At 38.5% G+C, this 43,579-nt stretch carries 38 protein-coding genes, 1 tRNA gene and 1 pseudogene; 24 read left to right on the forward strand and 16 right to left on the reverse strand.

The features are described 5' to 3' along the window. The 3 genes from CUB63_RS16815 to CUB63_RS16825 all read left to right on the forward strand — a co-directional run. Nucleotides 1-747, forward strand: a 747-nt coding sequence (locus tag CUB63_RS16815; RefSeq protein WP_170110800.1) for a hypothetical protein, incomplete at its 5' end; no start/stop codon positions are given. Continuing rightward, nucleotides 747-1,268, forward strand: a complete 522-nt coding sequence (locus CUB63_RS16820; protein ID WP_006534425.1) for a hypothetical protein — start codon at nt 747-749, stop codon at nt 1,266-1,268. The genes CUB63_RS16815 and CUB63_RS16820, both read left to right, overlap by 1 nt. A gap of 486 nt (nt 1,269-1,754) precedes the next feature. Then, entirely contained in the window at nt 1,755-2,120 is a 366-nt protein-coding gene (locus CUB63_RS16825; RefSeq protein ID WP_322975586.1) for a VENN motif pre-toxin domain-containing protein, read from the forward strand. On the opposite strand, the pseudogene CUB63_RS17905 reads toward CUB63_RS16825, so the two are convergent. Together CUB63_RS17905 and CUB63_RS16835 are read right to left on the reverse strand one after the other, a co-directional pair. After that, nucleotides 2,047-2,268, reverse strand: a pseudogene (locus CUB63_RS17905) (tyrosine-type recombinase/integrase); the annotation flags it as partial. The gene CUB63_RS16825 and the pseudogene CUB63_RS17905 overlap by 74 nt on opposite strands. A gap of 49 nt (nt 2,269-2,317) precedes the next feature. Next, nucleotides 2,318-2,412 (reverse strand) — tRNA-Sec (locus CUB63_RS16835). A 241-nt stretch (nt 2,413-2,653) separates the two neighbouring features. On the opposite strand from CUB63_RS16835, the gene prlC reads away from it, so the two are divergent. Further along, the gene (prlC, locus tag CUB63_RS16840) at nt 2,654-4,696 is read left to right on the forward strand and encodes an oligopeptidase A (RefSeq protein ID WP_072065020.1); all 2,043 of its coding nucleotides are present in this window, start codon (nt 2,654-2,656) and stop codon (nt 4,694-4,696) included. A 3-nt stretch (nt 4,697-4,699) separates the two neighbouring features. Next, complete coding sequence (gene rsmJ, locus CUB63_RS16845; protein ID WP_006534419.1) at nt 4,700-5,446, forward strand: 16S rRNA (guanine(1516)-N(2))-methyltransferase RsmJ; 747 nt, start codon at nt 4,700-4,702, stop codon at nt 5,444-5,446. Between the two features lie 73 nt (nt 5,447-5,519). Here rsmJ and CUB63_RS16850 read toward each other — a convergent pair whose 3' ends face one another. The 3 genes from CUB63_RS16850 to uspA all read right to left on the reverse strand — a co-directional run bounded on the left by CUB63_RS16850 (nt 5,520) and on the right by uspA (nt 8,445). Further along, nucleotides 5,520-6,269, reverse strand: a complete 750-nt coding sequence (locus tag CUB63_RS16850; RefSeq protein WP_109848554.1) for an SDR family oxidoreductase — start codon at nt 6,267-6,269, stop codon at nt 5,520-5,522. Between the two features lie 149 nt (nt 6,270-6,418). Continuing rightward, nucleotides 6,419-7,759, reverse strand: coding sequence for an NADP-specific glutamate dehydrogenase (gene gdhA, locus CUB63_RS16855; RefSeq protein ID WP_109399429.1), 1,341 nt, complete (start codon nt 7,757-7,759; stop codon nt 6,419-6,421). A 254-nt stretch (nt 7,760-8,013) separates the two neighbouring features. Next, a complete protein-coding gene (gene uspA / locus CUB63_RS16860) occupies nt 8,014-8,445 on the reverse strand; it encodes a universal stress protein UspA (RefSeq protein ID WP_072065023.1) in 432 nt (143 codons plus the stop codon). 405 nt (nt 8,446-8,850) lie between these two features. Here uspA and uspB point away from each other — a divergent pair, with 405 nt between their 5' ends. Further along, nucleotides 8,851-9,183 carry a universal stress protein UspB gene (gene uspB, locus CUB63_RS16865; RefSeq protein ID WP_006534411.1) on the forward strand — a complete coding sequence of 111 codons (333 nt, stop codon included), beginning with the start codon at nt 8,851-8,853 and terminating at the stop codon, nt 9,181-9,183. 66 nt (nt 9,184-9,249) lie between these two features. On the opposite strand, the gene pitA is transcribed toward uspB, so the two are convergent. After that, on the reverse strand, nt 9,250-10,749 hold the full coding sequence (gene pitA, locus CUB63_RS16870) for an inorganic phosphate transporter PitA (RefSeq protein ID WP_109848555.1): 1,500 nt from the start codon (nt 10,747-10,749) through the stop codon (nt 9,250-9,252). A gap of 309 nt (nt 10,750-11,058) precedes the next feature. On the opposite strand from pitA, the gene CUB63_RS16875 reads away from it, so the two are divergent. Both CUB63_RS16875 and CUB63_RS16885 read left to right on the forward strand, forming a co-directional pair. Continuing rightward, nucleotides 11,059-12,273, forward strand: a complete 1,215-nt coding sequence (locus CUB63_RS16875; RefSeq protein WP_109848556.1) for a BaiN/RdsA family NAD(P)/FAD-dependent oxidoreductase — start codon at nt 11,059-11,061, stop codon at nt 12,271-12,273. A gap of 603 nt (nt 12,274-12,876) precedes the next feature. Next, the gene (locus tag CUB63_RS16885) at nt 12,877-13,578 is read left to right on the forward strand and encodes a pirin family protein (protein WP_109399433.1); all 702 of its coding nucleotides are present in this window, start codon (nt 12,877-12,879) and stop codon (nt 13,576-13,578) included. 175 nt (nt 13,579-13,753) lie between these two features. Here the strand turns inward: CUB63_RS16885 and pckA are convergent, their stop codons facing one another. The 4 genes from pckA to umoB form a co-directional block, all read right to left on the reverse strand. Beyond that, nucleotides 13,754-15,373, reverse strand: coding sequence for a phosphoenolpyruvate carboxykinase (ATP) (pckA, locus tag CUB63_RS16890; RefSeq protein WP_006534404.1), 1,620 nt, complete (start codon nt 15,371-15,373; stop codon nt 13,754-13,756). 204 nt (nt 15,374-15,577) lie between these two features. After that, nucleotides 15,578-16,462, reverse strand: coding sequence for an Hsp33 family molecular chaperone HslO (hslO, locus tag CUB63_RS16895; RefSeq protein WP_109848557.1), 885 nt, complete (start codon nt 16,460-16,462; stop codon nt 15,578-15,580). A gap of 26 nt (nt 16,463-16,488) precedes the next feature. Beyond that, the gene (hslR, locus tag CUB63_RS16900; protein WP_109848558.1) at nt 16,489-16,902 is read right to left on the reverse strand and encodes a ribosome-associated heat shock protein Hsp15; all 414 of its coding nucleotides are present in this window, start codon (nt 16,900-16,902) and stop codon (nt 16,489-16,491) included. 71 nt (nt 16,903-16,973) lie between these two features. Further along, complete coding sequence (umoB, locus tag CUB63_RS16905; protein ID WP_109848559.1) at nt 16,974-19,082, reverse strand: flagellar biogenesis regulator UmoB; 2,109 nt, start codon at nt 19,080-19,082, stop codon at nt 16,974-16,976. 353 nt (nt 19,083-19,435) lie between these two features. On the opposite strand from umoB, the gene nudE reads away from it, so the two are divergent. After that, the gene (nudE, locus tag CUB63_RS16910) at nt 19,436-19,987 is read left to right on the forward strand and encodes an ADP compounds hydrolase NudE (RefSeq protein ID WP_006534397.1); all 552 of its coding nucleotides are present in this window, start codon (nt 19,436-19,438) and stop codon (nt 19,985-19,987) included. A 46-nt stretch (nt 19,988-20,033) separates the two neighbouring features. Here nudE and mrcA read toward each other — a convergent pair whose 3' ends face one another. Then, the gene (mrcA, locus tag CUB63_RS16915) at nt 20,034-22,568 is read right to left on the reverse strand and encodes a peptidoglycan glycosyltransferase/peptidoglycan DD-transpeptidase MrcA (RefSeq protein ID WP_109848560.1); all 2,535 of its coding nucleotides are present in this window, start codon (nt 22,566-22,568) and stop codon (nt 20,034-20,036) included. Nucleotides 22,569-22,683: 115 nt separating this feature from the next. On the opposite strand from mrcA, the gene CUB63_RS16920 reads away from it, so the two are divergent. The 11 genes from CUB63_RS16920 (at nt 22,684) to trpS (ending at nt 32,403) form a co-directional block, all read left to right on the forward strand. Continuing rightward, the gene (locus CUB63_RS16920; RefSeq protein ID WP_109848561.1) at nt 22,684-23,508 is read left to right on the forward strand and encodes a hypothetical protein; all 825 of its coding nucleotides are present in this window, start codon (nt 22,684-22,686) and stop codon (nt 23,506-23,508) included. Beyond that, the gene (locus CUB63_RS16925; protein ID WP_109848562.1) at nt 23,496-24,065 is read left to right on the forward strand and encodes a fimbrial assembly protein; all 570 of its coding nucleotides are present in this window, start codon (nt 23,496-23,498) and stop codon (nt 24,063-24,065) included. Before CUB63_RS16920 ends, CUB63_RS16925 begins: the two co-directional genes overlap by 13 nt. Beyond that, on the forward strand, nt 24,062-24,592 hold the full coding sequence (locus CUB63_RS16930; protein WP_006534389.1) for a hypothetical protein: 531 nt from the start codon (nt 24,062-24,064) through the stop codon (nt 24,590-24,592). Before CUB63_RS16925 ends, CUB63_RS16930 begins: the two co-directional genes overlap by 4 nt. Next, a complete protein-coding gene (pilQ, locus tag CUB63_RS16935) occupies nt 24,589-25,692 on the forward strand; it encodes a type IV pilus secretin PilQ (protein ID WP_006534388.1) in 1,104 nt (367 codons plus the stop codon). Before CUB63_RS16930 ends, pilQ begins: the two co-directional genes overlap by 4 nt. Nucleotides 25,693-26,270: 578 nt before the next feature. After that, nucleotides 26,271-26,792: a shikimate kinase AroK gene (aroK, locus tag CUB63_RS16940; protein WP_036914409.1), complete on the forward strand. Its 522-nt coding sequence runs from the start codon at nt 26,271-26,273 to the stop codon at nt 26,790-26,792. A 54-nt stretch (nt 26,793-26,846) separates the two neighbouring features. Continuing rightward, complete coding sequence (gene aroB / locus CUB63_RS16945; RefSeq protein ID WP_072065037.1) at nt 26,847-27,941, forward strand: 3-dehydroquinate synthase; 1,095 nt, start codon at nt 26,847-26,849, stop codon at nt 27,939-27,941. 169 nt (nt 27,942-28,110) lie between these two features. After that, complete coding sequence (locus CUB63_RS16950; RefSeq protein WP_072065038.1) at nt 28,111-29,049, forward strand: SPOR domain-containing protein; 939 nt, start codon at nt 28,111-28,113, stop codon at nt 29,047-29,049. Between the two features lie 82 nt (nt 29,050-29,131). Then, nucleotides 29,132-29,947, forward strand: coding sequence for an adenine-specific DNA-methyltransferase (gene dam / locus CUB63_RS16955; RefSeq protein ID WP_072065039.1), 816 nt, complete (start codon nt 29,132-29,134; stop codon nt 29,945-29,947). 44 nt (nt 29,948-29,991) lie between these two features. Next, nucleotides 29,992-30,663: a ribulose-phosphate 3-epimerase gene (gene rpe, locus CUB63_RS16960; RefSeq protein ID WP_006534381.1), complete on the forward strand. Its 672-nt coding sequence runs from the start codon at nt 29,992-29,994 to the stop codon at nt 30,661-30,663. Beyond that, complete coding sequence (locus CUB63_RS16965) at nt 30,663-31,373, forward strand: phosphoglycolate phosphatase (RefSeq protein ID WP_072065040.1); 711 nt, start codon at nt 30,663-30,665, stop codon at nt 31,371-31,373. Before rpe ends, CUB63_RS16965 begins: the two co-directional genes overlap by 1 nt. Before the next feature lies 1 nt (nt 31,374). Next, nucleotides 31,375-32,403, forward strand: a complete 1,029-nt coding sequence (gene trpS / locus CUB63_RS16970) for a tryptophan--tRNA ligase (RefSeq protein ID WP_109848563.1) — start codon at nt 31,375-31,377, stop codon at nt 32,401-32,403. A 75-nt stretch (nt 32,404-32,478) separates the two neighbouring features. On the opposite strand, the gene yiiM is transcribed toward trpS, so the two are convergent. Beyond that, the gene (yiiM, locus tag CUB63_RS16975; protein ID WP_006534376.1) at nt 32,479-33,153 is read right to left on the reverse strand and encodes a 6-hydroxyaminopurine reductase; all 675 of its coding nucleotides are present in this window, start codon (nt 33,151-33,153) and stop codon (nt 32,479-32,481) included. Nucleotides 33,154-33,267: 114 nt separating this feature from the next. Then, nucleotides 33,268-33,891 (reverse strand): superoxide dismutase [Mn], encoded by a 624-nt coding sequence (gene sodA / locus CUB63_RS16980; RefSeq protein ID WP_109848564.1) that lies wholly within the window; start codon nt 33,889-33,891, stop codon nt 33,268-33,270. Between the two features lie 372 nt (nt 33,892-34,263). Between sodA and acs the strand changes: the two genes are divergently transcribed. The 4 genes from acs to CUB63_RS17000 all read left to right on the forward strand — a co-directional run bounded on the left by acs (nt 34,264) and on the right by CUB63_RS17000 (nt 40,355). After that, nucleotides 34,264-36,222 carry an acetate--CoA ligase gene (acs, locus tag CUB63_RS16985; RefSeq protein WP_109848565.1) on the forward strand — a complete coding sequence of 653 codons (1,959 nt, stop codon included), beginning with the start codon at nt 34,264-34,266 and terminating at the stop codon, nt 36,220-36,222. Nucleotides 36,223-36,381: 159 nt separating this feature from the next. Then, nucleotides 36,382-36,693, forward strand: a complete 312-nt coding sequence (locus CUB63_RS16990) for a DUF485 domain-containing protein (RefSeq protein ID WP_006534371.1) — start codon at nt 36,382-36,384, stop codon at nt 36,691-36,693. Further along, on the forward strand, nt 36,690-38,345 hold the full coding sequence (locus CUB63_RS16995) for a cation acetate symporter (protein ID WP_109848566.1): 1,656 nt from the start codon (nt 36,690-36,692) through the stop codon (nt 38,343-38,345). Before CUB63_RS16990 ends, CUB63_RS16995 begins: the two co-directional genes overlap by 4 nt. 426 nt (nt 38,346-38,771) lie before the next feature. Continuing rightward, a complete protein-coding gene (locus CUB63_RS17000; RefSeq protein ID WP_109848567.1) occupies nt 38,772-40,355 on the forward strand; it encodes a phosphoethanolamine transferase in 1,584 nt (527 codons plus the stop codon). A gap of 24 nt (nt 40,356-40,379) precedes the next feature. Here the strand turns inward: CUB63_RS17000 and CUB63_RS17005 are convergent, their stop codons facing one another. Genes CUB63_RS17005 through CUB63_RS17015 form a run of 3 tightly spaced genes read right to left on the reverse strand, consistent with a single transcriptional unit; the run spans nt 40,380 to nt 43,219 of the window. Next, on the reverse strand, nt 40,380-41,069 hold the full coding sequence (locus tag CUB63_RS17005; RefSeq protein WP_006534368.1) for a LutC/YkgG family protein: 690 nt from the start codon (nt 41,067-41,069) through the stop codon (nt 40,380-40,382). Between the two features lie 3 nt (nt 41,070-41,072). Continuing rightward, nucleotides 41,073-42,491 carry a LutB/LldF family L-lactate oxidation iron-sulfur protein gene (locus CUB63_RS17010; RefSeq protein ID WP_109848568.1) on the reverse strand — a complete coding sequence of 473 codons (1,419 nt, stop codon included), beginning with the start codon at nt 42,489-42,491 and terminating at the stop codon, nt 41,073-41,075. Continuing rightward, complete coding sequence (locus tag CUB63_RS17015) at nt 42,482-43,219, reverse strand: (Fe-S)-binding protein (protein ID WP_072065048.1); 738 nt, start codon at nt 43,217-43,219, stop codon at nt 42,482-42,484. The genes CUB63_RS17010 and CUB63_RS17015 overlap by 10 nt, the downstream gene beginning before the upstream one ends. Nucleotides 43,220-43,579: the final 360 nt, after the last annotated feature.

Genomic DNA, 43,579 nt, shown 5'->3' on the forward strand with positions numbered 1-43,579 from the left:
CTTGAGCCAGCATTAGAAAATAGAATTGCTAAGCATTCATCACAAACAGAGAACCTCAAAGAGCTAACAGGTATTTTAGCGACGGTGATTGTACTGAATGAAAGCGGATTGATTGATGGAAATTCGAAAGGGAATAATACATCATCAGTAGTTACTAAGCCTAATGTAACGACAACAAAACCAAATGAACAAGTACCACCGAAAACTGTACCTAATCAGACAGGTGGTGATAAATTAGGTAATTATCAAGTTCACGACTTGAAACAGGTGACTGACCCTGCTTTAAATTTAGATTCTATTAGGAATGCGACTCAACAATATTTGAAAAAACCGTTACAGCAAGATGGTGCAGCAGTTAGCTATGCTACTGCTTCAGTTACAGTAAATGGTAAAACTGAATATTATCTTTCGGTGAGTGGCAAATCTTGGTCAGGGAAATCTCCTGATACGGTAAATATTGATGGGGTTACTTATAAAGTTATTCGTGATGATAAGAATAGTTTTACTAGTGTAGGAAACATTGAGTCGAAGAGAACAAATTTTAATCATGCAGAACAAAAGTTATTTAATCATATTCAAGATGCTTATAAAGGACAAAAAGCAGATGTAAATATGGCAATACAAAATACATCGAATCGAGATCCGGGTATGTGCGTAAGTTGTGGCTATACAAGTAAAAATTTTGCAGAAAATAATAAAGATCTTAATGTGAAAATTTATCAAGGCTCTACGGGGGAAAATAAGTAATGAACAATGAACTGATAGAGTATCTACATTCGGTATATCCTGAGTTACCGATTGATACTAGCTATATGCGGGGTTACTCGAATGAAGAAATTGGGAAAATTGAACGTTTATATGACATCAAAGTCGAAGGTCAATTGTATGATTTTTTAGCTAATATTGGTCGTTGTAGCGGTGGCCTTTTTGGCGATGAACCGCTTGTTTTTTATCGATATGGTCAGACGGTTAGAGGTAACATCTTATATCAAGATTCAATGAGAGATGAAGTCCCACATGTTCAGCCATATAATCTTCGAAAACAGAAAGCGTTATTTATATCAGTAGAAAGCTATACTCAGTATTTCTTTTTACTTACAGAGTCTGATGATCCTAACCGAGTTTATCAATATGATGAAAATGAAGAGACTGTAGAAGCGACTGACTGGGATCTAAACAGTTATTTAAGACATATAGTTAATGTCTATACGCGAAACTACAAAATAAAAGCTCCATTTGACGAATGCGGCGAGCTTATTGTTATTTAAATTATAAAGATCCCAATTTAATATTGGGATCATCTTTAATAATCTTATTCACTCCTCAGTCGACCGGATAATCAACTGTCCAGCTTGGCGGATAAAGGTATAATGATCACCACCTAAAATTCCTGTTTATTCAAACACTTACAACTAATTATCAGTTGGGGGCTGGAGTTGGATTTTCCGCGTTTCGGCAAGTGACCCACTGTATATTGTCTGGTTTTCCCCCTTCTTCTTTAGCTGTCTAGCTTTTTGCCTTACAACAGAGCACTAATGCCAATCGTCGAAAAGCGAAACCCACACCGACAGCCGCCAATCTCAAGGTAGCACCTTAAATGCCGGATAAAATCTGTCGATTACCGCAACAGGTAAAAATAAAGACAGATTCAAGTGGTTACAGGATTACTGCAAGGCTTAGCAGGAGGATTAGGCGCTGGTGGCGGTGAATTAGCAGCGAGATATATTGCGAAAGAGCTCTTCCCTAATAAAGACGTGAGTGAACTCACTGAACGTGAAAAACAGCAAGTGAGTGCATTGAGTCAACTGGCCTCTGGTCTTGCCGGAGGACTGACTACCGGTGATATGGCGGGTGCAATTACTGGCTCGCAAGCTGGGAAGAATGCGGTTGAGAATAACTTCTTCAAACCTACAGTTCTGCCAACAGATATGGCTGATTATGGGCAATCAGTTTCATCACTAGCGGTTTCAATGGCCCAAAATGATGGCAGTATAGAAGAAATCAATGCAGAGTTATATCCTTCTCACTCATGCAAAATCATGCTCATCGTGTGGCGAAATCAATGTCCTGCCAACAAGCAAAGCGGAGCTCTTGTGTCCGAACAACCGTTAGCAGAATAATTTTAGTCGCTATTTTGGTGATCACACTACCTGTATAACCAGCTAGATCCTTCAGAAAATAAGGTAACTCTTCAGCGGTTAAGAATGGGAAATGTTGTTTCTTCGGTGGGGTTAGTGCTGTTGCCAGATCAGGTGCTGGATTGTATTCGATCACATAAGGAGAAAGTAGACTTTAATAGACGATGGTAAGCTAGGCGTGGCGGAAGATCACAGGAGTCGAACCTGCCAAGGACCGCTGGCGGCCCCATCTGGATTTGAAGTCCAGCCGCCCCACCGGGGACGATGATCTTCCATTTTTAAATAGGTCAAAAGGAAATAACGGGATGATTATACGCTGAATTATTTTTAATCCCAAGTGCATCAAATCAATAAAATCCCTTTCAAATAAAATAATCCCGTTTTTGAGTAAAACCTCGGATAATTACCGCGATACTATTGAACTTATACAGTTTCATCCTCATCTTACTATTTATAACGAATAAACTCAGTGGTGTGTTTTACGTCACTGCAAACCCAAATACAGGATGTTTTTTATGTCAAATCCATTACTTAGCACAACGGGATTACCTGCATTTTCCCAGATCAAACCAGAACATGTTGTTCCTGCATTAAAAGAAGTGTTAACAAATTACCGCGAAACAGTTGAAAGATTACTAGCTGAAAATACTCAATTTAATTGGAATAACCTTTGCCAACCCTTAGCAGAAGCAGGCGATAAACTTTCTCGTGTTTGGTCCCCCGTTAGCCATTTAAATTCTGTTAAAAACTGTGCTGAACTGCGTGAAGTGTATGAACAAAGTTTGCCGTTGCTATCTGAATTTAGTACATGGATGGGACAACATGAAGGCTTATATCAAGCTTATAAATCAATTAAAGAAAGTGCTGATTTTAATGCGTTAACTCAACCACAGAAAAAAGCGATTGAAAACGCATTACGTGACTTTGAATTATCAGGTATCGGTTTACCTAAAGAGAAACAACAGCGTTTTGGTGAAATTAGCGCGCGTATGTCTGAGTTAAGCGCTAAATATGGAAATAACGTATTAGATGCAACGATGGGGTGGTCTAAATTAATTACTGATGTAGAAGATTTATCGGGTATGCCTCAAAGTGCTATTGATGCCGCAAAAGCTATCGCACAAGCAAAAGAACAAGACGGCTATCTGTTAACACTTGATATGCCTAGCTATCTCCCTGTTATGACCTATGCGGATAATCGTGAACTTAGAAAAGAGATGAGCATCGCTTATAGCACGCGCGCATCAGATCAAGGCCCCAATGCAGGCCAGTGGGATAATAGTGAAATAATGGCGGAGATCCTCGCATTACGTCACGAACTCGCCCAACTGCTTGGTTTTAAAAATTATGCTGAAAAATCACTTGCTACTAAAATGGCAGAGTCTCCGGAGCAAGTTCTTAGTTTTTTAACTGACTTAGCACAACGCGCTCACCCACAAGGTAAAGAAGAGTTAGCGGAGTTAACTCAATTTGCAAAAGAGCACTATGGCATTGATAAATTAGAATCTTGGGATCTGGCTTACTACAGCGAAAAACAGAAACAACACCTGTTCTCAATCGATGATGAGCAATTACGTCCTTACTTCCCTGAACAGCGTGCTTTAAGTGGTTTATTTGAAGTTGTTCATCGTATCTATGGTTTAACAGCCAAAGAGCGTAACGATATCGACACTTGGCATGATGATGTTCGTTTCTTTGAGCTTTACGATGACAATAACACCTTGCGCGGTAGCTTCTATCTTGATTTGTATGCACGTGAACACAAACGTGGTGGTGCTTGGATGGATGATTGCATAGGAAGAATGCGTCATGCCGATGGCAAGCTACAAAACCCTGTTGCTTATCTCACCTGTAACTTCAATAAGCCTGTAGGTGATAAACCAGCACTGTTTACTCATAATGAAGTCACCACACTGTTCCATGAGTTTGGTCATGGCTTACATCATATGTTAACGCAAATTGATACTGCCGATGTTGCAGGTATTAACGGTGTACCATGGGATGCTGTTGAATTACCAAGCCAATTTATGGAAAACTGGTGCTGGGAGCCAGAAGCATTAGCCTTTATTTCTGGTCATTATGAAACTGGCGAACCATTACCACAGGCAATGCTTGATAATATGCTTAAAGCAAAAAATTATCAGTCTGCAATGTTTGTGTTACGCCAACTAGAATTTGGTTTGTTTGATTTCCGTTTACATGCAGAATATGACCCAGCAAAAGGGGCTTGTGTAATGGAAACCTTAAACCGTGTGAAAGAACAAGTTTCCGTTGTTCCTTCAACACCTTGGGCGCGTTTTCCTCATGCCTTTAGCCATATCTTTGCAGGTGGGTATGCTGCCGGTTATTACAGCTATTTATGGGCTGATGTACTGGCAGCTGATGCCTTCTCTCGCTTCTCCGAAGAAGGCATTTTTAACCGCGAAACGGGTCAATCATTCCTTGATAATATTTTAACTCGTGGTGGTTCAGAAGAACCAATGGAGCTATTCAAACGCTTCCGTGGTCGTGAACCGAAACTTGATGCTATGCTCAAAGGCTACGGCATTAAAGGATGATATGTGAATATCTGTTTACTTTGTGAAGAAGGCGCTGATAACAGCGCCTTATCTGATTTAGCGCAACGTTGGGGACTCGTGCACGACGAAACGCAAATCATGGCTTTAGTATTAACATCGACCCACCTTGAATTACGCAAACAAGATGAACCTAAATTAGGTGGCATCTATGTGGATTTCGTAGAAGGCACCATGGCGCATCGTCGTAAATTTGGCGGAGGTCGAGGTGAGGCGGTAGCAAAAGCGGTTGGGATCAAAAAAGACTATCTGCCTGATGTTGTTGATGCGACAGCCGGACTTGGTCGAGATGCATTTGTATTAGCATCTATTGGTTGCAAAGTCAGAATGGTAGAGCGTCACCCTGTCGTTGCTGCATTACTTGAAGATGGCCTAAAGCGTGCTTATCGTGATGCTGATATTGGTGAATGGATGCAAGAGAGAATGACATTAATTCATGCCTCTTCGGCCCAAGCACTCACTGAGATCACGCCTCCTCCTGATGTTGTCTATCTTGATCCTATGTATCCCCATAAGGCGAAAAGTGCATTAGTAAAAAAAGAGATGCGAGTATTTCAGTCTTTAGTTGGTGCTGATGAAGATGCAGATGCGCTATTAGAACCCGCAATGACTTTGGCGAAAAAACGTGTCGTTGTAAAAAGACCCGACTACGCAGAACCATTAAATAATCAGGCTGCACATGCCAATGTAACAACCAAAAATCACCGTTTTGATATTTATCCTTGTATTTAAAGTTATCCTTTTATAATAAAGGGGCTATAGAGCCCCTTTATTACACCACCACCGCTTTTCTTCTAATTTCTGATTATTGAATACTATACCCACCATCAATAACAAGATTATGACCATTTATCATATCTGAAGCATTACTTGCTAAAAAAACAGCAGCAGCAGCAATCTCTTCAGGTTCTGCAAAGCGTTGGGCTGGAATTTGAGCTTTCATCTTTTCACCTTTCTCACCTTCCCAAGCTTTTTTACCTAAATCGGTCATCACAATTGTGGGTAATATCGCATTGATTTGTAAGCCTTTAGGTGCCCATTCTAATGCAAGAACTTGTGTCATACCAATAACGCCCGCTTTGGTAGCACAATAGGCGATATGCTCGGGCAGTGCTATCACCCCCGCTTGAGAAGCAAGATTGATTATCTTACCTTGTCCTCGCTGTAACATGTGTCGCCCAACTTCTTGGCATAACAAAAAAGTCCCCGTTAGATTCACTGATAGCGTTTTATTCCAATCTTCAAGCGAGAGAGACTCCGCGGGTGCTAATGCTACAATGCCTGCACAATTAACTAAAATATCAATACGATCAAATTCTTCTAATACAGAATGTACAGCTTTTTTTACCGAATCTTCGCTTGAGATATCACATTGAATACCTACTGCACTATTTAATTGCTGAGCAACCTGTTCCACTTGCTCTGATCTATCTAATAGCGCAACTTTTGCTCCTTTCTCAATAAACATTTTCGCAATAGATAACCCAATTCCTGCAGCCCCCCCCGTAATAACAGCGACTTTATTTGGTAAAGTAAAATCTATCTGCATAGCCATAAATACCTCCTACAAAAATAATCACTTTATAAAGTGCCTCTTTTTTAAGGATAGCAGATGAAAAATTAGATAAAGATGAGATAGGTAAACCAAGGAAGGTTCGTCGGGGATCTGACGGGTGTTAAACACCCGTTCAGAATTAATAAATTTTACAGTACGCCTTGCGCCAGCATTGCATCAGCGACTTTAACAAAACCAGCAATGTTCGCGCCTTGAATATAATTAGTCTGCTTACCTTCACCACCGTAATTCACACAAGCATGGTGAATATCTAACATGATGTGATGTAAGCGAGCATCCACTTTCTCAGCTTTCCAGCTTAAACGTGCCGCATTTTGCGCCATCTCTAAACCAGAGGTTGCAACACCACCGGCATTAGCGGCTTTTCCTGGTGCAAAAAGGACACCCGCTTCAATAAAGGCATCTGTTGCTGCAATCGTTGTTGGCATATTCGCACCTTCCGCAACGGCTTTAACGCCATTGTTGATCAAGACTTTTGCAGCCTCTAGATCTAATTCATTTTGTGTTGCACAAGGTAGAGCAATATCAACAGGAACAGCCCAAGGTTGTTGCCCTTCAAGATAGGTTAAACCAAATTCTTTGGCATACTCTTCAACACGACCGTAATTATTTTTAATTTCAGTGAGTCGTGCGAGTTTTTCTGTCGTAAATCCAGCTTCATCAACCACAGTACCAGCTGAATCTGATGCTGTTATGACTTTAGCGCCTAACTCTAAACATTTTTCAATAGTGAACTGTGCAACATTACCTGCACCAGAAACCGCCACACGCATTCCCTCAAGAGACATACCATGACGTTTAAGCATTGCATTAGTAAAGTAGACTAAACCGTACCCAGTAGCTTCTGGGCGGATTAAACTGCCCCCGAATGAAAGACCTTTACCTGTAAATACACATTCATTGCTATTAGACAGTTTTTTCATCATGCCTGCCATAAAGCCGACTTCTCGCGCACCCACACCAATGTCACCAGCAGGAACATCTGTATTAGCCCCTAAATGGCGATAAAGTTCAGTCATTAAAGCCTGACAAAAACGCATCACTTCCCCATGACTTTTACCTTTAGGATTAAAATCAGAGCCACCTTTTGCGCCCCCCATCGGCAATGTCGTTAATGCATTTTTAAATGTTTGCTCAAAACCTAAGAATTTTAGGATGGAGAGATTGACTGATGGATGGAAACGCATACCACCTTTGTAAGGTCCAATGGCTGAGTTAAATTGGATACGCCATGCACGGTTAACTTGTACTTGCCCTTTGTCATCTAACCAACAGACGCGAAACTGAATAATACGTTCAGGCTCAACTAAACGCTCAAGTAATGATTGTTCACGATATTGTGGATTTTTCTCTAAAAAAGGCCACAAAGTGGTAAAAACTTCACGAACCGCCTGATGATACTCAGGCTGATGAGCGTTATATTTTTCTACCCCTTCTAAAAACGAAGATAAAGAGCCAGATCTATTCATTCAGCTATTCCTTTTTTGTGTAATGTGATGATGATATAACCTCATTTATTCAGAATATTTTTGGGTTTTTGTGAGGTTGATATTGTTTTGCTTCTTGAATATATCATTAAAATGTATTCACACTTCAAGACATTTTTTTCATAATTAGACAAAAAAAAAGATTGACTCAGTTTAACTGTAAGAAAAATAGGAATTTTGGGCAAAAAAATACCTGCATAAGCAGGCATTTTTTTGCTTAAACAAGCAATCGATTATTATTCATCATCTTTCAGAGGTACAATTAGCATATCAACATGCACAGTATTAATTAGTTGGCGTGCCGATGACATCAATTTGCTCCAGAAGTCTTGGTGATGACCACAAACGACTAAATCCATATCGTATTTCTTAATCGCATCAACCAGAACTTGACCTAAATCGCCGCTACCGCTCAGGGTTTCTTGAATTTCATAACCCGATTGATCAGAAAGGTTTTTTAACGCGTTACGGGTTTCATCAGTAATACGTTGTTGCATATCACCGAGGTTGACATCTATAAGACCGGTATAAAGATCAGAGTAGTTAACATCAACGTGAATTAAGGAAACTTTGGCATTATAGGGTTTTGCCATAGATACAGCTTTCTGTACCAAGACGTTACTCTCAGGGGATAAATCAACTGCCACTAGAATATGCTTATAAGCCATCGTGAACTCCTTCCATAAGCTGATTAATCGGTTGGAAAGGCGGTTAAGCCTAAATCCTATGTATTAAATATAACGTTTTAAGATGAAAGTTAGATGTTGCCTTGATCACAACTTATGTCAAATTCATCAAGAAAGCATCTATCGATGAATAACAATATACACCATTTTAGATTAGCACGATGTCATTCACCGATAATATCATCATAATAATGAGAATTGAGTAGAAAAAACAACAAAAACACCCTTTTAGAGTTATTTTTTATTTTTTTTTCTAAAAAAGGAAACAACTTGAAAAAGTCACTTTTGTTTATTGCTTAATTTCACCTAAACTTAAATTAGAGAAAAAGTAACCTTTATTGGTAAAGATTTTCTCATCTCAGAATCTATTATTCTAGGGAGGGGATTATGTTTAATGTCATTGTTGTCTTTTGGGCGCTATGTATTCTTTGCCTGATCAATATGATGCGTTATTTTTCATCTATTCGGGTGTTACTCACAATACTGCGCCAATCCGATCCTTTGCTCTACCAATCGGTGGATGGTAATGGATTTTTTACTATGCATGGGCAATTTTCAAAACAGTTGCGGCTTATCCGCTATATCAACCAACGCCAATACATCAATCATCATAATCCTGAAGTTATTATGCGTTGCGAGCGAATCTATCGGCAATTTTATCTTGTTAGTCGTTTTTGTATTTTGGCTGTCGCAAGTTTAATTGCGATGCTTTTCTGGTAGAGACAAAAACAAAAAACGGTGACTAAAAGTCACCGTTTATAAACAAACTTAGGTAAGTTACCGCTATTAGCTATTCACAATAAATGTCAGTGATATCCAATAAAGTAAACCTGATAAACCAATGCTAACTGGTAATGTTAAGATCCAAGCCAGTGCAATGTTTTTCACTGTCTTAGTTTGAACACCACCACCATCAACAATCATCGTACCAGCAACTGCAGATGACAGAACTTGTGTTGTTGATACAGGCATACCCGTATAACTTGCTACACCAATGGAAACTGCTGCTGTTACCTGAGCAGAAACCCCTTGTGCGTAAGTCATACCTTTTTTACCAATTTTCTCACCAATAGTTACTGCAACGCGTTTCCAACCTACCATTGTCCCGATAGAGAGCGCTAATGCCACTGCGATAATGATCCAAATCGGAGCATATTCCACCGTGTTTAGCAGGTCACGACTCAATGTTTTTAAGAACCGTGCATCTTGGGCGCTAGTTTCTGGTAATTTAGCCACTTCTGTTGCGGTATCAGCGATACACATAAGTAATCGACGCATTTGAGCACGCTGGTCTGCTGTTAGCTCGTCATAAGAGCTAATATTTGCAAGCATCAGTTCTGTTTGATTCAGAACAATTGGCGTTCTTGCGCTATTACAATGAAAATCTGTATCACTAGCATCAGTTTGTGCTGGTACTACTGGTGTATTATCAATAGCATGCTGTAGCGCTGGCTGATGTTTCTCATAATATTGTTGTAAGTGTACAACTGCATCATGAGTTTTGGTGATATCGTATCCGCTCGCATTCATATTGACGACAAAGCCCGCAGGCGCTACGCCAATTAATACCAACATGATAAGACCGATACCTTTCTGCCCATCATTTGCACCATGAGAGAAACTCACCCCAACTGCTGATAAAATCAGTGCAGTACGGGTCCAAAATGGCGGTTTACGCTTACCATCTTGCTTCTCACGTTCAGCAGGTGTCAGGTGAATACGACGACGCTTTTTCGTACCACTCCAATAACGGCGCAGTAAGAAAATCATCGCACCTGCAATAATCAAGCCGATAATTGGAGAAAGAATGAGTGACAGGAAGATACTGATCATTTTAGGTATGTTTAACGCATCAACGATAGACGAATCTGTCACGATAGCATTTGTTAAACCAATACCAATGATAGCACCTATTAGCGTATGTGAACTTGATGCTGGGATACCAAAATACCATGCACCTAAGTTCCAGATAATGGCAGCTAACAGCAACGAGAAGACCATAGCAAGGCCATGACCTGAGCTCACATTCAGCAGAAGATCTGTCGGTAACAAGTGAACGATAGCATAAGCTACGCTCAAACCACCGAGCAAAACTCCAAGGAAGTTAAATACACCCGCCATCACGACCGCAAATTGCGCACGCATAGCACGAGTATAGATAACTGTTGCTACCGCATTTGCGGTATCATGGAAGCCGTTAATAGCTTCATAAAATAGCACAAAAATCAGTGCTAAAACCAACATTAAACCTGTATGAAATTCTAGGTCAGTAAACAAATGTAGCATAGACGTTAAGCCAGTTAGTTGGACATGAACGCGGCGCATTATCAGCGACAAATGCGAACGGTGGAAGCGAAATTTAACCTTTTTTTGATTTGATAACCAACAAAATCAGAGTCTTTTTAAGATAATTCCTTATATATCATCCAATTAATAAAAATAAAAAAAAAGTAAATTTCTGACAAATTTTTTCCTTGCTAATACGAATTTAGGTGAAAAATACAGATTTCTCCATATAATTTTACAAAAACATGCTGATCTTACGCGAAAATCATTGATTAAGTAGTCAGTAAAAACTAAGAACGAGGCATCATTGTGGGATCATACGATACAGTAATTATAGGTGCAGGTGCCGCGGGGCTTTTTTGTGCATCTTTAGCAGGGCAAGCGGGGCTATCTGTTTTAGTCCTCGATAATGGCAAAAAAGCAGGTCGTAAAATTCTAATGTCAGGTGGTGGACGTTGTAATTTCACCAATATGTATATCGAACCTTCAGCGTATTTATCAGAGAATCCTCATTTCTGTAAGTCAGCGCTTGCTCGCTATACACAATGGGATTTTATTGAATTAGTGCAAAAATATAACATCGCCTACCATGAGAAAACGTTAGGACAGCTATTTTGTGATGATTCAGCACAACAAATTGTTGATTTATTACTGACTGAATGTCAAAAAGGGAAAGTAAGTATTCACTTACGTAGTGAAGTTACGCAAATCGAGAAAACTGACGTAGGCTTCACTATTTTTGTTGATGGAAAAACTATCACAACATCTTCAGTAGTTATTGCCAGTGGTGGGCTTTCTATGCCTGGTTTAGGTGCTACTCCTTTTGGCTATAAAGTCGCAGAACAATTTGGCCTTCCTGTTTTACCCACTCGTGCCGGCTTAGTGCCTTTTACATTACATAAACCCCAGCTTGAGCAATTAAGCCAACTATCTGGCGTAGCTGTACCGGCCATTGTGACAGCAAAAAATGGGACGAATTTTAAAGAAAACATTCTTTTTACGCATCGTGGTCTTTCAGGCCCTGCTATTTTGCAAATCTCTAGTTATTGGCAACCAGGTGAGTATGTAAGTATTAACTTACTTCCCAATATTGACCTTGAAAGCCTTCTACAAGAAAAACGTCAAGAGCACCCAAATCAATTATTAAAAAATACGCTTTCTCGCTTATTACCAAAGCGTTTTATTGAAATAATGATAGAAAATAAACAGTTACCTGATATTTCTCTGACTCAACTTAGTAATGAACGCATTACGCAAATTGCAACGTTATTACAAGAATGGCAAGTTCAACCCAATGGCACTGAAGGATATCGCACCGCAGAAGTCACACTAGGTGGCGTAGATACTCGTGCCCTTTCCTCTAAAACAATGGAAGCCACAAAAGTCAAAGGACTCTATTTTATTGGAGAAGTGGTTGATGTGACGGGGTGGTTAGGTGGATATAATTTTCAGTGGGCATGGAGCTCAGCTTATGCCTGTGCACAGAGCCTTATCTCAACATCAAAATCGACTTTTGTTGAGTAATAATAAATAAATGTGTAAATACTAAAGTTATAAATATTGGTTTTATAATTCTATAAACTTATAAGTCATATATAATGGAAACCAGCCATCATTAATCAGTGATGGCTTTTTCTTCTGGTATTGCTCTGTAGTGACTCAAAATGCTTTATCCCCCTCCATTTTCTCTGGTTTTTTGCCATATTTTCTCTTCTTTTTCCTATAAATGACCCCATAAAGAATATTGTTAACTATTTGGTTATATTACTATTTTAAAAAATTATTAAAATAAAATAACTCGTTAATCAGTGAGTTAAGACTTTTTTGGCTCTTTTTTCTAATTTGATTAAAAAAAAGACTTTACAAATGATACTGAGAACTATTATCATTACTATCACTTTCAGATGCACCTCCTTCAGGGTCATATGAAAGAACGACATTGCTCACATTGCTTCCAGTGTTTTACTTTAGCCAGCCGGGTGCTGGCTTTTTCTTTTCTAGAACTTATTCGATGTTTTTATTTTCTCTTATTCAAATTATTTGGATCCTCAGGTTAAATTCCTCCGCTTTTTTACTTTGCGCTATTGAGTAAACTGTGTTCAACAACTTCAGAGAAGGAAACACATTATGATTTATCTACGCAAAGCAAATGAAAGAGGACACGCTAATCATGGTTGGCTAGATAGTTGGCATACCTTCTCTTTCGCAAATTATTACGATCGTGATTTTATGGGATTTTCTGCACTACGCGTTATTAATGAAGATCGCGTAATACCCGGTGAAGGTTTCGGTACTCACCCACATAAAGACATGGAAATTTTGACCTATGTGCTTGAAGGTAATATTGAGCATAAAGACAGCATGGGTAACAAAGAAAATGTTCCCGCAGGTGAGTTTCAAATCATGAGTGCAGGTACAGGCATTACTCACTCAGAATATAATCCAAATAGTGATAAAGGACTGCATTTTTACCAAATTTGGATTATGCCAAATACCGTCGGTATCACACCACGTTACGATCAACGTCGTTTTGATACGACAGCAAGCAAACAGCTTATTTTATCGCCTGATGCTCGTGATGGCTCTTTAAAAGTCTTTCAAGATATGACGTTATGGCGCTGGAACCTGAAAAAAGGTGAAGAAGCACAATATCAAGCCGAAACAGGTCGTCATATTTGGCTACAAGTTGTGAAAGGCAAGATAGCAATTAATGACATTATTGCGACCACAAGTGATGGAATAGCAATTGCTAATGAAGATATGATCCGTTTCGTTGGTGATGAAGATAGTGAAGTTTTACTGTTTGATTTACCTCCTGTAACAGCATAGTTGGGTTATCCACCCTCTAAAGTCACTTTTTCTCTAATAATCTATTTCACTTTATTTTTCTATTCCCTGAAAGCTTCTCGCATTTCAGGGATTTTTTTTATCTAAGAGATCTCAAATAAAAAAACACCAAAATCACATCCTATGAGATTGGTGTTTTTATTCATACTAATAAAAATTAACGTTTTGGCCCAACTTTAGTTAACGCTTGACCCGCAGGGGTATCCGTATATTTATCGAAGTTTTTCACAAAACGATCGGCAAGATCATCTGCTTTAGTATCCCATTGCGTTTTATCCTCATAAGTATCGCGAGGATCTAAGATTTCGCTGTTAACGCCTGGTAATGCTGTTGGGATCTCTAAATCAAACACGGGTAATGTTTTCGTCGGTGCTTTATCAATATCACCATTTAAGATGGCATCAATGATAGCGCGTGTATCTTTAATCGAAATACGCTTACCCGTTCCGTTCCAACCTGTATTAACTAAGTAGGCTTTTGCACCTGATGCTTGCATACGTTTTACCAATACTTCAGCATATTGTGTCGGGTGCAGTGATAAAAATGCCGCACCAAAACAAGCTGAGAATGTTGGCGTTGGCTCAGTCACACCACGTTCGGTCCCCGCAAGTTTAGCGGTGAAGCCTGATAAAAAGTGGTATTGCGTCTGTTCTGGTGTTAAACGTGAAACAGGAGGTAGCACACCAAAAGCATCCGCAGTTAAGAAAATAACTTTCTTAGCGTGACCAGCTTTGGAAATTGGTTTAACGATATTATCGATGTGATAAATAGGGTAAGAAACGCGGGTATTTTCTGTTTTCGAACCATCGTCAAAATCAACAGAGCCATCCGCTAAAACAACCACATTTTCTAATAGTGCATCACGTTTAATTGCACCGTAGATATCGGGTTCAGCTTCTTTTGATAAATGGATAGTTTTCGCATAACATCCACCTTCAAAGTTAAACACGCCGTCATCATCCCAACCATGTTCATCATCACCAATCAGCTTACGCTTAGGATCAGTTGAAAGTGTTGTTTTGCCAGTACCAGATAAACCAAAGAAAATAGCAACATCACCACTTTCGCCAACGTTTGCCGAACAGTGCATAGAAGCGATGCCTTTAAGAGGAAGGAAGTAGTTCATCATAGAGAACATACCTTTCTTCATCTCGCCACCATACCAAGTACCGCCAATTAACTGAATGCGTTCAGTTAAATTGAAAGCAACGAAGTTTTCTGAATTCAGACCTTGCGCCTTCCAATTTGGATTTGTACATTTCGCTCCGTTCATCACAATGAAATCTGGTGTGAAATTCTCCAGCTCTTCTTGTTCAGGACGAATAAACATATTTTTAACAAAATGTGCTTGCCAAGCAACTTCTGTGATAAAACGAACTTTTAAACGTGTATCCGCATTCGCACCACAAAAGGCATCGACAACAAACAAACGTTTGCCTGATAGCTGGTTGGTTACTAATGATTTTAAGTCATCCCACACTTCTTGTGAAAGTGGCTTGTTATCATTCTTACCTTTCCCCTGATCAGCCCACCATACGGTATCACGAGTAACATCATCACGAACAATGTATTTATCTTTCGGAGAACGTCCAGTAAATATACCTGTATCAACGGCAATAGCGCCTAACGAGGTTTGTGTACCTCGTTCATAACCTGTTAATTCTGGTTTAGTTTCTTCATCAAATAACAGCTCATAGCTTGGGTTATAAATGATTTCACTTGTGTCCTTAATACCGTACTGCTGGAGATCCTTAGGGGTAAGACCTTTAACGCTCATAGTTTCGCTCCTGATAAATAGACCTTTCTACGAATAATATTAAGGTGTTACAAGTAATTAACAGCGATTGTTATCAATATTTTGAAAATTTATAATTTTTTTATGTTAAGAACGAGAACTAATGCACAAAACTAAAGAAAAATTATTGAATAAAAAAGGACGCAAAATAGCGTCCTTTTGATAAAACAGTCTTGCTAAATCGAATCAGTGTAATTCAGAATCATCTAACGTATTGATATTATTAATATCATTTTCAGTGAAGATGTAATGTGTTCCACAATATTCGCATTCCATATCAATATTTCCTTGTTCTTGCAACAGGTGGTTTACATCTTCTTTAGACAATGTTACTAATGTATTTTCACAGCGTTCACGCGAACAAGTGCAATGAAATTCAATAAGTTGAGGATCATAAAGAGTGACATCTTCTTCGTGATATAAACGATGTAAAATCTCTTTAGTTTCTAGCGTAAATAGCTCTTCAGCTTTGATGGTGTGTGTTAACTGTGTGAGCAGTTCAAAATGTTCCGCTGTATGTTCTGCTGTGAACTCTTCTGAAGCAGGCAATACTTGTAATAACATCCCCGCTGCAGCTGGCTTGCCCGCTTGCATACCACTACGAATAAATACTCGTGTAGGTAACTGTTCTGACTGCTTAAAGTAGTTATCAATACATGCTTCAATAGTTTCACCATCAAGAGCAACAATACCTTGATAACGCTCACCTTTTTCTGGCGTCACCGTGATGACCATAAAACCATTCCCGATCATCTCTTTTAAGCTACTACCTGCTTTAACATCATCCCCAATACGTGCAACACCACGCATTTGTTGATTGTTATTTCCATTGATCACAGCTAATCGCACAGGACCATCACCTTGTATTTGAACTGTAATATCACCTTCAAATTTAAGCGTAGCTGTTAACAAACTGGTTGCCACCAGCAAATCACCCAGAAGGTGTTGAACTGGCTCAGGATAATGGTGATTTTCAAGCATTGATTGATAGGCTTCAGTCACATTGACCAATTCACCACGTACCGCGTTTTTTTCGAATAAAAAACGTGATAAAGAGTCTTTTTTAGACATGATTTTCTCTCATTTCAGGGAATCGGTTAATCCGATTCTTGTAAATTTGTCTGTTTGAAGCGAAGTAAGGTGCGTCTTTCCTTTTTATCTGGGCAACGCTCAGGATGAGGCATTGTTAACGCATTCATTTTTCTTGCCAGAGCCATTTTTTCTCTTTTAGCAATACTCTCAGGTGTTTCACAATAAAGCGCTTGAGCTTGGGTAGCACCTTGTCGCTGTGAACTTACCATAAGAATGGTTACCGTCCGTTCATCATTACCTTGTCGTAGGCGTATTTCAGCGCCCTCTTCAACGATTTTACTTGGCTTACCTCTCACACCATTGTAGTGAACTTTGCCACCTTCAATCATTGTACGAGCGATAGCACGCGTTTTATAAAAACGTGCGGCCCAAAGCCATTTATCTAAACGGACGCCACTTTCTTGCGATGGTTGACTCATCCCTTTCTCCTTAACTTCAACTTCTTTATGAAGGCGATAGTGTAAACACATAGCCTTCCACAACAAGGGACTTACTGGGGAGGGCGATAAAAACAGTGCTCATAGTAGAGACTGATTTTATTCATGCGTTGGTTATTTTGTCGCCGACGCCGGATGATAAGAAATAGGTTCAATATTAAGAACCCAATAGCGATAAACAATAATAACGTATTACCGATGTAATATAACATCGTCATCGAATCTGGCAGGCTATGTAAAAATATCTGTAACGTACCATTCGCATCGACAACCATGCCCGTTATTACTCCACCCGTATCAAAAGGTGTATGTAATAAAATATCGGATAAACGTTGTAGTTCTCGCCACTGTTCTAACGGAGTAGGTTCAAACACGGAGTTTGAACTTGAAGCGTAATCAACAAGCTGTTTTCTTTCATCACTGATTAATAGCACACCACCTGGTGGCGGACTATTTAACAGTATTGCGGCTTTATCTATTTCTCGGTAGATAAAAGAAGATGTGGTGGTGTCGATAAGCTTTTCCAAGGCCTCAGCACTCACTGCACGTAATAAAACATTAGTTCCAGTTAATTTACCACTTTCAGCTCGTTGAACCAATGCATCCCAATCATTGACATTACTTAAGTTAACTAGTGCCATTTTCAGGCGAATGCATTCATTTTCTCGTGGACATAAATCCTGAGTTTTCAACACAATACCATCAAAATTATCTAACAGGTTCATCCCTGACTTAGTAATCGCTTGGCCTAAACTTGGGTTAACTCGGTTATTAGAAACTGGATGTAATTGCTCTTCGACCATATGTAATAAAGCGGCAGCTTTTTCTATCGTGCTCGATTCAGGCATTGGCATTGGATTACTGTTATTCCAGTAAATCCCTGAGCAATCAAAAGGTGCAAAAATTGTTTTATTATTTTTACTTGATAAGTTAGGTGGCATGTAGCACATCCCAACCCCTTTCGCTTGGATAATATCCCCGACATGCAAATCAGTTGTTTCCAGCTCAGTAAAATTGGTGACTAAATGAGGTTTTGTATCTTTAAGCCATGAAAAACTGAGTTTCATTGAAAGAGACAGAGGTTGATAAAGATACAACATGCCAATAATAAACAGGCTCCAGAAAACGAAAATAATATTTTTAATATAGCGTTTATATGGATAATTTTTTTCTTCATCATGCAATGAAAGGTAGTTTCCTTGCTTTACAACATGATGATTTGGATACATTTCTAAATAAGTCACCTTATCAATATCGCTTTGAATATAAGGCTCCCAATGAGGCGGATAAACAAGATCAATCCCCCCCAAAGAAACATTCTTTACCTGCCCATGATCAAAATTGCCAAAAAGTCCCCAGCGCTTTAAGCGCCCTTTAAAACAGTGGATTTCTTGTTTACGTGGTTTGATCAGCGGGTTGTGGATCAAAAAAATACCCACAGCAAGAAAAGCACCACCAGTCGCTAAGATCCACGGAAGAAAAACTTGGGGCATCATTAAAGCAGTTAAACACAACGTGAACCCTATACAAATAAAAGAGCCATCCCAAAAACCAGATGAATTATGTAATCGATATTCTTCGTTGGTTTCTTCTCGGATTTGCAATAAGTGAGCCGCATCACCTTCATTCTTTTGAATTGTTGATGAACCATTTGTCAATATAGGTTCAGAGCGCTGTTTTAAACTTAAAGCAGAAAAATGAATTTTTTCATCTTTTAAGAAATGCCCATTCACACCAACAACGATGGGGATCGAAGGGGTACAAACAACATCGAGAACGTTTTCTTGCTGAAGATAAGGAACAAGTAGCGGGGGAATATGGATTTCTACAGCATCAATATAATAACGCCAATGATTTAATCCTTCACTAGAGCCAGCAAAGCGATTGACGATATTTCTTAAAGTCGTAACGACTTCACCTTTAATCGGCATCTCGGGGAAGTTTTGTAATGAATAGCCAGAAGAGAAATCAGAGGTGCCAAAATAAGATAAATAATCACTAATAAGCCCATAGTCATCAGAAGTGAGCTTACGATAAGTAGGTTTAGCGAGAGAGGGTAGGTGATGTGAGCCATCAAGCCGCCTTCTTTTAAAGAATAGAAAGGCGGCCATTATAAATAGGCTTATCATCAAGATAGCCAATATAATGACTGATAGTCTCATTTTTTCCCCATACTTATACTGATGCTGCGTAGTAACAATAACAAATTTAAAACCCTGCCTAACATAAGGCAATTCCTATTCTTTTGTTCTATTTTTTATTTAAATACAATAGATTATATTTTTTTTGGCGCGTTATCATTTATTTATTTTATCAATTTTATATCCACTAACAACGCGATCTTCAGGTAAAATAGCGGATCAATAAATAATAATATTCTCAAAAAATCAATAAATAACTAGGTTTAGTTGCGGAGTGTACTCAATTTTCACTTAAAAGCTAAATCTAATTGTTAGATTTATTTTGTCATTAATGTGTTAAATTCAGGTTAATCTCTATTCTGCCAGGGGCTGTTATGAAAGAACTTAAAAAACCCAATATATTAAACATTGATAACATCGCCCGTTCTCGATTATTTCAGATCCAATCCGTTAATCTGGAGTTCAGTAACGGGGAAAAACGCATTTATGAACGCATGAAACCAGCGAACCGTGAAGCAGTGATGATTGTTCCGATCATTGATGACAACCTTATCCTTATTCGTGAATACGCTGTAGGTATCGAAAATTATGATTTTGGTTTTCCCAAAGGCGCAATTGATCCTGGTGAAAATGCCCTACAAGCCGCCAACCGTGAACTAAAAGAAGAAATTGGCTATGGTGCCCACTCATTAATAGAACTTGCAAAGCTTTCTATGGCGCCATCTTACTTTTCTAGCAAAATGAACATTGTCATTGCGCATAATCTTTATCCAGAGCAACTCAAAGGGGATGAGCCTGAGCCACTGATCCAAATACGTTGGCCTATTGCAAAAATGATGGACTTACTCGATCACCCCGATTTTACAGAAGCTCGTAGCGTCAGTGCTCTTTTCTTAGCCCACCGCTATCTATTACAAAATAAATAGATAATAAAAAACCGGACTTTAACATCCGGTTTTTATTTTCGATTAATTAGAATAACTCGTTAGATTCGCCATTATCCTCAAAAATCTGTGTTCCTACTTCATTTTTTGCTCTTTCTGTCGGTTGAGTACCTTCAATAAAATATTCTTTCATTGAAGGACCATCACCCGCTAGTTTCCCTGTTTTTCTATCAATTTGAACAGCCACAACACCTTGTGGCATTGGCATCATATTAACAGGTACACCATCTAGAGCCACTTTCATAAAGTCGTTCCAAATAGGTTGGGCTGTTTTAGCCCCCGCTTCGCCACCACTAGCGGCAGTTCGACCTAAACTACGACTACTGTCATCAAAACCAATCCAAGCTGTGGCAACAATATTGGCACCATATCCAGAAAACCATGCATCTTTAGAACTGTTGGTGGTTCCTGTCTTACCACCAATGTCTTGACGTTTAAGATCACGAACTGCACGCCAACCTGTACCAGACCATCCCGGTTCACCCACTAGGTTTGTTCTTAATGCATCATGCATTAAGAAAGCGAGTGGTGTGCTGATAACGTGTGGCGCATAAGGGCTTTCTTTTACAGTCTCAGCTAACGGTGCTTGTTCTAATTCAATTTCAGGCGCAGCAACTACTGGCTGAGATTTATTAGATTGAGCAACGTTTTCCATATAGTCATCAGATAGAGCGATAGAACGCATGGTATCACCATAAATAACCGGTATATCTGTACAGTCTGGGCATGCTACTTTTGGCTCTGCAGTAAACAGCACTTCACCTTCTGCATTTTCAATACGTTGGATATAGTAAGGTTCAATTAAATATCCACCATTCGCCATCACAGCAAAACCGCGTACCATTTGCATTGGTGTAAATGATGGTGATCCTAATGCTAAAGATTCTGTTCTATCGATATTTTGATTAGGGAAACCAAAACGTAATAGATAATCAGCAGCATAATCCACCCCCATTGCGCGCATTGCACGTACCATCACCACATTTTTAGACTGACCTAAACCTTGACGTAAACGAATAGGACCGGCATAAGTTGGCGGTGAGTTTTTAGGACGCCAATCGGTACCTGCGCCCGCATCCCAACGGCTAATCGGTAAATCATTAAGCAGCGTCGATAACGTCAATCCTTTATCTAATGCTGCCGCATATAAGAAAGGTTTAATGTTCGAACCAACTTGGCGTAAAGATTGAGAAACTCGGTTAAATTTACTGATCTCAAAATCAAAACCACCAACAAGCGCAATAATCGCACCATTAATAGGATCTAATGCAACAAATGCCGCATTTACTCCTGGAAGCTGTGCTAATACCCAATTATTTTCGTTATTTTGACGTACCCATATTTGCTCGCCCACATGTACAACGGCATCAACTTTTGTTGGTGTTGGGCCTTGCGAGGTGTCAGAAATAAATTTACGTGCCCAACGCACCGCTTTTAAATCTAGCGTAATATTCTCGCCCGTTTTTAAGATAACTTTGGCTTCTTTCGCATCAGCAGATAACACAACAGCAGGAATTAAAGGACCATAAGTTTGGATCCCTTTTAATTTTTTGTTGATAGCTTCGTTATCCCATGGCGTTTGCCCTTCACGCCACAGAACTTCTTGAGCACCACGGTAACCATGGCGCATATCATAGTCTATCACATTGTCACGCAAGGCTTTTTCTGCTGCTAATTGATCTTTACGAATAATGGTAGTGTAAATTTTATAGCCATCGGTATAAGCATTTTCACCATAGCGCTCATACATTTCCATTCTCACCATTTCTGTTAGATAAGGTGCAGAGAAATCAATTTGCGGTGCATGGTATTTAGCAACAATAGGCTCGGCTCTTGCACTTTCATATTGTGCACGAGTGATATAGCTCTCTTCATACATGCGCTGTAAAACGATATTACGACGTTTTAAAGCACGATCATAAGAATACAGTGGGTTAAGCGTAGATGGTGCTTTCGGTAAACCAGCAATCACTGCCATTTCATTTAAGCTAAGCTCATGAACACTTTTACCAAAATACACATAAGCCGCAGCACCCACACCATAAGCTCGATTACCTAGATAAATTTTATTTAAATACAGTGCTAAAATTTCATCTTTAGTGAGCTCTTTCTCAATGCGGATCGCCAAAAAGGCTTCTTTTATTTTCCGCATTAATTTCTTTTCAGGTGTTAAAAAGAAATTTCGAGCTAATTGTTGCGTAATGGTACTCGCGCCTTGAGAGGCTTGTCCTGATGTTAATGCCACTACAACAGCACGCGAGATCCCAATAGGGTCAATACCGTGGTGTTCACGAAAACGTGTATCTTCTGTTGCGATAAAGGCATTAATCAGTTGAGGAGGCATCTCCTCCAATGTTAGCGGTAAGCGACGTTTTTCGCCGTATTGCGCGATCAACTCTCCGTCTGCACTAAATACCTGCATGGGGGTTTGTAAACGAACATCTTTTAATGTCGCGACATCGGGTAACTGAGGCTCAACATACTTATACATACCATATATCGAGGCTGCTCCCAAAATTATGCAAGCAAAAACGAAGATGAAAAAATATTTTAAGAACTTCACCTTAAATTTCCCATGTAGTGTGAATTGGGCGGTTTATCAACAAACAGTGTGTAGTATAAAGGTAACGCCTCTTTGAAAATAGGCAATTACTCATCAATAGATATGGATATCTCTTATGGAAACACACAATTATCAGATTGGTATTGAAATTAACACTCATCATATCAATGCAATTTTGATATTTCAGCAGAATAAACAATGGAAAATCAGTACATTTTGGCAATTCCCTTTACCTCTTAATGACGATTTTAATGATATAAAATTAAGAAAAATCCTAATGAATTGGCGTAAAAATTTACCCTTTATTAATAATGTTACGCTTTCTCTACCAGATAGTTATGAAAGCTATCAAATTATCCCACTGCCTCATGCAATTTCCCTTACATCAGCAGCATGTTATCGATTAGCACAACTACGAGCCACATCTTACACACAAAATACGAAAATCCCTGTTAATTTTGATTATCGACAGAATAAGGATAAACTCGCCATTCATCTGTGCCATAAAACGATTTTAGATAAGTATATTGACTTATTCTCTCAAATAAATTTAACAATAACGGCGATTGATACCCCTGCATGTGCACTGCGTTATTTAGCAACTTACCTTGACCTATCACCCCAAGATCAACTTTTACACTGTAAAAACAAAACACTACTCTGGGTATCATCTGATGAAAATATGCCTCATTACGGTACTCTCGCCTATGAAAACCAACAAGAGCAACAAACTTGTATTTACCAGTTAGTAGAAAAATATCATTGGTCACTAAAACAGTGTTACTTAGCAGGCGATAACGAAGAATATTTTAGCCAGTTGATGCCTATTTGGCCCAATCGTTCCCACAGCTTATTTGAAACAACGTCAGATAAAGATCTCATTCCACTTGTTGCTTTGGGTTTAGCATTACGCCCTGAAGAGGTGTTATGTATCAAATAAATTATCTCCCTTGGCGCCACAATTTATTTAAACAAAAAGCATTGTTATGGCTTTATCAAACGCTATCATTGGTCACGATCACTTTCGTTGTATGTAGCTATTACACCTACCATTTGGCACAAAAACGAACACTCATAACAGCGCAACAGCACCAGACTCAACAACAAGAAGATTTATTACTAAAACAACTCGATATATATCAAAAACAGAAAAAACAGACACTTTTACGCTATCAACACTATTCACTCTATTATCAAAACTGGTTACGCTATTTACATTACATTCGCTTCTTTCGAGCTATCGAAACACATCTTCCCGCAACCGGTTGGATTAGCCACTATGATGAGGCAGATAATCAACGTTCACTGCATCTCACTCTTCCCAATACACAATCACTCTCTTTTATTACCAACCTTAAAAGCCACCCTGTTTTAGCCTCTTTAGCGTTGAATTATTTACAACAAAGCAAAACTGATCCGTCTTACACAGAAGTACATTTAAACGGAAAATTAGAAAAACAAGAGCAATGGAGTGAAGAAGATGGGGAACATCAATGAAAATAAATGCACAATGGTTGTTACTTATTGCGTTTTTACCTAAGTGGAAACTCACTTTACTAAGCTTAATTATACCTTTTATTACCCTGCTAGTTTATTACCTCTTTATCTACACGGACTATCAGCAAGAAATAACCCAACAACACGTAGAAATGGCTCAAAGACGAAAGCGAATAGATCATCATCAAAACACGTTAAACACAATGCCATCAATTAATTCACTAATCACACAACAAATAGATTATGACATTCCATTCAATAACTCACCGGTTAGTGAGCAATTACAACACTTACTGATGACTTATCATTTTATACCAGAAATTTGGGAAAGCACGCCCAACTCGTTATATAAACTCACATTTACTTTGTCTTATTCTCAGTTTTTAACACTGTTGGAATGCCTCAATCAAACAAGTTTAGCACTTATTTCTCTGAATATTTTTCCAATAGAAAACTATCTAATTTCAGTACAAATGAGCCTTATAGAACTAAGTTATCCTCACACAATACAGGATGATATATCATGAAAATAGGTATTTTAATCGCCATATTATCTATGACAACCACCATTTGGGCTCACACCCGAGATCCCTTTTTTCCTCAGAACATCAATAATGAAAAGATATCATCTACCTTTATTGAAGAACGAACATCAGCGACAGAGCAATCTGAAGAATTGCATCACCAACTTTATCCTTTAAATTATGCTGATGCTGAGAGACTAGGTGAGCAACTCACTAATCACACTATTCCATTACTGAGTCAGCAAGGGCGGGTTATTATTGATAGAGAAGCAAATAGTCTTTCAATTATTGATAATAGTAAAACACTGTCTGAAATAGAAGATTGGCTAAAACTACGAGACACCCCACAACAACAAGTTCACATCACAGCGCATATTGTCAGTAGCAGTCAGGATGCTTTAAATGAATTAGGCACTCAATGGGGGTTACAAGCATTAAAAACACAAACCGAAGCAACATCTACAACAGTATCTAATACGATTTCAGCAACCTCCTCACTTAATTCGGCGCTATCAACACCTTCACTCTCTGCATTATCACTCCATCAAAACACCAAAAATCCCCTTCACTATATTGCATTCAACATTGCCAGAATCAATGGACGCCTATTAGAGCTTGAATTAAGCGCGTTAGAACAAGAGAAACAATTATCTATTATTGCAAGTCCCCGGCTAACAACCGCTCATGAAAAAACAGCATCCATAAAACAAGGAACGGAGATCCCCTATGTCAGTCGAGATAATGAAATTACACAAGTTCAATTTAAAGAGGCTGTCTTGGGTATGGAAGTCACACCCATTATTCAAAGAAATAAAAAGATAAGGTTAATACTTAAAATTAGTCAAAACACACCGGGCATTGCACTTGTTCAAAGTGGAAGTGAACATCTGTCTATTGATAAACAAGAGATCAGCACAGAAGTGGCGATTCGTGATGGAGAAACCATTATGTTAGGAGGTATATTTCAGCAGAAACAGCAAGAACACACGGCAAAGATACCCTTCTTATCCTCGATTCCTTTACTTGGCGTACTTTTCAGTCATAAAAGAGATCAACACAGTCGTCATGAATTGGTTATTTTTATTACACCCAAATTAATCTAATTTTTTATGTGAAAAGTAACTTCATTATAAAATACAATTAATTACATGTTTTTTACTAAGATTAAATTGAGAGTTATTCATTGTTTTTTCTTATAATCTGTATTTATAGATTTGACGATGAGGACGATTTAGCTTACAAGGGTTAGCTAATTTGAGTGAGCCTGAAACATCACAATAAAAATACGGATACATTTTATGCACTTCCTCTATTCTTGGAGGTAGGGCTTTTTATATGTAATATTGATCGCTTGATGACGAAAAAGACAATATTATCAGATGCGGTTTTCCGACTAAATTGTGTTAGAATCTCCGCATTGCCAACAAAGATAATTACTTTTTAGTAGTTTTTGTTATGTACTGTGGGCAAAGGGATTTTTATCCTATGTTGTCACTTATGACAGCATGTGGTTATTTTATAGCGATCTACTGAAAGAACTCAGTCTTATTATGAGAGTAGATAACAAATGTTATCAGGCGTGAATTAGATAAACACTCATAAATTTCAGTTTAGGTCCCGTCGCTGAATGAATTTGGCGGGGCGGGTTATCATTAACGAATATCTTAGTAATACCAAAAACATGGCAGAGAAACGTAATATCTTTCTGGTTGGGCCTATGGGTGCCGGCAAAAGCACTATTGGTCGTCAGTTAGCTCAACAACTTAGTATGGAGTTTTATGATTCCGATCAGGAAATTGAGCGGCGTACAGGTGCGGATGTAGGTTGGGTATTTGATGTTGAAGGCGAAGAAGGCTTCCGTCAACGAGAAGAAAAAATAATCAACGAACTTACTGAAAAACAAGGCATTGTACTTGCAACAGGGGGTGGTTCGGTGAAATCGCGAGAAACCCGTAACAGACTATCTGCACGTGGTGTGGTTGTTTATTTAGAAACCAACATTGAAAAACAACTCGCTCGTACCCAACGTGATAAAAAACGTCCTTTATTGCAAGGTGTTGAACCTGTGCGTGATGTCTTAGAGACATTAGCTGAAGAACGTAATCCTCTTTATGAAGAGATTGCTGACATCACTATTCATACTGATGATCAGAGTGCAAAAATTGTAGCCAATCAAATAATTGAATTATTAGAACAAAACTAATACATTCAGCTATTTATAAGGTTAAGTAAAGACAATAAGAAGAAGGCCACTGTTATGGAAAAAATCACTGTCACATTAGGTGAAAGAAGCTATCCCATTACCATCGCTTCTGGCCTTTTTCATCAAGAAGATACCTTTTTACCATTAAAGTCAGGGCAGCAAGTGATGATCGTCACAAACGTGACGCTTGCTCCACTCTATTTAGAAAAGGTAACAGACACCTTAAAAAAACAAGGTGTTTTGGTTGATAGCGTAATTTTGCCTGATGGCGAACAATATAAATCGCTTGAGATCATGAATGATGTCTTTACTGCATTATTAGAAAAAAATCACAATCGAGATACAACACTTATCGCATTAGGCGGTGGTGTTATTGGTGATCTAACTGGTTTTGCTGCAGCAAGCTATCAACGTGGTGTTCGCTTTATCCAAGTACCAACAACACTATTGTCACAAGTCGATTCTTCTGTAGGTGGAAAAACCGCGGTTAATCATCCTCTTGGCAAAAATATGATTGGTGCGTTTTATCAGCCCGCTTCTGTGGTTATCGATCTCGATTGTCTTGCCACATTACCACCTCGAGAGCTTTCATCGGGTTTAGCTGAAGTTATTAAATATGGCATCATTTTAGATAAAGACTTTTTTATCTGGCTTGAAAATAATATTGATAAACTCTTAGCTCTTGATCCTAAAGCCATGGCATTTTGTATCCGTCGTTGCTGTGAGCTAAAAGCTGACGTTGTTGCCGCTGATGAAAAAGAAACAAGTGGTTTGCGCGCACTACTCAACCTTGGCCATACCTATGGACACGCCATTGAAGCGCATATGGGATATGGTGTTTGGTTGCATGGTGAAGCCGTTGCCGCAGGCATGGTAATGGCGGCAAGGACATCTCAAGCACTTGGTCAATTCACTGAAGAAGAGACTCAACGTGTTATTCAATTGCTTGAGAAAGCCAACCTCCCCGTCAATGGCCCTATTGAAATGACACCTGATGACTATTTACCTCATATGATGAGAGATAAAAAAGTATCTGGTGGCAAATTACACCTTGTTTTACCAAAAGGTATCGGTCAATCCGAATTACGTGCCGATATTACTCGCGAACAAGTCCACAAAGCGATAACATCTTGCATTAATGCAAATTAAGCACCCCATTACCTGACCAGAAATAAACCAGAATATTCATTTAAGGAAAATTCTGGTTAATATTGTCAAATGCAACGTTTCAGAAAAAGCGTTTCATCCTTATACTATGAGGTAATGGCTAAGCTGAATAGAATATTTTTCGCTTTTTGACGCTCTGACGGAGGGCATAATGGACGAGTTCAAACCTGATAATGAAACCAAGGGTAATAATTCACTCAAACCTGATACATCGGATAGGCCTGAACGTCGAACCAATCGACCTCGTAGCAATCCATTAAAAAATGCTCGATTCTCTGTATCCCGTCAACAGATGATGATTGGTGTCGGTGTTTTAGTCCTGATTCTGCTAATTATCGCAATAAGCTCAGCATTAAAATCACCAGAAACAACTGAACCAGCACCTTCAACCAATACAGAAAGAAATATCGATCTATCTCAACAACCGTCATCCGTTACGCCTTCAGAAAATGGTCAGCCATCGACTCCTCAATCTATTTCTGGGCAAGAGATACAGCCAGCAACACCACCTTCACAAAACTTACCACCAATGATTGATTCACAAGGTCAACGTGTTGAGATCCCTGGAGATATCGTTGATTCTTTAAATCAACAACAAGCGGGCATCAATCAAGCGGCTAATCAGCAATTAAACGCACAACAACCAAAACCGGAACAACCTGTTACACAAGCCCCCGTCACCAAACCAGTACAACCCGTACAGAAACCGGCTGAAGTAAAAACACCACCGACAAAACCAGTAACACCACCAGCAACAACGCAACCTAAACCAGCAACAACTAAACCGGTTGTTTCAGGCTCATTATCTGCTGGCAATTTAAATTCTATTCCAGCTGCAAATTATACATTGCAATTAAGTGGCGCAAGTCGCCAAGATACCTTGGAAGCTTTCGCTAAAAAGAACCTAAATGGAAACTACGCTATCTATAAAACTCAGCGTAATGGTAACCCTTGGTATGTACTCATCTATGGTAACTATCGTAATATAAGCGAAGCTAAACAGGCTGTTTCTTCATTACCAGCACCGGTACAAGCGAAACAACCATGGGTTAGACCGATGAAACATGTTCATCAGGATCTAAAAAAATAATTAAGACGAGGTTCACCGCTGATATGCTGTCTGAAACAGAGTACAATCGGCGACTCTGAAACGATTGAGAAATTTGGACGGCATGAAAAAAAAACGCGCATTCCTAAAATGGGCTGGTGGTAAATATCCTTTGGTAGATGACATTAAACGTCATCTGCCTGAGGGTAATTGTTTAATTGAACCTTTTATGGGTGCTGGTTCTGTTTTTCTAAATACAGAATACGATTCATATATTCTTGCCGATATAAATAGTGATCTAATTCATCTCTATAACACGGTAAAGCAATATCCTGAAAAATTTATGAAGGATGCCCGCTTATTATTTACCCCTCAAATGAATATCGCAGAGGAATTTTATCAACTACGACAAGAGTTTAATCGCTCAACTGATCCTTATCAGCGTAGTGTCCTATTTCTCTATCTTAACCGTCATTGCTACAATGGGTTATGTCGTTATAATTCCAAAGGTGAATATAACGTCCCTTTTGGCCGTTACAAAAAACCTTATTTTCCTGAAATAGAGTTAATTTGGTTTTCTGAAAAAGCACAAAAAGCCGAATTTGTTTGCCAAAGCTATTCATCAACGATGACTAATGCAGAAAAAGGTGCTGTCGTTTATTGCGATCCGCCTTATGCGCCATTATCACCGACTGCAAATTTCACGTCATACCATACAAATAGCTTTAGTTTTCAAGAGCAAGAACATCTGGCTCAACTTGCCTCAATGCTGGCTTACGAGAGACAGATACCCGTGTTAATATCAAACCATGAGACTGCGTTGACAAAAACGTGGTATGTGAACGCAAAAGAGCTACACAGTGTGAAAGTCCGAAGAACAATCAGTAGCAACACACTTGGTCGTAGCAAAGTGAACGAATTACTTGCCTTATATAAATAATCGTTAACACTTCCCGACAATGGGAGTGTTGTCTGGAGAATGCGATGAAAGATTTTCTGATTGCCCCTTCTATTTTATCTGCTGATTTTGCTCGCCTGGGTGAAGATACTGAAAAAGTACTCGCTGCAGGCGCTGATGTTGTCCACTTTGATGTTATGGATAACCACTATGTTCCTAATCTGACCTTTGGTGCGCCAATTTGTAAGGCATTGCGCAACTACGGTATTACAGCCCCCATTGATGTTCACCTAATGGTAAAGCCCGTTGATCGCATCATCCCTGATTTTGCAGAAGCAGGCGCAACTTATATTTCATTTCATGCAGAAGCCAGTGACCACGTTGACCGTACCATTCAATTAATCAAAGATTGTGGTTGTAAAGCGGGCTTAGTGCTTAATCCAGCAACCCCATTAAACTATCTCGACTATGTTATGGATAAATTAGATCTTATCCTGCTGATGTCTGTTAACCCTGGTTTTGGTGGCCAATCATTTATTCCTAACACTCTCGATAAATTACGCCAAGTTCGTAAGATGATTGATGATGGTGGTTATGACATTCGTTTAGAAATAGATGGCGGTGTCAAAGTCGATAATATTGCTGAAATTGCCCAAGCGGGTGCAGATATGTTTGTTGCTGGTTCGGCTATTTTCAATCAGCCTGACTATAAACATGTTATCGACAATATGCGCCGTGAATTAAAAAAGGTATCGTAATGACAGATAAAAAACTCAAAGGTATCCGTGCTATCGCCTTTGATCTCGATGGCACACTCACCGACAGCGCTGTAGGGCTTACAGAAGCAACGGATTACGCATTAAAAGCAAAAGGCTTTCCTCCTGCTGGAAAACATAACGTCACTATTTGGGTGGGTAATGGCGTTGATATGCTACTTACGCGTGCTTTGCATAATGCTGGCGTTGAGGATGTCACTGAAACCTTATTAAAAGAAATGCGTGATCTTTTTGATGAACATTATGCAACTTCCGTCAAAACAGGCAGTGATTTATTCCCACACGTTAAAGAAACCCTTGAAGTATTAGCTTCACATAATATTCCATTAGGTATCGTCACCAATAAACCGTCACCATTTATCGCTCCACTATTACAACAACTGGAAATTGATAAGTATTTCTCCTTGGTGCTAGGAGGAGACGATGTTAAAGAAAAAAAACCGCATCCAGCACCATTATATTTAACAATGGGTACATTTGGTGTTAAAAAGGAAGAACTCCTTTTTGTTGGGGATTCTCGCAACGATATTATTGCAGCACAAGAGGCACAATGCCCTTGCGTAGGTTTAACCTATGGCTATAACTACGGCGTATCTATTGCAGACAGCAAACCTGATTTTACTCTCGATAATTTTGCTGATTTGCTCTCTATCCTCGATATCACGCCAATGACAACTGTGGAACAGAATTAAAATGACGACTTCAGTAGAAAAAACGGCACAAAAGCCAATTGTATTCAGTGGTGCACAACCTTCTGGTGAATTAACTATCGGAAATTATATGGGTGCGCTACGTCAATGGGTACAAATGCAAGATGACTATGATTGTATTTACTGTATCGTTGACCAACACGCTATTACAGTACGCCAAGATCCTAAAGAGCTAAGAAAAAGAACCTTAGATACACTCGCTCTGTACCTTGCTTGCGGTATTGATCCAGAAAAAAGCACTATTTTTGTTCAGTCACATGTTCCACAACATGCACAATTAAGCTGGGCACTTAACTGCTATACCTATTTTGGTGAATTGAGCCGAATGACTCAATTTAAAGATAAGTCAGCGCGTCATGCTGAAAATATCAATGCAGGGTTGTTCGATTATCCTGTATTAATGGCAGCCGATATTCTGATTTATCAAACAAACCAAGTCCCTGTTGGTATCGATCAAAAACAACATCTTGAATTAAGCCGTGATATTGCTCAGCGCTTTAACGCTATTTATGGCGATATCTTCACTGTACCCGATCCTTTTATTCCAAAAGGTGGTGCGCGTGTGATGGCATTACAAGATCCAACTAAAAAAATGTCTAAGTCTGATGATAACCGTAATAACGTTATCGCATTGCTTGAAGATCCTAAATCAGCAGCTAAAAAGATCAAACGTGCAATGACAGACTCAGAAGAGCCACCTCGTGTTATTTACGATCTTGAAAATAAAGCGGGTGTATCTAACTTATTAGATATTTTAGCGGGTGTAACAGGTAAAACTATTCCTGAATTAGAAGCTGAATTTGAAGACAAAATGTACGGTCATCTAAAAGGTGCTGTCGCAGATGCGGTCTCTGAAATGCTAACCGACATTCAAGAACGATTTAACACATTCCGTAATGATGAAGCATTACTTAATAAAATAATGAAAGAAGGTGCAGATAAAGCTAAAGCTCGCGCTCAAGCAACCTTAGACAAGGTTTATGACGCAATCGGGTTTATTGCTCATCCGTAATTTCCTTTTAATACATAAAAAACACCTCTCTTATTTTGAACTGACCCCAGTTCATTTTTAGAGAGGTGTTTCTTTTTATTCCTTAAACAAGCGTCGATTAAAACTTTCAATAGTTTGATTTTGCAATCTTAACTGCATAGTCTTGCTCCAACTCGCAGATAATCCTGCGGCACTTAATAACCGACGATAAAGTTCTTCATCAAAAGGCATATGAAAAGCAATTGAAATCGCCTCTTTCACAGAAACATCACTGTTTCTTGAAACCAAAATAAGAGGATGATGGCTACCGGTTTCTCCTGTACTCACAACTCGGTATAACCAACCACAATAACCACTATCTTGCATAATTTGCGAAAAATTACTGACGTCTGTCACCGTGTTAAGTTTATAGCAAGGAGAGCGAGGCTGAGTAACTTGAATTAATGTGGTTCCCCATTGATAAATATCACCAATAAAAACATTTTCTTCTGTCATGCCTGTTGTTGAGATATTTTCACCAAATGCAGGAGCATGAAAAAAATCCGTCAATTGTGGGAATTGCTCAGCCCAATAAAGATAGTGTTCTTTAGGATAGTGACAAAGTGCGCGATCAGGGCCACCGTGAAAACTCTTTTCAGCTTGCTCATCTCCTTCTAATCCCAACGAAGTGAGTTTGATATGACCGTCCACCAGCCTTTTGGTGATCGCACTGGTAAATCCATTAGACGTTGTTGTGATGCTGCCGATAAAAACACTAGGAAAATAACGCATGGCTCACTACCTAAACAGAAAACAATGCCCCATAGTAAAGAGAGTGTTCAAAAGAAACAATGCCGACATATGTCGGCATTGAAAATATAAAAAGAAAGGAAGCTATTTACTCAATTATGCTTTACTTTGAAAACGTTTTTGCGCTTCATCCCAGTTAACGACGGACCAAAACGCTTTAATATAATCAGGGCGACGATTTTGATATTTCAAGTAGTAAGCATGCTCCCACACATCTAACCCTATAATTGGGTAACCAGATGCGCCAGCTAACTCTTCACCCATTAATGGGCTATCTTGGTTTGCTGTAGAAACTACCGCAAGTTTGCCATCGTCTTTTAATACCAGCCAAGCCCAACCAGAACCGAAACGGCTAGCTGCTGCTTTTTCAAATAACTCTTTAAAAGCCTCAACGCTACCAAAATCGCGCTCAATCGCCTCTTTTAGTGAACCTTGTAATTGAGTACCTAGCTTCAGCCCTTTCCAGAATAATGAATGGTTAGAGTGACCACCTGCGTTATTACGTAAGAATGTACGTTGATCAGCAGATACTTTATGAAGATTTTTAACTAATTCATCAATTTCTAAGCCAGCAAGCTCAGGTAATTTTTCTAATGCTGTATTGGTATTATTCACATAAGTTTGATGATGCTTAGTGTGGTGAATTTCCATTGTACGCTCATCAAAATGAGGTTCTAACGCATCATAAGCATAAGGCAGTGCAGGTAATGTATAGCTCATATTAATCTCCAGTGCTGTTTTATCTTGGATCACACCATGTGATTTATCTTTTCATTTCATTATAGTGAAAAAAACGTTAATGAAAATCATTATCATATCCATGTTGTTATTGTGGTTTTTTTATCCAGCACGGTTAAATTAATTTTCATAGTATATTATTTTAATTATAAAGCCTTCTATTAAACAATAATCCTATTAAACGAGAAAATAGTAGATTAATCATTCATCACTAGCTTTCGCACTATTTGAACATTCCATAAAAAGCATTTCCATTAATTCGTGATCTTCTGCGCAAAAAAGAAACAATCTTTATTTCCCCTCTTTTGTTAACGACTTTTTGACATAGTATTAACAATAGTGAGGAGAACTATTATGACAAAAATAAACCAACATCATATTCCTGCAAGCATTGCAGAACACGCCCTGATCAATAAAGAGCAATACCAAAAAGACTATGAATTATCTATCAAAAACCCCGAGGCCTTTTGGGCAGATAAGGGGAAAATCGTTGACTGGATAAAGCCATATACTGTGGTAAAAAATACATCCTTTGACCCAGGCCATGTACGCATTCGCTGGTTTGAAGATGGACAACTAAACATCAGCCAAAACTGCCTTGATCGCCATCTTAAAACACGAGGTGATCAAGTCGCCATTATTTGGGAAGGTGATTCACCTAATGAGTCAAAAAAAATTACTTACCGACAACTTCACCACGATGTTTGCCAATTCGCTAACGTATTAAAAAACTTAGGTATTAAAAAAGGCGATGTCGTGGCGATTTATATGCCTATGGTGCCAGAAGCCGCAGTCGCTATGCTTGCTTGTACTCGTATTGGTGCTATCCATTCTGTTATTTTTGGTGGTTTCTCCCCTGAAGCGGTTGCTGGCCGGATCATAGACTCAAAAGCTAAATTAGTCATTACAGCTGATGAGGGATTACGAGCGGGTCGCGCTATTCCTTTAAAGAAAAATGTTGATGATGCATTAAACCACGCCGATATTCCGCCGATTAATCACGTAGTGGTATTTCGCCGCACAGGACATACCGAACAATGGATTGATGGACGTGATGTTTGGTGGGATGAAATCATCCAAGATGTCAGTACAGAATGTGAAGTCGAAGTTATGGATGCAGAAGATCCTCTCTTTATTCTGTATACCTCAGGTTCAACAGGCAAACCTAAAGGTGTACTGCACACTACAGGGGGCTATCTCGTTTATGCTTCAATGACCTTTAAATACACCTTTGATTATCATGAAGGCGATATTTATTGGTGTACCGCTGATGTGGGTTGGGTAACAGGCCATAGCTACTTACTGTATGGCCCACTTTCAAATGGTGCGACTACGGTTATGTTTGAAGGTGTTCCTAATTACCCATCAGTTAACCGTATGGCTCAAATCGTTGATAAGCACCAAATCAACATTCTGTACACAGCCCCTACCGCAATTCGTGCGCTAATGGCTGAAGGCGATAAAGCGATTGAAGATACTCAACGCACCTCTCTACGGATCCTTGGCTCTGTAGGTGAACCTATTAATCCGGAAGCCTGGGAATGGTTCTATCAGAAAATGGGACGTAGCCAATGCCCGATTGTTGATACATGGTGGCAAACAGAAACGGGTGGTTTCATGATAACCCCACTACCGGGTGCTATGGATTTAAAACCGGGTTCAGCAACACGCCCATTCTTCGGCGTTCAACCTGCCATTGTCGATAATATGGGAGAAGTACAGCAAGGGGCTTGTGAAGGCAACTTAGTGATTACTGATTCTTGGCCGGGTCAAGCAAGAACACTTTTTGGTGATCACGATCGTTTTGAACAAACTTACTTCTCAACCTTTAAAGGTATGTATTTCTCTGGTGATGGAGCGCGCCGAGATGATGATGGTGACTATTGGATAACAGGACGTGTTGATGATGTCTTGAATATTTCAGGTCACCGTTTAGGAACAGCAGAGATTGAATCTGCTCTTGTTGCACATCCTAAAATTGCAGAAGCCGCAGTAGTGGGTATTCCTCACAATATTAAAGGACAAGCCATTTATGCTTATGTCACTTTAAATCACGGTGAAGAACCAACCCCTGAACTTTATACTGAAGTTCGCAACTGGGTACGTAAAGAAATTGGACCAATAGCGACACCAGATATCCTACATTGGACAGATTCCTTACCTAAAACACGATCAGGGAAAATTATGCGCCGAATCTTGCGCAAAATTGCCTCTGGTGACACAACTAACCTCGGAGATACCTCAACACTCGCTGATCCGGGTGTTGTAGAGAAACTGTTAGAAGAAAAACAGTCTCTATCACTCACCGCTTAATACACAACAAAATAGCTGTCATTTAAAAAACGTAATACGACAAAGCAAAGACATGAAAATGTCTTTGCTGGGCGCTCTTACCTAAAAATCATGAAATGCAGGGGATTGAAGCCTCTAAATCAAGTGATAAACCAAACAATTATATAGAGGAGAACTCTGATGAATGCCAATATTTATCAAGAGATAGAAAACAACCCTCGCTTTAAAGAACTGGTTAATAAACGTAGTCGTTTTTCATGGACACTTTCAATTATTACGCTCGTTATGTATGTCTCGTTTATCTTACTTATTGCATTCTATCCACAGTGGTTAGGTACACCACTATATGAAGGAAGCTACATTACACGAGGTATTCCTATTGGTATTGGCTTAATTATTGCCTCATTTCTATTAACAGGTATTTACGTAATCAAAGCTAATACTGAATTTGACAAACTTACCGCTGAAGTTATTGAAGAGGTAGAAAAATGAGAAATTTACTCTATGCAATAAGCTTATTTTTCCTTTCTTCAACAGTGGCTTATGCCGCTGCAATAACAGAAGGAGGTGAAAAACAACCGATGAATATTCAGGCTATTATTATGTTTCTGATATTTGTCGGATTAACGCTTTATATTACTTATTGGGCCTCTAAACGTACTCGTTCACGTTCAGATTACTATACAGCTGGAGGGAAAATTACTGGCTTTCAAAATGGGATGGCAATTGCCGGTGATTTTATGTCTGCCGCATCCTTTTTAGGGATCTCCGCTCTGGTTTATACCTCGGGTTATGATGGACTTATCTATTCAATTGGATTTCTAATTGGTTGGCCTATCATTCTTTTTATCATTGCTGAACGCTTACGTAATTTAGGACGTTATACCTTTGCGGATGTTGTTTCGTATCGCTTAAGCCCTAAACCTGTAAGAACTCTCTCTGCTATTGGATCACTGGTTGTCGTTGCCCTTTATCTAATTGCACAAATGGTGGGTGCCGGAAAATTAATCGAACTCCTTTTCGGTTTAAACTACCATATTGCTGTTGTGCTTGTTGGTATTCTAATGGTGCTATATGTTTTATTTGGAGGCATGTTAGCCACCACTTGGGTTCAAATAATTAAAGCTATTTTATTACTTGCAGGTGCAAGTTTTATGGCTGTTATGGTGATGAAAGCTGCCGATTTCAATTTCAATACCTTATTTAAAGAAGCCGTTAGTGTTCACTCAAAAGGGTTCTCTATCATGAGCCCTGGTGGATTGGTTTCCGATCCTATATCGGCTCTCTCTTTAGGTCTTGCTTTAATGTTTGGTACAGCGGGACTTCCTCATATCATCATGCGCTTCTTTACTGTTAGCGATGCAAAAGAAGCCCGTAAGAGTGTTTTCTATGCAACAGGTTTTATTGGTTATTTCTATATTCTTACTTTTATCATTGGTTTCGGCGCTATCTTACTCGTTAGCCCTAATCCTATGTTCAAAGATGCCACTGGCGCTTTAATTGGCGGAACCAATATGGCGGCCGTTCACTTAGCGGATGCAGTCGGCGGTAATTTCTTCTTAGGCTTTATTTCAGCTGTTGCCTTCGCCACTATTTTAGCCGTTGTTGCGGGACTAACTTTAGCGGGGGCTTCTGCGGTATCGCATGACCTCTACGCTAATGTAATTAAAAATGGCCATGCAGATGAAAGACAAGAGCTAAAAGTATCTAAAATTACTGTAGTTATCTTAGGTATCGTCGCTATCGGTTTAGGTATTTTATTTGAAAAGCAAAATATTGCCTTTATGGTGGGGTTAGCATTCTCAATTGCGGCAAGCTGTAACTTCCCAATCATATTGTTATCTATGTATTGGAAAGGACTTACAACACGAGGAGCCGTGGCAGGAGGATGGTCTGGTTTACTCGTTGCTGTCACGTTGATGATCTTAGGGCCAACAATTTGGGTTAGTATTTTAGGTCATGAAAAACCAATCTACCCTTATGAATATCCGGCATTATTTTCAATAATTATTGCTTTTATTATCTCATGGCTTTTCTCTATTACAGATAAATCATCTTTAGGTGAGCAAGAAAAAGCAAAATTCCAAGCTCAGTTTATCCGTTCTCAAATTGGCTTGGGTATTGAGCAAGGTAAACAACACTAACAGCTAGAAATAATGTAATCTTTCTTAATAAAAAGAGCCGCAAAGTGAATTCCAACTTTGGGGCTCTTCAATTCCAATCAATTATCATAAAAACCGTGCTCCTATTTCTATCATTTACTTATTTATAATATTTTTAAGCTTTAACTACATATCTATACGATTATTTATATAACTTATTATCAACTACTCTACCAGTATAAAGAGAAAAATAAAATAAATTAAAATCAATTAATTACAAACAAAAAGTAAACATAATTTATTTATCATATAACTTATTAATAAAGCTAAAGTGCCCAAAATAATGAGAAAGAAGCATAATAGTATCAATTTCAGACACACTTCAGACAAACAAGGCTTGTATTGTCAAAAAGTAAATGATTAACTTTTTATTTTATATAAAAAGAGATGGTAGTTTTTAAATAGATTATGTCTTGGCAAACTCATTACGCACTTTTATTTTTCTTATCTATAGCACCTGCAGCATTGGGTGGTTCAACGCTGTATATAGAACAAAAAATCTATATTGTTCTCATTGGTTGGCTACTTATGCTGATGTGTAGTGGCATTTATCGTTACTTTTTGGGAAAAATAATAACCTTTGTTATTAGTGCGCTATGGTCTTTAAACCTTTCTATTTCTCTATTTTTCTATCGTGAACATGATATTGCTTTTTCATCATCCATTGCTGAAACTTTTATTAATACTAACAGTAGCGAAACTGTCGGTATGCTCTCTTATAATAAGTACTATGTATTATTTTATATATGTGCTTTTGCCGTTTACTATTTTTTTATCCATAAAGCGGCTCAAGTATCTGATCTAAAAACGACAAAAAAAAGTGTAACTGCTTTTGTTATATTAATCGCCATTATTCCATTTTATAAAAGCTTAGCATTAAGAAACGACAACAATAGTAAATTACTTGCAGAATATACTCTTCTGAATACACCTTTTTATAATGCAGCAGCACTTGTCCGAACTCTCCACGAAAATCGCAAAATTAGAAGAATTCCTTCTCAAAAAGTTGAGTTCCAATATAATAAAAATAGTGATAATACAGAAATTTACATCCTAATTATTGGAGAATCCGTTCGCAGAGATCATCTAGGAATTTATGGCTATCAGCACAATACAACACCTAATCTAATGAAAGAAAAGAGTCATCTTATTTTATTCAATCAAGTTTATTCTCCGGCGCCAGTAACCATTCTTTCTGTACCAATTTCACTCTCAAATATAGGATTAGAACAGTTACAAGATAAAAATCATTATGCTGATAATATTGTTTCCCTTGCCAATCATGCCGGATTTAAAACATATTGGCTAAGTAACCAAGGTGAAGGTAATCAAAAAACCAGTGTTATTTCTGTCATTGCGAATATGGCCCAAAATAAAAAGTGGAATGAATTTATCGGTTATGATGAAGAGCTACTTCCTTATTTAGATAGCGCTCTTAATGAACCCTCTGCACAGAAAAAATTAATCATCTTACATACATATGGTAGCCATGAGCCGGCCTGTAATCGATTTCCCAATCGGTATTTAAAGAAATTCACGCAAGAAGATGATGATAATTGCTATGACAGCTCTATCGCTTATACAGATAAATTAATTAATGACATCATTGAAAGAGTCAAAGATAAGCCAGCTTCTATTCTCTATTTTTCCGATCATGCTTTACAGCGTCTCGATAAGAATAGAGAGGTTCGTTATCATCATGGCGTAAATACACCACGTAAAGAAGCTTACGATATCCCGTTGTTTATTTGGTATAGCCCCTCAACAACAAAACCAATCATTAGTAATGAGGTGTTAAGCAAACCTTATTCAACAGCAAATAATTATTGGTTATTAAGTAGTTGGCTTGGTATAGAACATCACTCACCAAATAAATGCTATTCACCCTTAGCTGATTGCTATCAGCCGAGATCCCCCATCATGGTCATTGATGGTAATAAAAATCTCTTAAAATATGATTTATTAAGTTCAGAAGAACAAGAGCCACAATAATATATGGCTCCTTACAAAGAATTATTAGCAATCTTCAATCACTATATAAATGGCATTTAAAGAACCATGAACACCAACAACTTTAATTAATTCAATATCAGAGGTACAACTTGGTCCACTGATAATATTAATACAAGAAGGCATTCGGACATCTTTTGCTGCTAGTTGATGAAGTTTTTCCGCTAATTGTGCAACTCTTGGTAAAATGGTACTCCTCTTAATAACAAAGAGTGTTGTTTCTGGGATCAAACTAACACTACGTCCTTTATCTGCTCCAGAAAATAAAACAACGCCCCCTGATTCAGCAAGTCCATATTCGGCAAAGACAATCCCCACTTTAGCATTTTTTACATGTTCAATATTTTCTGCACCAACATGGTGATCCCACACACTAACATCACAATGTTGAGATAATAAATCAATAACACCACTTTCTTTTAAACGAGGATCACCCGTCAATATCACTGATGAACCATATTTATTACATAGTGCAAGTAAGCACTGAGGTAAGGCTTCTTGTGTCGTTGTCTCATAATCACTGCCTGCTAATTTAGCGGTATTAAGAAAATATTGATATCGTTCCTCTTCCGATAATTCAGTTAATCTTTCTTCCGGATATGTATTTATTGGTGTTGGTAATGAGTCAGGTATTGTTTTTAATGGTCTTCCTAACTGAGAAGCTAAATGAGATAGGAATGTATGTTTATTATTCATCTCTTATTTCTCCTCTTTTTGATGTTTTTTAAACCAACTACGGAAACTTTCACCATCACCTTGTGGCAAGTTTCTTGCTTCAGTCCACACTTTTAATGCACCTATATTTAAAGGCGTTTTCCCCTCTTTAATAAACCACCTTGCAGCATGAGCTCCCCAATTCATACCAACTTTCCATAATGTAGGATGACGATTTACATAGTTAAATATATCGGTGATCGTACGCTCCGTTGTTGGTGTGATTTTTTCCTTAACCATCACATCTCTATGTTTTTTAATTAAGTTGGATAGTGGGATTTTTACAGGACATACAGAATCACAGGCGGTACATAATGAACACACATAAGGAAGGTTTTTAAAATCTTTATAACCACCTAATAAAGGGGTTAAAACAGCACCAACCGGGCCTGGATAAATAGAGCCGTATCCTTGGCCACCAATATGGCGGTAAGCAGGACAAGTATTCATACAGGCCCCACAACGAATACAACGCAAAATATCTTTAAATTCGGAGCCGATAATTCTTGAACGCCCATTATCAACAATAACAAGATGAAAATCTTCAGGGCCATCAACATTATCTTTTTCTCTAGGCCCTGTAAGCCATGTGTTATAGCCCGTTAAACGTAATCCAACGGCACTGCGTGCTAACATGGTAATAAGAATATCCACCTCTTTAAATGTCGGTGCGATACGCTCCATACCCATCACAGCTATATGTGTTTTAGGTAATGTAGTGCTTAAGCGAGCATTACCTTCATTAGTCACTAAACAAACTGAACCCGTCTCTGCAACTGCAAAGTTACAACCCGTTACACCAATATCGGCAGTAAAAAAATCGTCTCTAATATTTTGACGAACAAAACGAGTCATTTCTTCTGGTGTATCAGAGCCGTTATATCCCAATTTATCATGGAATATTTGACGAATTTGTTCTCTATTTTTATGAATAGCAGGTACAACAACATGCGAAGGCGCATCTTTGGCTTGCTGGAGTATAAATTCTGCTAAATCGGTTTCAATAACTTTAATACCTGCATTCTCTAATGCGGTATTCATACCGATTTCTTCAGTTACCATTGATTTAGCTTTAACAACTTTCTTTGCTTTTTTTTCTTTAGCTACACTGAGAATATATTGCGTTGCTTCTTCTTTTGTTTTAGCAAAGAAAACATGCCCACCATGTTCTTCTACTTTTTCAGATAATTGGTATAAATAAGCATCCAAGTTAACAAGCACATGATCTCGAATTTGCGCTGCTCTATCTCTCCAATCTTCCCAATGTCCAAGATCATCAACCATCTTTTGCCGATTTTTACCAATAGTTTCTTGTGCATTAGCAACGGCTTTTTGCATAACTTCATCATGTACTTGGCGATCGATAAGATCTTTAAAAGGAATAGAACTCGTTCTTAACGACATAATTCCTCCTCATGACTCATCAAGACCTGTGCAATATGTAACACTTTAACAGGGCGTCCTTCTCGCTCTAAACGTCCACCAATATTTAGAAGACAGCTAACATCTGCACCAATTAAATAATCAGGTTTAACATCCATAATATGGTGTACTTTTTCTTTTACCATTTCTCCTGAAATTTCGGCCATTTTGACTGAGAATGTCCCCCCGAAACCACAGCACGTTTCCATATCTTCAAAAGGTAATAATTCAAGACCTTTTACATGCTGTAATAATTTAATAGGTTCTTCTTTAACGCCCATTTTACGAAATAGGCTACAAGATGGGTGATAAACAGCTTTACCTTTAAGACTGGCGCCGACATCAAGAACACCAAGCTGATTTACAATAAAAGAAGTTAAATCAAACATTCTGTTAGCTATTTTTTCAGCTCGCATAGCCCAATCAGGTTCATTAGCTAAATATTTGGAATAACCTTTGATTGCATAAGTACAAGATCCCGCTGGAGAAATAATTGGATAATCATTAACTTCGAAGGTTTCAATAAATTTTTTCATAGCTGGTTTTGCGTTCTCAATATAACCACTATTAATAGCGGGTTGACCACAACAACCTTGTTTTTCAAGAAAATGAACCCGACAACCTAATTTTTCTAGCAGTAATACGCTGTCTCTTGCCATATGGGATTTTAGAGCATCCCCAATACATGTGACATAAAAATTAATATCCATACATTTGCTCCTATTGCTTATCTTTTATACAAAATAGTTTACTGACCGCCATTTATTTATCGTTATATTTGTATGACAATTAATATTGTCACAAAAATGATGTTAAATATATGTTTAATTCTATGTTTTTTTATAATTTGAATCGGTATATAAAACTAATCTAGGTATAGAAATAGGATGGAATAAATTGTTTTAAATAAAAACAATTTATTAAAAAGAAATGGAATAGAGGATTAAAAAATAAAAACTCCAAACGCAAAAAAGCCAACCCATTGGGTTGGCTTTCTCGTCTTAATTAATGCCTGGCAGTTCCCTACTCTCACATGGGGAGACCCCACACTACCATCGGCGCTACAACGT

Origin of the sequence: Proteus penneri (assembly GCF_003144535.1) — a bacterium.
Lineage (GTDB): Bacteria > Pseudomonadota > Gammaproteobacteria > Enterobacterales > Enterobacteriaceae > Proteus > Proteus penneri.

Excerpts from the sequence above, each read along its gene's own strand:
- CUB63_RS16820 (WP_006534425.1), top strand. The coding sequence starts at position 747 with ATGAACAATGAACTGATAGAGTATCTACATTCGGTATATCCTGAGTTA.
- prlC (WP_072065020.1), top strand. The coding sequence starts at position 2,654 with ATGTCAAATCCATTACTTAGCACAACGGGATTACCTGCATTTTCCCAG.
- CUB63_RS16850 (WP_109848554.1), bottom strand. The coding sequence starts at position 6,269 with ATGGCTATGCAGATAGATTTTACTTTACCAAATAAAGTCGCTGTTATT.
- gdhA (WP_109399429.1), bottom strand. The coding sequence starts at position 7,759 with ATGAATAGATCTGGCTCTTTATCTTCGTTTTTAGAAGGGGTAGAAAAA.
- uspA (WP_072065023.1), bottom strand. The coding sequence starts at position 8,445 with ATGGCTTATAAGCATATTCTAGTGGCAGTTGATTTATCCCCTGAGAGT.
- uspB (WP_006534411.1), top strand. The coding sequence starts at position 8,851 with ATGTTTAATGTCATTGTTGTCTTTTGGGCGCTATGTATTCTTTGCCTG.
- pitA (WP_109848555.1), bottom strand. The coding sequence starts at position 10,749 with ATGCTACATTTGTTTACTGACCTAGAATTTCATACAGGTTTAATGTTG.
- CUB63_RS16885 (WP_109399433.1), top strand. The coding sequence starts at position 12,877 with ATGATTTATCTACGCAAAGCAAATGAAAGAGGACACGCTAATCATGGT.
- pckA (WP_006534404.1), bottom strand. The coding sequence starts at position 15,373 with ATGAGCGTTAAAGGTCTTACCCCTAAGGATCTCCAGCAGTACGGTATT.
- hslO (WP_109848557.1), bottom strand. The coding sequence starts at position 16,462 with ATGTCTAAAAAAGACTCTTTATCACGTTTTTTATTCGAAAAAAACGCG.
- hslR (WP_109848558.1), bottom strand. The coding sequence starts at position 16,902 with ATGAGTCAACCATCGCAAGAAAGTGGCGTCCGTTTAGATAAATGGCTT.
- umoB (WP_109848559.1), bottom strand. The coding sequence starts at position 19,082 with ATGAGACTATCAGTCATTATATTGGCTATCTTGATGATAAGCCTATTT.
- nudE (WP_006534397.1), top strand. The coding sequence starts at position 19,436 with ATGAAAGAACTTAAAAAACCCAATATATTAAACATTGATAACATCGCC.
- CUB63_RS16920 (WP_109848561.1), top strand. The coding sequence starts at position 22,684 with ATGGAAACACACAATTATCAGATTGGTATTGAAATTAACACTCATCAT.
- CUB63_RS16925 (WP_109848562.1), top strand. The coding sequence starts at position 23,496 with ATGTATCAAATAAATTATCTCCCTTGGCGCCACAATTTATTTAAACAA.
- CUB63_RS16930 (WP_006534389.1), top strand. The coding sequence starts at position 24,062 with ATGAAAATAAATGCACAATGGTTGTTACTTATTGCGTTTTTACCTAAG.
- pilQ (WP_006534388.1), top strand. The coding sequence starts at position 24,589 with ATGAAAATAGGTATTTTAATCGCCATATTATCTATGACAACCACCATT.
- aroK (WP_036914409.1), top strand. The coding sequence starts at position 26,271 with ATGGCAGAGAAACGTAATATCTTTCTGGTTGGGCCTATGGGTGCCGGC.
- aroB (WP_072065037.1), top strand. The coding sequence starts at position 26,847 with ATGGAAAAAATCACTGTCACATTAGGTGAAAGAAGCTATCCCATTACC.
- CUB63_RS16950 (WP_072065038.1), top strand. The coding sequence starts at position 28,111 with ATGGACGAGTTCAAACCTGATAATGAAACCAAGGGTAATAATTCACTC.
- dam (WP_072065039.1), top strand. The coding sequence starts at position 29,132 with ATGAAAAAAAAACGCGCATTCCTAAAATGGGCTGGTGGTAAATATCCT.
- rpe (WP_006534381.1), top strand. The coding sequence starts at position 29,992 with ATGAAAGATTTTCTGATTGCCCCTTCTATTTTATCTGCTGATTTTGCT.
- CUB63_RS16965 (WP_072065040.1), top strand. The coding sequence starts at position 30,663 with ATGACAGATAAAAAACTCAAAGGTATCCGTGCTATCGCCTTTGATCTC.
- trpS (WP_109848563.1), top strand. The coding sequence starts at position 31,375 with ATGACGACTTCAGTAGAAAAAACGGCACAAAAGCCAATTGTATTCAGT.
- yiiM (WP_006534376.1), bottom strand. The coding sequence starts at position 33,153 with ATGCGTTATTTTCCTAGTGTTTTTATCGGCAGCATCACAACAACGTCT.
- sodA (WP_109848564.1), bottom strand. The coding sequence starts at position 33,891 with ATGAGCTATACATTACCTGCACTGCCTTATGCTTATGATGCGTTAGAA.
- acs (WP_109848565.1), top strand. The coding sequence starts at position 34,264 with ATGACAAAAATAAACCAACATCATATTCCTGCAAGCATTGCAGAACAC.
- CUB63_RS16990 (WP_006534371.1), top strand. The coding sequence starts at position 36,382 with ATGAATGCCAATATTTATCAAGAGATAGAAAACAACCCTCGCTTTAAA.
- CUB63_RS16995 (WP_109848566.1), top strand. The coding sequence starts at position 36,690 with ATGAGAAATTTACTCTATGCAATAAGCTTATTTTTCCTTTCTTCAACA.
- CUB63_RS17000 (WP_109848567.1), top strand. The coding sequence starts at position 38,772 with ATGTCTTGGCAAACTCATTACGCACTTTTATTTTTCTTATCTATAGCA.
- CUB63_RS17005 (WP_006534368.1), bottom strand. The coding sequence starts at position 41,069 with ATGAATAATAAACATACATTCCTATCTCATTTAGCTTCTCAGTTAGGA.
- CUB63_RS17010 (WP_109848568.1), bottom strand. The coding sequence starts at position 42,491 with ATGTCGTTAAGAACGAGTTCTATTCCTTTTAAAGATCTTATCGATCGC.
- CUB63_RS17015 (WP_072065048.1), bottom strand. The coding sequence starts at position 43,219 with ATGGATATTAATTTTTATGTCACATGTATTGGGGATGCTCTAAAATCC.